Source organism: Micromonospora sp. MGP-C2 (assembly GCF_057766525.1).
Map to the genome: position 1 here is coordinate 5,734,391 of NZ_JBYMEN010000002.1, position 57,671 is coordinate 5,792,061.

At 71.8% G+C, this 57,671-nt stretch carries 47 protein-coding genes (2 of these 47 running past the window's edge); 31 read left to right on the forward strand and 16 right to left on the reverse strand.

What is annotated here, in order from left to right; translation table 11 throughout:
- Both AC3CF1_RS26450 and AC3CF1_RS26455 read right to left on the reverse strand, forming a co-directional pair.
- Positions 1 to 823, reverse strand: the 5' portion of a protein-coding gene (locus tag AC3CF1_RS26450) for a DDE-type integrase/transposase/recombinase (RefSeq protein WP_354981520.1). 347 nt of this gene lie to the left of the window's left edge; the window shows 823 of its 1,170 coding nt (coding positions 1-823); it begins with the start codon at positions 821 to 823; its stop codon lies off the left edge, out of view.
- 228 nt (positions 824 to 1,051) lie between these two features.
- Complete coding sequence (locus AC3CF1_RS26455; protein WP_488451513.1) at positions 1,052 to 1,618, reverse strand: hypothetical protein; 567 nt, start codon at positions 1,616 to 1,618, stop codon at positions 1,052 to 1,054.
- Positions 1,619 to 2,575: 957 nt separating this feature from the next.
- Between AC3CF1_RS26455 and AC3CF1_RS26460 the strand changes: the two genes are divergently transcribed.
- Positions 2,576 to 6,109 carry an ATP-binding cassette domain-containing protein gene (locus AC3CF1_RS26460; RefSeq protein ID WP_488451514.1) on the forward strand — a complete coding sequence of 1,178 codons (3,534 nt, stop codon included), beginning with the start codon at positions 2,576 to 2,578 and terminating at the stop codon, positions 6,107 to 6,109.
- A 58-nt stretch (positions 6,110 to 6,167) separates the two neighbouring features.
- On the opposite strand, the gene AC3CF1_RS26465 is transcribed toward AC3CF1_RS26460, so the two are convergent.
- The 4 genes from AC3CF1_RS26465 to AC3CF1_RS26480 all read right to left on the reverse strand — a co-directional run bounded on the left by AC3CF1_RS26465 (position 6,168) and on the right by AC3CF1_RS26480 (position 10,449).
- Positions 6,168 to 7,235, reverse strand: coding sequence for an NADH:flavin oxidoreductase/NADH oxidase (locus AC3CF1_RS26465; RefSeq protein WP_354981134.1), 1,068 nt, complete (start codon positions 7,233 to 7,235; stop codon positions 6,168 to 6,170).
- A gap of 71 nt (positions 7,236 to 7,306) precedes the next feature.
- A complete protein-coding gene (locus AC3CF1_RS26470; protein ID WP_172862166.1) occupies positions 7,307 to 8,611 on the reverse strand; it encodes a dicarboxylate/amino acid:cation symporter in 1,305 nt (434 codons plus the stop codon).
- A 223-nt stretch (positions 8,612 to 8,834) separates the two neighbouring features.
- A complete protein-coding gene (locus AC3CF1_RS26475; protein WP_488451515.1) occupies positions 8,835 to 9,491 on the reverse strand; it encodes a DUF998 domain-containing protein in 657 nt (218 codons plus the stop codon).
- Positions 9,484 to 10,449: a glutathione S-transferase family protein gene (locus AC3CF1_RS26480; RefSeq protein WP_488451516.1), complete on the reverse strand. Its 966-nt coding sequence runs from the start codon at positions 10,447 to 10,449 to the stop codon at positions 9,484 to 9,486. The genes AC3CF1_RS26475 and AC3CF1_RS26480 overlap by 8 nt, the downstream gene beginning before the upstream one ends.
- Before the next feature lie 106 nt (positions 10,450 to 10,555).
- Here AC3CF1_RS26480 and pcaF point away from each other — a divergent pair, with 106 nt between their 5' ends.
- The 8 genes from pcaF to AC3CF1_RS26520 all read left to right on the forward strand — a co-directional run bounded on the left by pcaF (position 10,556) and on the right by AC3CF1_RS26520 (position 23,218).
- The gene (gene pcaF / locus AC3CF1_RS26485; RefSeq protein WP_141908250.1) at positions 10,556 to 11,761 is read left to right on the forward strand and encodes a 3-oxoadipyl-CoA thiolase; all 1,206 of its coding nucleotides are present in this window, start codon (positions 10,556 to 10,558) and stop codon (positions 11,759 to 11,761) included.
- A gap of 110 nt (positions 11,762 to 11,871) precedes the next feature.
- The gene (locus tag AC3CF1_RS26490; RefSeq protein WP_354981131.1) at positions 11,872 to 12,684 is read left to right on the forward strand and encodes an SAM-dependent methyltransferase; all 813 of its coding nucleotides are present in this window, start codon (positions 11,872 to 11,874) and stop codon (positions 12,682 to 12,684) included.
- 4 nt (positions 12,685 to 12,688) lie between these two features.
- Positions 12,689 to 14,908, forward strand: coding sequence for a putative bifunctional diguanylate cyclase/phosphodiesterase (locus AC3CF1_RS26495; protein ID WP_488451517.1), 2,220 nt, complete (start codon positions 12,689 to 12,691; stop codon positions 14,906 to 14,908).
- Between the two features lie 55 nt (positions 14,909 to 14,963).
- Positions 14,964 to 15,464, forward strand: coding sequence for a DUF456 domain-containing protein (locus tag AC3CF1_RS26500; protein ID WP_088951520.1), 501 nt, complete (start codon positions 14,964 to 14,966; stop codon positions 15,462 to 15,464).
- Positions 15,465 to 15,518: 54 nt separating this feature from the next.
- Positions 15,519 to 16,265, forward strand: a complete 747-nt coding sequence (locus tag AC3CF1_RS26505; RefSeq protein WP_488451518.1) for an MBL fold metallo-hydrolase — start codon at positions 15,519 to 15,521, stop codon at positions 16,263 to 16,265.
- A 296-nt stretch (positions 16,266 to 16,561) separates the two neighbouring features.
- Positions 16,562 to 18,115, forward strand: a complete 1,554-nt coding sequence (locus AC3CF1_RS26510) for an amino acid permease (protein ID WP_354981128.1) — start codon at positions 16,562 to 16,564, stop codon at positions 18,113 to 18,115.
- A 271-nt stretch (positions 18,116 to 18,386) separates the two neighbouring features.
- A complete protein-coding gene (locus tag AC3CF1_RS26515; RefSeq protein ID WP_355160692.1) occupies positions 18,387 to 22,799 on the forward strand; it encodes a polymorphic toxin-type HINT domain-containing protein in 4,413 nt (1,470 codons plus the stop codon).
- Between the two features lie 5 nt (positions 22,800 to 22,804).
- Positions 22,805 to 23,218 carry a hypothetical protein gene (locus AC3CF1_RS26520; protein ID WP_354981126.1) on the forward strand — a complete coding sequence of 138 codons (414 nt, stop codon included), beginning with the start codon at positions 22,805 to 22,807 and terminating at the stop codon, positions 23,216 to 23,218.
- 68 nt (positions 23,219 to 23,286) lie between these two features.
- Here AC3CF1_RS26520 and AC3CF1_RS26525 read toward each other — a convergent pair whose 3' ends face one another.
- Positions 23,287 to 24,432 (reverse strand): PQQ-dependent sugar dehydrogenase, encoded by a 1,146-nt coding sequence (locus AC3CF1_RS26525; RefSeq protein ID WP_488451519.1) that lies wholly within the window; start codon positions 24,430 to 24,432, stop codon positions 23,287 to 23,289.
- Positions 24,433 to 24,523: 91 nt separating this feature from the next.
- Between AC3CF1_RS26525 and AC3CF1_RS26530 the strand changes: the two genes are divergently transcribed.
- The 6 genes from AC3CF1_RS26530 to AC3CF1_RS26555 all read left to right on the forward strand — a co-directional run bounded on the left by AC3CF1_RS26530 (position 24,524) and on the right by AC3CF1_RS26555 (position 33,363).
- The gene (locus tag AC3CF1_RS26530) at positions 24,524 to 25,888 is read left to right on the forward strand and encodes a glutamine synthetase family protein (RefSeq protein WP_099851258.1); all 1,365 of its coding nucleotides are present in this window, start codon (positions 24,524 to 24,526) and stop codon (positions 25,886 to 25,888) included.
- 22 nt (positions 25,889 to 25,910) lie between these two features.
- Positions 25,911 to 27,266: an aldehyde dehydrogenase family protein gene (locus tag AC3CF1_RS26535; protein WP_488451520.1), complete on the forward strand. Its 1,356-nt coding sequence runs from the start codon at positions 25,911 to 25,913 to the stop codon at positions 27,264 to 27,266.
- Between the two features lie 5 nt (positions 27,267 to 27,271).
- Positions 27,272 to 28,039 (forward strand): 3-oxoacyl-ACP reductase, encoded by a 768-nt coding sequence (locus AC3CF1_RS26540; protein WP_488451521.1) that lies wholly within the window; start codon positions 27,272 to 27,274, stop codon positions 28,037 to 28,039.
- A 173-nt stretch (positions 28,040 to 28,212) separates the two neighbouring features.
- A complete protein-coding gene (locus tag AC3CF1_RS26545; RefSeq protein ID WP_488451522.1) occupies positions 28,213 to 28,911 on the forward strand; it encodes a gamma-glutamyl-gamma-aminobutyrate hydrolase family protein in 699 nt (232 codons plus the stop codon).
- 47 nt (positions 28,912 to 28,958) lie between these two features.
- The gene (locus tag AC3CF1_RS26550) at positions 28,959 to 29,510 is read left to right on the forward strand and encodes a pyridoxamine 5'-phosphate oxidase family protein (RefSeq protein ID WP_088946691.1); all 552 of its coding nucleotides are present in this window, start codon (positions 28,959 to 28,961) and stop codon (positions 29,508 to 29,510) included.
- Between the two features lie 193 nt (positions 29,511 to 29,703).
- Positions 29,704 to 33,363 (forward strand): SpoIIE family protein phosphatase, encoded by a 3,660-nt coding sequence (locus AC3CF1_RS26555; protein WP_488451523.1) that lies wholly within the window; start codon positions 29,704 to 29,706, stop codon positions 33,361 to 33,363.
- Between the two features lie 21 nt (positions 33,364 to 33,384).
- Here the strand turns inward: AC3CF1_RS26555 and AC3CF1_RS26560 are convergent, their stop codons facing one another.
- Positions 33,385 to 33,699: an STAS domain-containing protein gene (locus AC3CF1_RS26560; protein WP_172861968.1), complete on the reverse strand. Its 315-nt coding sequence runs from the start codon at positions 33,697 to 33,699 to the stop codon at positions 33,385 to 33,387.
- 95 nt (positions 33,700 to 33,794) lie between these two features.
- Between AC3CF1_RS26560 and map the strand changes: the two genes are divergently transcribed.
- Together map and AC3CF1_RS26570 are read left to right on the forward strand one after the other, a co-directional pair.
- Entirely contained in the window at positions 33,795 to 34,652 is an 858-nt protein-coding gene (map, locus tag AC3CF1_RS26565) for a type I methionyl aminopeptidase (RefSeq protein ID WP_088946694.1), read from the forward strand.
- 55 nt (positions 34,653 to 34,707) lie between these two features.
- Complete coding sequence (locus AC3CF1_RS26570) at positions 34,708 to 35,421, forward strand: VIT1/CCC1 transporter family protein (RefSeq protein WP_088946695.1); 714 nt, start codon at positions 34,708 to 34,710, stop codon at positions 35,419 to 35,421.
- Between the two features lie 6 nt (positions 35,422 to 35,427).
- Here the strand turns inward: AC3CF1_RS26570 and AC3CF1_RS26575 are convergent, their stop codons facing one another.
- The 7 genes from AC3CF1_RS26575 to AC3CF1_RS26605 all read right to left on the reverse strand — a co-directional run bounded on the left by AC3CF1_RS26575 (position 35,428) and on the right by AC3CF1_RS26605 (position 41,879).
- Positions 35,428 to 36,162 carry a nucleotidyltransferase domain-containing protein gene (locus AC3CF1_RS26575; protein WP_354981119.1) on the reverse strand — a complete coding sequence of 245 codons (735 nt, stop codon included), beginning with the start codon at positions 36,160 to 36,162 and terminating at the stop codon, positions 35,428 to 35,430.
- A 92-nt stretch (positions 36,163 to 36,254) separates the two neighbouring features.
- Positions 36,255 to 36,755 (reverse strand): nitroreductase/quinone reductase family protein, encoded by a 501-nt coding sequence (locus AC3CF1_RS26580; RefSeq protein ID WP_488451524.1) that lies wholly within the window; start codon positions 36,753 to 36,755, stop codon positions 36,255 to 36,257.
- Between the two features lie 83 nt (positions 36,756 to 36,838).
- Complete coding sequence (locus AC3CF1_RS26585; RefSeq protein WP_488451525.1) at positions 36,839 to 39,610, reverse strand: FtsX-like permease family protein; 2,772 nt, start codon at positions 39,608 to 39,610, stop codon at positions 36,839 to 36,841.
- The gene (locus AC3CF1_RS26590) at positions 39,607 to 40,341 is read right to left on the reverse strand and encodes an ABC transporter ATP-binding protein (protein ID WP_488451526.1); all 735 of its coding nucleotides are present in this window, start codon (positions 40,339 to 40,341) and stop codon (positions 39,607 to 39,609) included. Before AC3CF1_RS26590 ends, AC3CF1_RS26585 begins: the two co-directional genes overlap by 4 nt.
- Entirely contained in the window at positions 40,338 to 40,940 is a 603-nt protein-coding gene (locus AC3CF1_RS26595; RefSeq protein WP_354981117.1) for a PadR family transcriptional regulator, read from the reverse strand. The genes AC3CF1_RS26590 and AC3CF1_RS26595 overlap by 4 nt, the downstream gene beginning before the upstream one ends.
- 52 nt (positions 40,941 to 40,992) lie before the next feature.
- A complete protein-coding gene (locus AC3CF1_RS26600) occupies positions 40,993 to 41,430 on the reverse strand; it encodes a ferritin-like domain-containing protein (RefSeq protein ID WP_488451527.1) in 438 nt (145 codons plus the stop codon).
- Entirely contained in the window at positions 41,427 to 41,879 is a 453-nt protein-coding gene (locus tag AC3CF1_RS26605; RefSeq protein ID WP_488452134.1) for a hypothetical protein, read from the reverse strand. Before AC3CF1_RS26605 ends, AC3CF1_RS26600 begins: the two co-directional genes overlap by 4 nt.
- 230 nt (positions 41,880 to 42,109) lie before the next feature.
- On the opposite strand from AC3CF1_RS26605, the gene rimP reads away from it, so the two are divergent.
- From rimP to AC3CF1_RS26650, 9 genes are all read left to right on the forward strand, one after another.
- Positions 42,110 to 42,799, forward strand: coding sequence for a ribosome maturation factor RimP (gene rimP / locus AC3CF1_RS26610; RefSeq protein WP_088951521.1), 690 nt, complete (start codon positions 42,110 to 42,112; stop codon positions 42,797 to 42,799).
- Positions 42,796 to 43,839, forward strand: coding sequence for a transcription termination factor NusA (nusA, locus tag AC3CF1_RS26615; RefSeq protein ID WP_088946703.1), 1,044 nt, complete (start codon positions 42,796 to 42,798; stop codon positions 43,837 to 43,839). Before rimP ends, nusA begins: the two co-directional genes overlap by 4 nt.
- Positions 43,840 to 43,855: 16 nt before the next feature.
- Complete coding sequence (locus tag AC3CF1_RS26620) at positions 43,856 to 44,188, forward strand: YlxR family protein (RefSeq protein ID WP_088946704.1); 333 nt, start codon at positions 43,856 to 43,858, stop codon at positions 44,186 to 44,188.
- A 93-nt stretch (positions 44,189 to 44,281) separates the two neighbouring features.
- Positions 44,282 to 47,311, forward strand: a complete 3,030-nt coding sequence (infB, locus tag AC3CF1_RS26625; protein WP_328849509.1) for a translation initiation factor IF-2 — start codon at positions 44,282 to 44,284, stop codon at positions 47,309 to 47,311.
- A 90-nt stretch (positions 47,312 to 47,401) separates the two neighbouring features.
- On the forward strand, positions 47,402 to 47,698 hold the full coding sequence (locus tag AC3CF1_RS26630; protein WP_088946706.1) for a DUF503 domain-containing protein: 297 nt from the start codon (positions 47,402 to 47,404) through the stop codon (positions 47,696 to 47,698).
- A gap of 126 nt (positions 47,699 to 47,824) precedes the next feature.
- Positions 47,825 to 48,325 (forward strand): 30S ribosome-binding factor RbfA, encoded by a 501-nt coding sequence (gene rbfA, locus AC3CF1_RS26635; RefSeq protein ID WP_088946707.1) that lies wholly within the window; start codon positions 47,825 to 47,827, stop codon positions 48,323 to 48,325.
- Positions 48,322 to 49,380 (forward strand): DHH family phosphoesterase, encoded by a 1,059-nt coding sequence (locus AC3CF1_RS26640; protein WP_099851286.1) that lies wholly within the window; start codon positions 48,322 to 48,324, stop codon positions 49,378 to 49,380. The genes rbfA and AC3CF1_RS26640 overlap by 4 nt, the downstream gene beginning before the upstream one ends.
- Positions 49,381 to 49,477: 97 nt before the next feature.
- Positions 49,478 to 49,885: a hypothetical protein gene (locus tag AC3CF1_RS26645; protein ID WP_088946709.1), complete on the forward strand. Its 408-nt coding sequence runs from the start codon at positions 49,478 to 49,480 to the stop codon at positions 49,883 to 49,885.
- Positions 49,885 to 50,094, forward strand: coding sequence for a DUF6186 family protein (locus AC3CF1_RS26650; protein ID WP_172862168.1), 210 nt, complete (start codon positions 49,885 to 49,887; stop codon positions 50,092 to 50,094). Before AC3CF1_RS26645 ends, AC3CF1_RS26650 begins: the two co-directional genes overlap by 1 nt.
- 566 nt (positions 50,095 to 50,660) lie before the next feature.
- Here AC3CF1_RS26650 and AC3CF1_RS26655 read toward each other — a convergent pair.
- Positions 50,661 to 51,563: a hypothetical protein gene (locus AC3CF1_RS26655; protein WP_488451528.1), complete on the reverse strand. Its 903-nt coding sequence runs from the start codon at positions 51,561 to 51,563 to the stop codon at positions 50,661 to 50,663.
- A gap of 193 nt (positions 51,564 to 51,756) precedes the next feature.
- Between AC3CF1_RS26655 and AC3CF1_RS26660 the strand changes: the two genes are divergently transcribed.
- The 5 genes from AC3CF1_RS26660 to AC3CF1_RS26680 form a co-directional block, all read left to right on the forward strand.
- Positions 51,757 to 53,097, forward strand: a complete 1,341-nt coding sequence (locus AC3CF1_RS26660) for an MATE family efflux transporter (RefSeq protein ID WP_488451529.1) — start codon at positions 51,757 to 51,759, stop codon at positions 53,095 to 53,097.
- Between the two features lie 57 nt (positions 53,098 to 53,154).
- A complete protein-coding gene (gene truB / locus AC3CF1_RS26665; RefSeq protein WP_099851292.1) occupies positions 53,155 to 54,039 on the forward strand; it encodes a tRNA pseudouridine(55) synthase TruB in 885 nt (294 codons plus the stop codon).
- Positions 54,040 to 54,114: 75 nt separating this feature from the next.
- Entirely contained in the window at positions 54,115 to 55,044 is a 930-nt protein-coding gene (locus AC3CF1_RS26670; protein WP_354981113.1) for a bifunctional riboflavin kinase/FAD synthetase, read from the forward strand.
- Between the two features lie 199 nt (positions 55,045 to 55,243).
- The gene (gene rpsO / locus AC3CF1_RS26675) at positions 55,244 to 55,513 is read left to right on the forward strand and encodes a 30S ribosomal protein S15 (RefSeq protein ID WP_030337594.1); all 270 of its coding nucleotides are present in this window, start codon (positions 55,244 to 55,246) and stop codon (positions 55,511 to 55,513) included.
- Positions 55,514 to 55,740: 227 nt separating this feature from the next.
- Positions 55,741 to 57,671, forward strand: partial view of a polyribonucleotide nucleotidyltransferase gene (locus tag AC3CF1_RS26680; protein WP_488451530.1) — the 5' portion only. It continues 460 nt past the right edge of the window; only the first 1,931 of its 2,391 coding nucleotides appear in the window; the start codon lies at positions 55,741 to 55,743; its stop codon lies beyond the right edge, outside the window.

Consider the following 57,671-nt stretch of genomic DNA (forward strand, 5'->3'; position numbering starts at 1 on the left):
TCTGCAGTTCGGGGCAGGTGGTGGGGGTGGGTTGGGTGCTCAGCCATTTCTTGAGGGTTTGGTGGTGGCGTTCGACCTTGCCGCAGGTCTGCGGGTGGTAGGGGCTGGAGTTGATCGGCCGGACATTGTGTTGCCGGAGGTACTGGACGAACGTGGAGATCGATCCGGGTCGGGTCAGGCGGCTGGTGAACGCGGTGCCGTTGTCGGACAACACGATCGCCGGGACCCCGTACTCGGTGAACGCCTGCCTGACCGCGGTGATCGCGCCTTCGGCGGTCTCCGCGGTCGTCGTGTGACAGCCGACGAGGGTTCGGGTGCAGTCGTCCAAGACGTCGAAGACCGCGGCGAGGCTGCCGTCGGCGAGCCGGACGTTTGTGGCGTCGATCTGGTAGCAGTCCCGGGGCCGGGCGTAGACGAAGCGTCGAAACGAGCTGCGCGGCCGTTTCGCCGGGTTCCGTTCGAGCAGGTCATGCCGGCCCAGGACCCGGTTGATCGTCGACCTTGAGGGCACCCGCCACGCCGGAGCAGTAGCGTTGTGCAGCTCGATCAGAGCGTCGTGGATGAAGTCGGCCCCGTTGTCCAGGCCGAGTTCGACGCGCAGCTTGCAGATCCACGCATCCAGCTCCGGTGGCGTCATCCGCGGACTGCTACGCGGCCGCCGGGACCGCTCCTGCCATTCGCCCACGTCCCGGATCCGCGCCTGATGCCGGTACACGGTACGGACCGACACACCATGCTCGCGCGCGAACTCAGCGGCGTTGACCCGCACCCCAGCAGCCAACTGGGCATCGAGCAGGTTCATGACACGCCGCCGAGAAGCCATGCCAGGCACCATCTACCAGCACGCCCAAGATCCCTACCAAGTGACACATGTATCGGGACTTCAACACTGACAGATGTCATGAGACTGAATAGTTAGCGGCTAACGGAAAATGTCCAAGATCTGCCGGGCCTGGTTGTCGGTGTCGTTGTGGTTGTGCGGGATATGCCGCTGGCCGGCACCCCGGGTGGGAGTACCGGCCAGCTGTGCTGTGCGGTGTGTGTTGGTGGGTCAGCTGTTCCAGTACTGGCCGACCAGGTCGGTGGCCTGCTGCTCCCACTGGGCGTAGGCGTCGGGGTAGGCGGAGACCTGGACGGTCTGCGCGGCGTCGGTCAGCGCCATGTCCTGCCACCCGTCAACCTGCTTGAGGCCCTTGAGGAACGCGGTCGTCGAGTAGGCGGGGTCGGTGATCTGCTCCGGCGTGCCCCAACCACTGGTCGGGCGCTGCTGGAACAGGCCCAGCGAATCATGGTCATTCTTATCGCCGAGGTGGCCCAGGTTCTCCAGCTTCGACTCCTGCAGGCTCGTGGCGATGGAGATGACCGCGGCGCGCTCGGGCAGGCCGGCCTTCTTCGTCGCGGCGATGATCGCCTTGACGTTCGCGGTCTGCTCGTCGTTGAGGGTGATGTGGGACTGGTCGCCCTGGGGCTTCGGGGCGGCCGACTGCACCGCCACCGCAACAGGCTTGGCATCCACGGCCGGGCTGGCAGCGTGGGCGGCGATCGGGCCGGCGAAGACACCACCGGCGAACGCGAGACCAGCAACAGACAACATGCTCTTACGGAAGATCGTGTTCATGGGGGTAGCTCCTTCGGGGGTAGGAACACCCGCACCGCCAAGGGGGGTCGGCGACGCAAGGGTGTGAGCACCTCGTCCGGCGCTGCATCAAACAAAGGGGGAAAGTCTGGGGGAGATCGGCACCGTCAAGCGGGGGGCTTGTGGGGGCCGGGTCGGCGGCCTGCGAGGGGGCTCGGGCGCCGGGGGTCGGCGGTGACAAGCGCGGGCTTGTGGCGCCGGGATCGGCGGCCTACGCGCGGGGCTTGTGGCGCCGGGTCCGTGTGTAACGACCGGGGGTCGGGGGTCATTCCCGGTGGGCCCACCCGCCGACACCGGCTCGTGTGAAGCGGTGGTCGGGTGGTCGCTCGTGGGGACTGCAACGACCGGGGGCCCGGGGTCATTCCGGGGGCCGGGCCATCCCGTGACACCCGATGGGGCGGGGTGCTGGGAGGCTTCAACGATGCGGGCCGGGTCGGCATTCCAACCCCGCTACCAGCTGTTCCAACCCCGGTGGGCGGGGCGGTGAGGCGGTGGTCCTGCGATCGTCAGAGTGTGTAACGACCCCGCCCCGGCCATCATTCCGACCCACCGGTGCGACCGGTCACAGGCCAAACGCCCCGAAGGCCCCGAACCTCGTACCGGGGCCATCGGCGCTCTCGCCTTACCCCCCCCAGACCGGACAAACCTCGCATCAGCCGGCCGGTGCCCCGAGCAGGCCGGGGCCGCACCGTCCCGCCGGCCCGGGGTGCCGCGCGCGGGAACCCATCGGGCACGCAGAACCCCATGCGGGCATGATCCACTCGACTTCACGGAAACCGCGGCATCCGCGACAGGCTGACACCCCGACTTCAATGAAGCCGAGTCGATCATGAGTTGGGCGATGACTGACGCCCTGCTCAGGGCCGGAAATTCGGTTGAATCTACGCGCAGGCGCCGGCAGGCTGAAGTCTCCGCCACCCCACATCCGGAGGACTTTCCATGCGCCTGCTCCGTGATCTGTGGGGCACCTCGGCACGTCGAATGACGGTCGTGGCCGTCCTGATCGTGCTCGGCGCCGCCGGTCAGGCGGGCGCCTCGGCGCTGGCCGGAGCGGTGCTGGTGCATCGTTCGGCCGGCTTCTTCGTCGTGCTGGCCGCGGCGCTGGTCGCCGTGGTGCTCAGCGACCTCGCGGTGAGCCTGCTGATGGCCGGCCTGACCGCCGACTGGTCCGCCGACGTCCGCCGACGGCTCTGCCGGGTCGCCTTCGGGCAGGACCTGCCCACCCTGGAGACCACCCCGGTGGGTGAGCTGCTCGACCGCATCGACGGGGACGTCTACCAGGTGGCGTCGGCGATCCGTAACCAGGGCACCCGGCTCGCCCAGGGGCTGTGCGTCGGCCTGTTGTCGATGGTCGTGGCGTTGGTCGTGTGGTGGCCGGCCGGTGTCGCGATGCTGCTGCTCACTGTGGTGCTCGCAGTCAGTCTGCGCCGGCCCACGGCGCGGATCGCCCCGGCCCGGATGGCTGAGGAGGAGGCGTGGTCCGACCTGGCCGCCGTGATGGAGGAGGCGGTGCACGGCCAGGACGACGTACGGACCAGCCTGGCCCGCCCGTACGTGCTGCGGCTGTACGCACGGCGGGCCGCCGCCGTGCTGTCCCGGGGCGGCCTGGTCTGGGTGTTGTCCGCGCGGGTGGCCGCCGCCGCGACCGCGACGATCCGGGCTGGCATCGGCGCGGTGGTGCTCGGCGGGGCCTGGGCGTTGACCACCGATCGGATCGACGCCGCCCGGCTCACCGCCATCTGGCTGCTCGCCCTGGCCTTCGGTGCCACCGCGGAACACGTCAGCCGGATGGTGCCGGAGATCCAGGAGGCTCTCGGCGCGTGGGCCCGGGTGCAGTTGCTGCACAAGGCACGACAGGAGCCCGTCGGCGGCGCCAGCCCGGCCGAGGGTGACCTGCGTATCCGCGACCTGACCTTCGGGTACCAGGTGAGTGGTCCGGAGGGTGGCCGGGGGGCCGCGCTGCGCGGGCTCAGCCTCACCTTCGCGCGTGGACGCTCGTACGCGCTGATCGGGCGGACCGGTTCGGGCAAGTCGACGCTCGCGAAGGTGCTCACCAGGGCTGTCGACGTGCCGTCGGGCACTGTCTTCCTCGGCGGCACCGACCTGTGTGACCTCGACGTCGAGCAGTTGCGCCGCTGGGTGGCGCTGGTGCCGCAGCGTACCGAAATCGTGGCCGGCACCCTCGCGGAGAACGTGGCGCTCTACGACCCCGAGCTGCTCGACGCCGCGGCCCAGGCACTGAACGAGCTGGGCCTGGCCGGCTGGATCGCCGAGTTGCCGGACGGGTTGGCGACCCGGCTGGGGGAGGGCGGGCACGTGCTCTCCGCCGGCCAGGAGCAGCTGGTGGCGTTCGCCCGGATCCTGGTCCGGGACCCGCATGTGGTGATCCTCGACGAGGCCACCGCACGTCTGGATCCTGTCACCGAGGCGCGGGTGCAGCGGGCCACCGAACGACTGCTGCGCGACCGGATCGGCATCGTCATCGCCCACCGACTCTCCTCGGTGCGCCGCTGTGACGAGGTGGTCGTGCTGGCCGACGGCGCGGTGGTCGAGGCCGGCCCGTTGGAGACGTCGACGCGCTTCGCCGAACTGCTGGCGACCAGTCACGCGGCCGCGTACGCCGCAGTGGCACCGGCCGGCCACGCCGGCGCCGGCACCGACCTGCTGGTCGGCCCCGACCCGGCCGACGCCTGGCCGAGCGAGCCGACCACCGAGCCGGTCGAGAAGGCCGGGCAGGTCGAGTCGGTCGAGAAGGCCGGGCCGACGCGGGCCGACCCGCCACCGCTGCCTCCCGTGCCGCCGGCCCGGACGCTGCGGGAGATCATCCGACTCTGCACCAACGATCCCCGGTACGGGCTGGCGGCGATCGGGTTGTTCCTCGGGCTCAGCCTGCTGGGGCTGGACGGCCCGGTGCTGCCCTGGCTGTGGGCCGACCTGGTCGACGGGACCGGCAACCCGTACCTGCCGGCGGTCGGGATCGTGGCCGGGCTGCTGGTCACCATGCCGCTGCCGTACTACACCCACGTCTGGTTCCCCCAGTGGTGGGTGCGGCAGATGCTGCGCATCGGCCTGCGCCTGGTGCACGGCCAGACCGGGGCGCGTCGGGTCAGCTCGCACACCCCGGCGGAGGTCGTGGCGCAGGGCGGTGACACCGAGCGGGTGGTCCAGCTCGCCGACAACGTGCTGGACCAGGGCGTCGCGCTGGTCCTGGTGGTCGCCATGACGGCGGTCACCGGGAGCGTCGTACCGGGGCTGTTCTTCCTCGGCACGATGGTGGTCTCCGGGCTGGCCGCGACGTTGTTCGGGCCGAAACTCGAACGCGCGGCCCGGGCGACGGTTGCGGCGCGGGCCGCCTTCGCCACGGCGCTGGTCTCCGCGCTCTCCGCGGCGCGGACGGTGAAGCTCGCCGGCGCGACCACGGCGGTGCTGCGTCACCTGGCGGGCCTGGACGTGCTGCGCAGCGACCGGCAGCGGCGGGAGATCTCGGTGCAGGTGTGGGCGCGTTCCACGCCGTCGGTGGCCAGCGGGCTGTTGCCGATCGGTGCGTGGGCGCTCTACCTGAGCGGCTCGCTCTCCGCCGGGGCGGTGCTGGTGGCCGTCTCCACGCTGGGCGCGGCGCGCTGGTTCGCCTGGACCACCGCGTCGCTGATCTCCCAGCTGCCCTCGGCGCGGGTCTGGACGCGGCGCACGGCGGCGATGACCGGAGTGAGCGCGTACTCCGCTGGGGTTTCGGCTGTCGACCTGGCCGCCGGGACGGCGCCCGCGCCGACGCCACCACCCCGGCATCCGCTGCGCCGCCTGGAGCTGCGCGGCTTCGGGGTGGTGCATTCCGACGGTACGGTGGCCGTCCGGGACGTCGACCTGACCGTGCAGCGTGGGCAGTTGGTGCTGGTCGTCGGGCCGGTGGGGTCGGGCAAGTCCTCGTTGCTGCGGGCGCTGGCCGGGATCGTGCACCACACCGGTGAGCTGGCCTGGAACGGTGACCCGGTCACCGAGCCGGAGCTGTTCCTCCGCCCCAACCAGGTCGGTTACGTCGGCCAGTTGCCTCGGGTGCTGTCCGGCACTGTCGCCGACAACATCGCGCTCGGACATGAGGTGGATGCGGCCGGGGCGGTCAGCACCGCACAGCTCGACCACGACCTGGCCGCCGCTGGCGGTGGGCTCGGTCTGCTCATCGGGCACAAGGGCACCCGGCTGTCCGGCGGCCAGTTGCAGCGGTTGGCGCTGGCCCGTGCGCTGGCCCCGCGTACCGAACTGCTGGTCGCCGACGACGTGTCGTCGGCGCTGGACGTCACGACCGAGCTGGCACTGTGGCAGGCGTTGCGCGACCACGGGGTGACAGTGGTCGGCTCCACCGCGAAGCGCGCCGCGTTGGTCCGGGCCGACCACGTGGTGGTGCTGCTCGGCGGGCAGGTGGCGGCCCAGGGGACCTGGCAGGACCTGGAGGGTCGCTGGTCACACCTGGCCGGCTGAGAGCGGGATGACGGTCGGGCGGCTGCGCACAGAGGCAGCCGCCCGACCGCCCGGAAGATCAGGCCGCGCGGGCGTACTGGGCGGGGCCGGAGTACGCGACGCCGAGCTTGGCGGCGGCCCGGCGCGGCCAGTACGGGTCGCGCAGCAGCTCCCGGCCCAGCAGCACAAGGTCGGCCTCGCCGCTGGCGACGATCTGCTCCGCGTGCTCGGGCTCGACGATCAGGCCCACAGCGCCGGTCGGCACACCGGCGTCGCGGCGGATCTGCGCGGCCAGCGGCACCTGGTAGCCGGGGCCGAGCGGGATGCGCTGGTCCACGCTGACACCACCCGAGGACGCGTCGACCAGGTCGACGCCGACGCCGGCCAGCTCGCCGGCGAGCACCACGCTGTCCTCGATCGTCCAGCCGCCCTCAGCCCAGTCGGTGGCGGAGATCCGGGTCAGCACCGGCACGTCCTCGCCGACCGCGGCGCGCACCGCGCGGGCCACCTCCAGGGTGAGTCGCATCCGGGCGGCCCGGTCACCGCCGTAGGAGTCGGTGCGGTGGTTGGTCAGCGGCGAGAGGAACTCGTTGAGCAGGTAGCCGTGCGCGGCGTGGATCTCCACGGCGGCGAAGCCGGCGTCCAGCGCGCGTTCGGCGGCTGCGGCGAACGCCTGGACCACACCGGCGATGCCGGCCTCGTCGAGGCTGGTCGGCGTCCGGTAGTCGGTGGTGAACGGCTCCGAGCCGGGCGCGACGGGCGTCCAGCCACCCTCGCTGTCCGGCACGCCACCGCGCTCCGGTGCCCACGGCCGGTAGGTGGAGGCCTTGAAACCGGCGTGCGCGAGCTGCACGGCCGGCACGGCGCCGTGGGCGGCGACGAACGCGGTCACCGGTCGCCAGGCGTCGACGTGCGCGCCGGACCACAGCCCGGTGTCCTGCGGGCTGATCCGGCCCTCGGGGAGCACGGCGGTCGCCTCGGTCAGGATCAGACCGGCACCGCCGACCGCGCGACTGCCCAGGTGGATCAGGTGCCAGTCGGTGGGCAGACCATCGGGGCCGGCGGAGTACTGGCACATGGGGGCCATGGCGATCCGGTTGGGCAGTGTGACCGCGCGCAGGGCCAGGGGGGTGAACAGGGAACTCATGGGGTCATCCTCTCGAAGACGGCGACGGGCCCCTCCGGGGGAGGGGCCCGTCGCCGTCGGTGTCAGCTGGATCAGGCGGGTACGGGGCTCAGCTCGTCCTGTCGGGTCGGCCGGGGGTCGGCGACCGGCTCCGGGTCGGTCAGGTCCCGCCGACCGGCGGACTCGTACGCGGCCCGGTCGAGGGTGCCCTCCCGGGCGGCGACCACTGTCGGCACGAGTGCCTGCCCGGCCACGTTGGTGGCGGTGCGGATCATGTCCAGGATCGGGTCGATGGCCAGCAGCAGGCCGGCGCCGGCCAGCGGCAGACCCAGCGTGCTGAGGGTCAGGGTGAGCATCACGATCGCGCCGGTCAGGCCGGCGGTGGCCGCCGAGCCGACCACCGAGACGAAGGCGATCAGCAGGTAGTCGGTCACGCCGAGCTGCACACCGAACACCTGGGCCACGAAGATCGCGGCGAGTGCCGGGTAGATGGCTGCGCAACCGTCCATCTTCGTGGTGGCGCCGAACGGCACCGCGAACGAGGCGTACTCGCGGGGGACGCCGAGGCGCTCGACGGAGCGCTGGGTCACCGGCATGGTGCCGACCGAGGAGCGGGACACGAAGGCCAGCTCGATCGCCGGCCAGGCGCCGGCGAAGAAGCGCAGCGGGTTGAGGCGGCCGGCGAGGATCAGCACCAGCGGGTAGACCACGAACAGCACGATGGCGCAGCCGACGTAGACGGCGGTGGTGAACTTCGCGAGGGGGGCCAGCAGGTCCCAGCCGTACGAGGCGACGGCGTTGCCGATCAGGCCGAGGGTGCCGATCGGGGCGAGGCGGATGACCCACCAGAGCGCCTTCTGGACGATCTCCAGCAGGGACCGGTTCAGCGCCACGAAGGGCTCGGCGGGCTCGCCCACCAGCAGGGCCGCGGCGCCCACGACGACAGCGAGGAAGACGATCTGGAGGACGTTGCCCTCGACGAACGCGCCGACCGGGTTGGTGGGCACGATGCCGGTGAGGAAGTCGGTCCACGAGCCGGTGTTCTTCGGCGGGGCCGCGCCACCCAGGTCGAGGGTCACGCCCTTGCCAGGGTTGGTGAGCAGGCCGAGGCCGATGCCGATGCTCACCGCGATCAGGGCGGTGATGCCGAACCACATCAGGGTCTTGAGGGCGAGCCGGGCGGCGTTCGCGACGCCGCGCAGGCTGACCACGCTGACCACGATGGCGGTGAAGACCAGCGGCGGCACCGCCAGTTTGAGCAGTTGGATGAAGAGGCTGCCGACGGTGTGCAGGGTGGTGGTCAGCCAGCTCAGGTCGTTGGCGCGGGCCAGGAAGCCCAGCGCGACGCCGAGCACGAGGCCGAGCAGGATCTGCACGGAGAAGGGAATCTTGCGCAGGCCGAAAGGCATGAGACGTTGTCCAATTGTCTGGTTCCGAGCGGGTGGGCGTGTGTGTCGCGGCTATGCCGGACAGACGCCGCTGGCCTGCAGTCGGAGATCGACGTACAGGCGCTCGGTGAGGCCCCAGACATTGGTCATCGCTCGCCGACGTTACGCCGATTCCCGCTCGGAGGAAGGGGTGATCGGCGTGAGGCTCCTTACACCCCGCTCGCCCGCCGTCCTATCGGCGGGCCAGGGCGAGGGCTGTCGCGGTCGAGAGGCCCCACAGCACCGCGACGGCGAGGACCAGCCGTTCCAGCACCCCCACCACCGCACCCCGGCCGAGGACGAGCATCGCCAGCCCCACCGCGGCGCAGAGCGGCAGCGCCACGGCGGCGGCCAGGCCGGCCAGCCGACGGAGCACCGGGCCCGCCGGCCCGGACACGGCGAGCGTGACCATGGCGAGGACCACCGACGCGGTCGCCGCGATGCTCGTGCCGCCGTGCACCAGATCCGCCGCCGTCGCCCGCTCGAACGGTGGCAGCGGGCAGCCGGCGGAGCAGGTCACGGCCCCGGACACGGCGGTGAAGACCGCGCCGGTGGCGAGCAGGGCCGGTGCCGCCCACACCCCGGGAGGCAGCGCCGCGCCGACCAGCAGCAGCGCTGCGGCCAGAGCGAGGATCCCGATCCGGTACGTCGTGGCGTGACCACTGCCGGCGATGCCCGCCTCGCTGACGTACCCGGTGAGCCCCGGACCGGGACCGGCGACCACGGCGACGGTCACCGCGACCGCCCCGGCCAGCGCGCAGCCGGCCGCGGCGGACCCGGCGACCCGGCGGGCGACGTCGGCGCGGGCCCTCGGCGCGGTCGTGGTGCCGGGCCGACCCGGCTCAACCACGCCCGTGTGGCGTGCTCCAACCGGAGTCGTCAGGCCCGAGCGGCACGATGCCGCTCGGGTTGATCTCCCGGTGGGTGCCGTAGTAGTGCCGCTTGATGTGGTCGAAGTCCACCGTCTCACCGAAACCCGGGGTCTGGAACAGGTCCCGGGCGTACGCCCAGAGCACCGGCATCTCGGTCAGCTTCTGCCGGTTGCATTTGAAGTGTCCGTGGTACGCGGCGTCGAACCGGACCAGTGTGGTGAACAGCCGCACGTCGGCCTCGGTGATCGCCTCACCCATCAGGTAGCGCTGCCCGGCCAGGCGTTCGGACAAGGCGTCCAGCCGGGCGAAGAGTGCCCGGAACGCCTCGTCGTACGCCTCCTGCGAGGTGGCGAACCCGCACCGGTACACGCCATTGTTGACGTCGGTGTGGATCTCGGCCATCAGCGCGTCCATCTCAGGGCGCAGTTCGACCGGGTACAGGTCCGGTGTGTCGGGCGCGTGCAGCGACCGCCACTCGGTGGACAGGTCGAGGGTGAGCTGCGGGTAGTCGTTGGTGACGACCCGGCCGGTCAGGGTGTCGACCAGCGCCGGCACTGTCACCCGGCCGGTGTAGTCCGCGTCGGTGGCCAGGTACGCCTCGGAGAGGAAGCTGACGCCGAGAACCGGGTCGAAGCCGTCCGGGTCCAGGGCGAACGCCCAGCCCCGCTCGTCGCGGATCGGGTCGACGGTGCCCAGCGAGATCGCGTCGTCCAGGCCGAGCAGGCCCCGCACGATCCTCGCCCGGTGTGCCCACGGGCAGGCGCGGCACCAGATCAGCCGGTACCGGCCGGCCTCCAGCGGCCAACGGTCCTGCTCGTCGGGCCCGCCACCGGGCGGGGACGTGGAGTCGGCGGTGACCCGACCGGTGAACCGGTTGGGCTGACGGACGAACGCGCCGCCGCCGCTGGTCTCTGCGCTGAACTGGGCCCGGGCCATGCCGCCAACCTATCCGCTGCCGACGCGGATATCCTGGCGGCCGGCAGCCCCCGCGACCCGGTGGGCGTGCCCCACCCCCGCCGTCTGCACCCCCGAAGGACTCGCGATGACCGTGGCATACCTGGTGGCCGGTGTCCGTACCCCGATCGGCCGGTACGCCGGCGCGCTGGCCGGCGTCCGCCCCGACGACTTGGCCGCGCACGTGATCCGCGAGTTGGTCGCCCGGCACCCGTCGGTGGACTGGGCGCGGGTGGACGACGTCGTGCTCGGCTGCGCCAACCAGGCCGGCGAGGACAACCGCAACGTGGCCCGGATGGCGGCGCTGTTGGCCGGCCTGCCGCAGGAGGTGCCGGGCAGCACCGTCAACCGGCTCTGCGGCTCGGGCCTGGACGCCCTGGCCACCGCGGCCCGGTCCATCGTCGCCGGGGACGCGGAGCTGGTGATCGCCGGCGGGGTGGAGAGCATGAGCCGTGCCCCCTTCGTCATGCCGAAGGCCACGTCGGCATACTCCCGCTCCGCCGAGGTGTACGACACCACGCTGGGCTGGCGGTTGGTGAACCCGCTGATGCGCGACGGGTGGGGCGTCGACTCGATGCCGGAGACGGCGGAGAACGTGGCCGCCGAGTACGGCGTGAGCCGGGCCGAGCAGGACGCCTTCGCGTACCGCTCGCAGCAGCGCGCGGCCAAGGCGCAGGCCGACGGCCGGTTCGCCGAGGAGATCGTGGCGGTGTCCGTGCCGGCCGGCCGCCGGGAGACCCGGCTGGTCGAGGTCGACGAGCACCCCCGGGAGACCACGCTTGCGAAGTTGGCCTCGCTGCCGACCCCGTTCCGCGACGGCGGCACGGTGACCGCCGGCAACTCCTCAGGCGTCAACGACGGGGCGGTGGCCCTGCTGGTCGCCAGCGAGGCGGCGGTGCACCGGTACGGCCTCACTCCGCTGGCCCGGATCGGCGGGGCGGCTGCGGCCGGCGTACCGCCCCGGATCATGGGGATCGGCCCGGTGCCGGCCACCCGCAAGCTGCTCGACCGGGTCGGCGTCGAGCTGAGTGCGGTGGACGTGGTGGAGCTGAACGAGGCGTTCGCCGCGCAGTCGGTGGCGGTGTTGCGCGAGCTGGGGCTGCCGGTGGACGCCGAGCACGTCAACCCGAACGGCGGGGCTATCGCGCTGGGGCACCCGCTCGGTGCCAGCGGCGCGCGGCTGGCGTTGACCGCCGCCCTGGAGTTGCGCCGTCGCGGCGGCCGCCGGGCTCTGGCCACCATGTGCATAGGTGTTGGTCAAGGGATCTCCCTGTTGCTGGAGTCAGCCGCCTAGAGTGGTCCACACCACACGACCCGCGGGTCGACCGGTGCCCACGCGTGCCCGCTGCGCGCCCCGACGCCGGTGCTGTCCCGCGCCGCGGCGATGAACTGGGGAGCACGCTGATGCCGGACGGACTGCCGACCGAGATCGATCTGACCAGGCCGAGCGCGGCCCGGGTGTACGACTATTTCCTGGGCGGGGCGCACAACTTCGAGATCGACCGGCAGCTGGCCGAACAGATCGCCAGCATGACGCCGAATCTCGCCGCCACCATGCGTTCGGGCCGCGAGTTCCTGCGCCGGGCCGTCCGGGCGCTGCTCGACGCCGGCATCGACCAGTTCCTCGACATCGGCTCCGGAATTCCCACCGTGGGCAACGTGCACGAGGTGGCCCAGGGGGTGAACCCCAAGGCCCGAGTGGTGTATGTCGACATCGACCCGGTGGCGGTCGCGCACAGCCGGGAGTTGCTCGCCGGCAACGAGCTGACCGGGGTCATCCACGCCGACCTGCGTGAGCCGGAGCGGATCCTCGCCGAGACCCGGCAGCTCGGGCTGATCGACTTCAGCCGGCCGATGGGCATCCTGTTGGCCGGGGTGGTGCACTTCATCCCCGACGGCGACCGGCCTGAGGAGATTCTGGCCACCCTGCGGGCCGCCGCCGCGCCGGGCAGCTTCCTGGTCATCTCGCACTCCACATTCGAGGACCAGCCGCAGGAGATGCTGGACGCCCAGCGTCTCTCCGCGCGGACGGACACCGAGATCACCCTGCGCTCCCGCGCCCAGGTCACCGGTTTCTTCGGGGACTGGACGGTCCTCGAACCGGGCGTGGTGCACATGCCGCTCTGGCGTCCCGACTCACCGTCCGACGTGGACGAGCACCCGGAGCGGTTCGGCGCCTTCGGGGGCGTCGCCCGGTACGACCAGCCCGCCGGCTGATCCCGTGGCCGCCGTCCCGGACCCCGCCGGGGTCGGTGCTGGCCGGGACCCCGCCGGGGTCGACGCCGGCCGGGACCCCGCCGGGGTCGACGCCGGCCGGGCCGACGCCCAGGGGTACGCCGCCGACTGGGCCCGTGCGGTGCGCCGCCTCGGATTCGTGCCGCTCAGCGCGGCCGAGACCGAGCGGCTGCTGCTGGTGCACACGATCCGGCTGGCGCAGGCGGTGCGGGCGGAGCCCTTCTCCGCCCGTCCGGCCGAGGAGGTCGGGTGGGCGCTGGTGGAGGCGCACCTCACCGAGCCGCAGGCCCTGGACTGGACGCTGCACGCCCTCGGTGCGGATTTCGCCGACCGGGTGCTGGGTGCCCTCGACCGGCCGGCGGACCTCGCCGACCGGATCGCGGCGGTGCAGGGCGGGCTGGCCGCCGGGTTCGCCCGCGCGCTTCGCGACCGCACCTTCAGTCAGCAGGAACGGATCGCCCGGTCCGCCTGGCAGGCGCGTGACGAGGTCGAGCAGGCGCTGCGCGACAGCGAGGCACGGTTCCGGGCCGTCTTCACCGGTGCCGCCATCGGGATCGGCATCGCCGGCGTGGACGGTCGGATCATCGACGTCAACCAGGCCTTCGCCGACATGCTCGGCTACTCGATCGAGGAGTTGCGCGGGACCAACGTGGCGGCACTGTTCCACGCCGACGACGCCGCCGGCATGTGGGAGCTGTACCAGGAGCTGATCGAGGGCAAGCATGACGCGGCCCGGGTGGAGAAGCGCTACCACCGCAAGGACGGCAGCGTGGTCTGGACGGATCTGGCCGTCTCACTGATCCGGTACGACGACGGCCGGCCCCGGTTTACCGTCGCGATGATCGAGGACATCACCCAGCGGTACGAACTCCAGCAGCGGCTGCGCTTCCAGGCGCTGCACGACCCGCTGACCGGGCTGCCCAACCGGACGTTGTTCTTCGAGACGCTGGCGCGGGTCCTCGACGGCGCGGACACCGGGCGGCGAGTCGGGGTGTGCTTCCTCGACCTGGACGGCTTCAAGGCGATCAACGACAGCCTCGGTCACGACCTCGGTGACCGCCTGCTGGTGATGATCGGCCGGAGGCTGGCGGCGTGCGTGGCCGACCACGGCCACCTGGTCGCCCGGATGGGCGGCGACGAGTTCGTGATCCTCGTCGACGGAGGGGACGACATCGACGACGCGGTGGCCGTCGCGGAGGCCGCGCTGGCCGCCGTCGCGTCCCCGGTGCACGTCGGCGACCACCAGTTGGCAGTCTCGGCCAGTGTGGGCATCGTGCAGTGCCCGGCCGCGGAGACCTCCCCGTCGGAGCTGATGAAGGCCGCGGACACCACGCTGTACTGGGCGAAGGCGGCGGGCCGGGGCCGGTGGGCGGTCTACGACCCGGAGCGCAGCGCCCGGGACATCGCCCGGTCGGCGCTGGTGGCCGGGCTGCCCGCCGCACTGGACCGGGGCGAGTTCGTCCTGCACTACCAGCCGATCGTGTCGCTGCTGGAGGGCAGCATGCTCGCGGTGGAGGCGCTGGTCCGGTGGGAGCACCCGGAGCTGGGCCTGATCGGGCCGGACCGGTTCATCGGCCTGGCCGAGGAGACCGGCCTGATCGTCCGGCTCGGTGAGTGGGTGCTGCGGCAGGCCTGTCACGACGCCGAGCGGTGGTGGCGGGAGTTCCCCGAGGCCAGGCTGGTGGTCAGCGTCAACCTGGCCGCGCGGCAGGCCGACGACCCGGCGATCGTGGAGACGGTGGCCGACGCCCTGCACACCAGCGGGCTGCCGGCCGAGCTGCTTCAACTGGAGCTGACCGAGAGCGCCGTGATGGGCAGCGCCGACGAGCCTCTGCGCAGCCTGTACCGGCTCGCCGCGCTCGGCGTCCGGCTGGCGGTCGACGATTTCGGCACCGGATACTCCAACCTGGCGTACCTGCGGCGGCTGCCGATCCACTGCCTGAAGCTCGCCGGCCCGTTCGTCGAGGGCATCCGCGCCGACGGGACCGACGTCGCCGCCGACCACCGGGACGAACGGATCGTCGACGCGCTGGTCCGGTTGGCGCACGCGCTGGAGCTGTGGGTGACCGCCGAGGCGGTGGAGACCGAGGTGCAGGCGGAACGGTTGCGGGCGTTGCGCTGCGACACCGGGCAGGGACGATTCTTCGGTGCCCCGGCCCCGGCCGACACGATCACCGCCCGGCTCCGTGGCGGGAGGACGGCGTGAGCGGGGGCCCACTACGGTTCGGTCGGCACCGATGGCGGCGATGGAAGGTGGCGGCGTGAGCCTGACGGACTCGCAGACCGTGGTGACGGTGGTGGCCGGGCTGGCCATCCTGGCCGGGCTGGCCGGCGTGGTGGTGCCCGGCCTGCCGGCGTTGCCGCTGTGCTGGGGTGGTGTGCTGGTCTGGGCGGTCTTCGGCGGTGCGGGCATGGTCGGCTGGGCGGTGTTCGGCGCTGCCACTGTGGTCGTGGCGGGCGGCACCGTGATCAAGTACGCGTGGCCCGGCCGGAACCTGAAGCGCACCGGTGTGCCGACGTCCACACTGCTCGCCGGCGGCGTGCTCGGCATCGTCGGGTTCTTCGTGGTGCCGGTCGTGGGGCTGGTGCTCGGCTTCGTCGCCGGGGTGTGGGCGGCGGAGCGGCTGCGGCTCGGCAGCAACCAGCTCGCCTGGCCGTCCACGGTGCAGGCGCTCAAGGCGGCCGGTCTGTCGATGCTGGTCGAGTTCGCCGCCTGTCTGGTCGTCACCGCACTGTGGCTGGCCGGCCTGCTGCTGGCGTGATCCCCCGGTCGGACGGGGCGATAAGGCGGAGCGGCAGCGGCTAGGGTCGATCCCGTGCGCGTCGTGGTGCTTGGCGGTCTTGGTGCCTGGCCCTCCGCCGAGCAGGCGTGTGCGGGCTTTCTGGTCGAGCACCAGGGCTTTCGGCTGTTGGTCGATCCTGGCTACGCGACAGTGCAACCGCTGCTGACCCGGCTGCCCGCCTCAGCGGTCGACGCGGTTTACGTCAGCCACGGCCATCCCGACCACTGCGCCGACCTGCAGCCACTGCTGCGGGCCAGGGTGTTGCCCGACCGGTCCGCGCCACCCCTGCCGGTGTACGCGCCAAGCGGCAGCCTCGACCCGCTGCTCGCGATCGACGAGTCAGGGCTCATCGACACGGCGTACCGACTGCACGGGTTCACCCCCGGCGACAACTTCGGCGTCGGTCCGTTCACCGTGCGGACATGGTCACTGCCGCACTGGGTGCCTAACGCCGGGGCCCGTTTCACCGCTGGCGGGACGGTGCTGGCCTATACCGGGGACACCGGGCCGAGCCCGATGTTGGTTGAGTTGGCCCGCGACGCCGACCTGCTGATCGCCGACGCGACGTATGTCGACGAGATCCCGGACCGGCATGTCGGATTCCTGTCGAGCGCCGCCGAGGTGGGTCGCTACGCCACCGCGGCACGGAGCAGAGCGGTCCTGCTGACACACCTGTGGCCTGGCACGGACCCCGACGCGGCCATCGCCGCGGCACGGCGGGCATACAGCTGTCCGGTCGACGTGGCCCGGTCGGGCCTGCTGGTCGACCTGCCCGCCTGACGCCGGTTCGTCGTGACGGGGTGGGGGCGCGGGGCACTGGTCGGGTACGGCGACGCGCCGTACGTGAGAGAGAGGTGTGCCCCGCGCCGCCGCGGTCCGGGCGGTCCGAGCGCCCGGGGGGTACGCCCGTCGCGAACGGGCTGGCCACGGGCTCAAGGATGCGGCCGGGGTGGCCGCAGGGGCAACACAATTAGCCGCCGGCGGTGACATTCCCGCCGGATATGTATTGACCGTCTTGATCGCCCGGGATCACACTTTGCCCACTCGCACGCGGAACCACCTCAGGGAGGTGTGCAGTGGCAACGACCCCCGTGCCGACCGCCGAGCAACCGATGGACGACGACGCCCGACGGCTCGCCGAACTCGGCTACAAACAGGAGTTGCGCCGCAAGTGGAGTGGCTTCTCCAACTTCGCCATCTCGTTTTCGATCATCTCGATCCTGGCCGGCTGCTTCACCACCTTCGGTCAGGCGTGGAACAACGGCGGCCCGGTCGCCATCTCCTGGGGCTGGCCGCTGATCTCGCTGTTCATCCTGATCATCGGTTTCTGCATGGCCGAGCTGGTGTCGGCGTACCCGACCGCGGGCGGAATCTACTGGTGGGCGGCCACCATGGGTCGCCCGGTGCACGGCTGGTTCACCGGCTGGCTGAACCTCATCGGTCTGGTGGCGGTCACCGCCTCGGTGGACTACGGCTGCGCGACGTTCCTCAACCTCACCCTGTCCGCGCTCTTCGACGGCTGGGCGGGGACGCTGCGCCAGGCATTCGTCCTCTTCGTGATCATCCTGGTGCTGCACGGGCTGATCAACATCTTCGGGCACCGGATCATCGACGTACTCCAGAACGTCTCGGTCTGGTGGCACGTGGCCGGCGCGGCCGTCGTGGTGGCCATCCTGGTCTTCGTGCCGGACAACCACCAGAGCTTCCAGTTCGTGTTCACCGAGCGCTTCAACAACTCCGGTTTCGGTGACGGCGACATCGGCGGGCTGACGTTCTGGTTCTACGTGCTGCCCCTGGGTTTCCTGCTGACCCAGTACACGATCACCGGCTTCGACGCCTGCGCGCACGTCTCCGAGGAGACCCGCGGCGCTTCGCAGGCCGCCGCGCGGGGGCTCTGGCAGTCGATCTTCTATTCCGCTGTCGGCGGCTGGATCCTGCTGCTGGCGTTCCTCTTCGCGGCCACCGACGTCGAGGCGGTCAACGCCGCGGGCGGCTTCTCCGGTGCCATCTTCGAGTCCGCGTTGACGCCGGTCTTCTTCAAGATAGTCATCATCATCTCCACCATCGGCCAGTTCTTCTGCGGGATGAGCTGCGTGACCTCGATGAGCCGCATGGCGTACGCGTTCAGCCGGGACCGGGCGGTGCCCGGGTGGCGACTCTGGTCGACTGTCGACCGCAACGGCACCCCGGTCAACGCGATCATCGGCGCGACCCTGGCCGGCCTGGTGCTGACCCTGCCGGCGCTCTACGAGAGCTCGGCCGGCATCCCGATCGCCTTCTACGCGGTGGTCTCGGTGGCGGTGCTCGGGCTCTATCTGTCCTTCCTCATCCCGATCGCCCTGCGGCTGCGGATGGGCGACCGGTTCGTGCCCGGGCCGTGGACGCTCGGCCGCAAGTACAAGCTGCTCGGCTGGATCGCGGTGATCGAGATTGCCGTCATCGCGGTCTACTTCGTGCTGCCGATCGTGCCCGCCGGGGTGCCCGGCAACGACGGGTTCACCTGGTCGGCCGTCAACTACGCGCCGCTCGCCGTCGGCGGGGTGCTGCTGGTGGTCGCCGTCTGGTGGTACGCCTCGGCTCGCACCTGGTTCACCGGGCCCGTCCGTACCGTCGAGGAACACAGTGACTGATCGCTAGCGACCGAACCTTGGGGCTTCCGCTCGGCTCGGGGCGGAGGCGCTCGGGGCTGTCCTCCGCCGAGCGAATGCTGTGCTGTGAGTCACATTTGGCGGGATCACGCGACCCGCCGAGTCCTTATAGATTGCCACCGCCGGCACATCGGCGAGCTTCTCTTTCGCAAGCTGCGGGCCGGCTCGGCTCAGGCCCCTCGATCGTCGAGGAGCCTTTCGTCCACGTCCACGCCTAAGTCCACGGGGGACTGAAGTGAACCTGAAATCGCCCATGCCGATCCTCGTACCTCGGCAGCTCCACTCGAGCAAACGGTGGCAGGCCGTGCTGGCCTGCTTCACCGCGTTGGCCGTGCTGGCGTCCCTGCTGCACCCGACCCCGGCCCGCGCAGAGGATCCGCTGCCTCCGCCGGTCGACCGGGCACCTGTGGTGCAGGCATGGCTGTACGGCGGAGCCCAGGTACGTGCCGCCGCGGAGCTGGCACTGCTCGGCTCGCCGGAACAGGTGCGGACCTTCATCGAGGGCAAGTGGCAGGAAGCTCAGCGGCTCGACGACCGAGACGCCGTCGTCGCGGTGATCGCTGACAGCGGCCCGTCGGTTCGCGGGGCGGCGCAGTCGGCGCTGAACGCGGCCGATGCTGGCGACGCCTACGCGATACGCCGATTCCTCGACTACGGCTGGCAGCAGCCGTCGGACACGGACGCGCGGGTCCAGGTCAACCAGTTGATGGCCGCCGGCGGGGCTCAGGTCAAGGCGGCCGCGCAGCAGGCGTTGGACACCTCGGACCCGTCGGTGTGGCGTGAGTTCGTCGATGCCGGTTGGCAGTCGCGGTGGCTGGTAGATCAGCGGGTGCGGGTCAACCAGGCAATGGCGTCAGGTGGGACTGCGGTCAAGGCTGCGGGGCAGAAGGCGCTCGATGCGGGCACGCCGGAGGCTTTGGAGTCATTCCTGGCCTACGGGTGGTCGGTAGCGGCGGCCCGTGACCAGGAGACCGAATCGTTGACGGCGCTGCAGGCCCAGGCTCAGGCGCAGGGCGAGGTAGCGGCGCAGGAGACACAGCGGGCGGTCGACGAGGGAGCGCGGGCGAAGGAGGCCGCTGCGGCGGCCCGCCGATCGGCGCAACAAGCCGCCGCGGCCACCAATGCGGCGCGTAACGACACGCGAGAGGCGGCAGCGCAGGCCAAGCGAGCGGCGGTGGCGGCGCAGAAGGCCGCCGCCGCGGCGAAGGTGGCGGTGCAGGCGGCAGCCTCGGCGCAGCGGGCGGCCCGGGCTGCTGCTGCAGCCGCCCAACGCGCGGCGTCGGCCGCGTCGAAGGCGGAGCAGGCGGCGACGAAGGCCTACAACGCGGCGGCGAACGCGGCGACGGACGCGTCGAAGGCGGACGCGGCTCGGATCATCGCGCAAGAGGCGAAGGACAATGCGCGGCTGACGCGGGATCTCGCAACCAGCGCGCACCTGGCGGGGCAGGCGATCCAGGCGGGCCTGGGAGCGGTGGAAGCCGCCCGCCTTGCGGCGCTGGAGGCGAAGCACGCGTCGGACGCCAACGACGAGGCGACCGGGTACGCCAACGCGGCCGGCGCCGACGCCTCGGCGGCGGTGGCGGCCGCGAAGCAGGCGCGGGCGGACGCGGATCGGGCGCTGCGGGCGGCCGACGCCGCGCAGAACTATCTGATGGTGGCTGCGCAGGCCGCGTTCCGTGCGAGGGACGCGGCGAACCGAGCGGCGCAGCATGCGGAGCAGGCCGCGGACGCTGCCATCGACGCGGCGAATCATGCCGGTGATGCCGCGACAGCCGCACAACGAGCGACCGAGGCCGCGAACGCCGCGACTGCGGCCGCGCAGGCCGCGGCGGAGACCGCCGGCCAGGCGATCGAGGTGTACAACGCGGCGCGGACGGCGGACGCGGAGCGCATCGCGGTCATGCTGGACCAGGGCGTCGAGGCTGCCCGGCAGGCCAGCGGGCTGTACGACCAGGCGCAGGCAGCGGCCAAGTGGGACGCGGTGCAGGCCGCGCAGCGCGACGCGGAGACCAACCGGCTGGTCGCCGAGGCGATCAACCCGGCCACCGATCCCGCTGTCGCGGTCACCGCCGGGCGCAAGGCAGCGCTGAACCTGATGAGCTCCCGCGGTGCCTGGACCAGGCAGGCCGCGCAGGCCGCGCTGGCCGGTGGTGACCTGCAGGTGATGGAGTTCGTCCGTACCGGTATCGCCTCTGCGGCCGGGCAGGACGACCGGGTCACGCTGCGGGACCTGGCCATCACCGACAACACCGCGCTGCGCGACGCGGCACTCGCGGCGCTCGCGGGCAGTGACGCGCAGGTGTCGCAGTTCCTACAGACGCAGAACTACTCCGGCCGTCTCACGCAGGACCGGCTCAAGGTGAACCAGATCCTGTCCGCGGCGAAGACCGCCGGTGACACCTATCTGGCGCAGCAGGCGCAGGTGGCACTGGACTCCGGGGACGGACAGGTGCTGCGGGAGTTCATCGCCGCCGGTCAGTACCGGGCCGCCGCGGTCGGGCAGCGGGTGCAGGTCAACACGATCCTGGCCAGCCCGGACAGCGGCCCCGAGGTGAAGGCCGCGGCGCAGATCGCCCTGGACGGTCCGCCCCCAGGGCTGCGGCAGTTCCTCGACGAAGGCCGCTATGCCGCAGCTGAGCGGGACCAGGACGCTGCCGCTCACCTGGCGGTGGCCGCGGGCCTGGTGCAGCGGATCAACCAGACTGCCAAGACCGCCACCGAGAACGCGCTGAAGGCGCAGTCCGTCGCAGCCCAGGCTCGTAAGGACGCGGCGGCCGCCGCGAACTACGCCAGCCAGGCCGCCCTGTCGGCACAGCAGGCCGCCGGCTATGCGGCACAGGCCGCTCAGTACGCCAACCAGGCCAGTCAGTCGGCCGAGAAGGCGGCCATCGCGGTTCAGACCGCCAAGGCCGCTGCGACCCGTGCCGCCGCCTCGGCTCGCAGTGCGATCCGTTCCGCGGCCTGGGCCGTTGCCTCCCACGAGCAGGCCATCCAGTCCGCCAACGAGGCACGTGCTTCGGCCAATCGCGCCCTGGATTCGGCGCTCGCCGCCGGTAAGAGTGCCGAGGAGGCTCAGGCCGCAGCGAAGGAGGCGTACGAGAAGTTCCTGTCGGTCAGGGGCGCGGAGATCGGCAAGTGTCACGCCGAGTACGCCTCCGGCCCGGCGTCGGACATCGAGAGGTTCCTGGCCGGCACCCAGGGCGACTGGTACCGAAACTGCGTCTCCAACGTCATTGCCGACCCCGTCGAGCTTGCCAAACGGGCGTACAGCAATTCCGCCTACTGCAGCGTCTATCCCGAGGGCAGCCAGCTCAGCAAGAACTGCCTCGCCTCGGTGCTCACCCCGGAGTTCACGGGTGACCAGACGCTGGTCATGATCACCGAGACTCTCAAGGGCATCACGGCCGCGCTGATTCCCATCGCGATCGCCGTCGGTATCGGCTGCGTCGCGACAGTGGTCTGCGGCATCGTCGCCGGCACCCTGGTGGACATCGGCGATGTCGGCCTCAACGTCTACAAGTACTTCAACGGCGACCAGTCGTTGGCCGACACCCTGCTACACCTGGGTGGAATCGCGCTGGAGGCCCTGGCCTTCGCCGGCATCGCCAAGCTCGTCGGGGCCGGCTTCAAGGCCGCCAAGCAGCTCTACGAACTCAGCCGCGCCGCGAAGGTGGCTGAGGCGGAGATCTCCCTGCTCACTCTCGCCCTCGCGAAACTCAAGCGTCTGCCCTCGTGTCTGGCGGGCGGGAACAGCTTCGCGCCCGAAACTCCCGTCCTGCTCGCCGACGGCACCAGCAAGCCCATCGCCGACGTGCGGGTGGGTGATCGGGTGCTCGCCACCGACTCGCTCACCGGCAGCAGCCGCGGCGAACCGGTCGTCGACCTGATCAGGAGCGTCGACACCGAGCTCACCGAGCTGTCCGTCCGGCAGCCCACCGGGCAGCGTGCCGTCCTGCGTACCACGCCCAAGCATCCCTTCTTCGTTCCGGCAACCCACAGCTGGACCGGTGCGGGGGAGCTTGCGCCCGGCACCGTCCTGCACACCCCCGACGGGAGCGACGCCCGCGTCACCACGGTGCGTACCCACCCGGGCCACCGGACGATGTTCAACCTCACCGTGCACCGCACGCACACGTACTACGTGCTCGCCGGTGAGACGCCGATCCTTGTGCACAATGGTGGCTGCAAGGATGTGGTGCTGGGCCTGAACGGTCCGTCGGAAGGGCTGGGTAGCGACGCGCTCCGGGACCTGCTCAACAAGGACGGCCTCAACGTCACCACGTACAACGGCAATCCCTGGGGCGACCTGGATCCGGACACCAACAACAAACTGCCTCTGTGGATCGGCATGGTGCAGGCGGCGATCAAGGATCCGAGTGTCAAGATCTACGTCACTCTGGACGGGCTCGACGGCGCAGACGCGTTCCTCAAGCTCCGCGCCGCGGTTCGACACGGGAAGAACATGAAACCGGAGGACGCGATGGTCGCCAACGGCACGGACTGGGAGATGGCGCAGTTGATAAACGCGATCATCCGCGGGCCGGCCGACGGCGGACGGGACAGGAAGTCGGTCCAGTTCTACTTGAACGGCAAGAACATCTCCGCCGATCTGTGGAGCAAGCTCCCGACGACGGATGCCGGCTGGCGAGAATTCAAGGGTATGTGAGATCCATGATCAGCAATGACATCGTCGCCGAGCTTGAAGCGCCGGACCGGCTGTTTCAGATCACTCACGTGAGTCGGACCCACACCCAGGTGTGGCTTCAGGCCGATGCCAACTCGACGCACGAGCACCGGCTTGAGGTGTTGTTCCAGGACGTGAAATATCTCTGCACACCCTTCGTGCTGCGCGGCTTGTCACTGCGCAGGGCGGATCCGGAGCAGACGCGCCGTCTGACGGAGTTGCACGAGTTGGTGCTCGACCCCGGCTCGAGCGTCTATCTGCTGTCCCGCAGCCACGACTGGTTCGTGGTCTCGTCGCACCCGCTCTGGGCCGAGGCGAAACTGAGCTATTCGGACGAGCCGGTGTTCTGGTCGTACACCGGCAACGAGGATGTCGTGGTGGCGATGGGGACTGTGAAGTGACGTGAGAGTGGGGCCGGTGTCCGGCCGAGCATGGCAGCGAAGGCAGCCCTGATCCACCTACCGGTGGATCAGGGCTGCACCGGGCCCGCGAGACGGGCTCCGACACGACCGGCGGGCGGCGGCTGCCGCTCGCCGGTCGTGAACCGGAGGATGCGGTCGTCCTGTGGCCTCGGCGTGCCATTGCCGTCGCGGTTGCTGGTGGCCACCCAGAGGGAGCCGTCCGGGGCCACCTCGACGGTACGGAGCCGGCCGTAGGCGCCCACCAACTCGGCGGACGGTGTGCCGACCGTCCCGGCGGGGCTGATCGGGACGGCCCACAGCCGGGCTCCCCGCAGCGCGGCGACGAACAGGGTGCCGCCCGCGAAGGCGGCACCACTCGGCGACGCCTGCGCCGGTGGCCAGACGACCACCGGGGCACGGAACCGGGGATCGTTGCTCGGGCCCTCCACGACCGGCCAGCCGTAGTTACCGCCCGGGACGATGCGGTTCACCTCGTCCCAGGTGGCCTGGCCGAACTCGGTGGCGAACAGTCGTCCCTGCGCGTCCCAGGCCAGACCCTGCACGTTGCGGTGGCCGTAGCTGAACACCGGCGAGCCGGGGAACGGGTTGCCCGCGGGGACGCCACCGTTCGGCCGGATCCGCAGGATCTTGCCATTGCGGCTGGCCAGGTTCTGCGCGTTGGACGGGACACCGGCGTCACCGACGCCGACGTAGAGCATTCCGTCGGGGCCGAAGGCGATCCGTCCACCGTTGTGGATGGACGCCCGCACGGGGCCGCTGAAGATCACCTGCTGGCGTTGCGGCGCGTTCAGCCGGAACCGCGCGATCCGGATGTCGGACGCGGTGGTGAAGCAGACGTAGACCCACCGGTCCAGGCGGTACCGGGGAGAGACGGCCAGGCCGAGCAGGCCTCCCTCGCCGCCGCCGACCACTCCGGCGATCCGGGCGACCTGCACCGTCGGTTGGCCGGGTTGGACCCGCAGCACGGTGCCCTGGTTGCGCTGAGCCACCAGGGCGCTGCCGTCGGGCAGGAAGTCGAGCCCCCAGGGTGCTTCCAGCCCGGTCGCGACGACCTCCGGTTGGGCGAAGTCGAACCCGCCGGCACCGGCAGCGGTGACCGACCCGTCCGGCGTACGAACCCCCGCCTCGGCGCTCACCGCCGTGCCGAGCGCGATGGCGAGAGTGACGACGGTCAGGACTGCTCGAAGACGCATGACAACTCCTCGCGTGGTTTGCCGCCGACCACGCCGGGGGCATTGACGGTGATCCGGTTTGCCAGTAGACCTTGGTGATGGAGGCCCGCTCATGAGCAGAACGCCACTGACGCTGGAAGAGTTGCGGGTCGCTGTCGAGGCCGGCGAGATCGACACCGTGGTGTTGGCCCTGGTCGACATGCAGGGGCGCCTGCAGGGCAAGCGGTTCCACGCGCCCTTCTTCCTCGACCAGGTGGTGGCCAACGGCAGTGAGGGTTGCAACTACCTGCTCGCCGTGGACGTCGACATGAACACCGTCGACGGGTACGCGATGTCCAGCTGGGAGCGCGGCTACGGCGACTTCGCGATGGTGCCGGACTTCGGCACGTTGCGCCGCACACCCTGGCAGCCCGGCTCCGCGATGCTGCTGGCCGACCTGACCTGGCTCGACGGAACGGGCGACGTGGTCGCCTCGCCCCGGCAGATCCTGCGCCGGCAGTTGGACCGGCTGGCCGAGCACGGGCTGACCGCGTACGCCGGCACCGAGTTGGAGTTCGTGCTGTTCCGCGACTCGTACGAAGACGCCTGGCGGCGGGGTTACCGCGATCTCACCCCGGCCAACCAGTACAACGTCGACTACTCCCTGCTCGGCACCGCCCGGGTGGAGCCGCTGCTGCGCCGGATCCGCACCGAGATGGCCGCTGCCGGGCTCACCCCGGAGAGCGCCAAGGGCGAGTGCAACCTCGGCCAGCACGAGATCGCCTTCCGCTACGACGAGGCGGTCGCCTGCGCCGACCACCACGTGATCTACAAGAACGGCGCCAAGGAGATCGCCGCCCAGGAGGGCATGTCGATCACCTTCATGGCCAAGCCGAACGAGCGGGAGGGCAACTCCTGCCACATCCACTTCTCCCTGCGGGACAGCACCGGTGGCTCGGCGATGCTCGGCGACGGCCCGGCGCACCTGTCGCAGACCGGGCAGCGGGTGCTCGCCGGGCTGCTGGCCACCATGCGGGAGTTCAGCCTGCTCTTCGCCCCGAACATCAACTCCTACAAGCGCTACCAGCCCGGGTCGTTCGCCCCCACGGCACTGCGGTGGGGGGTGGACAACCGCACCTGCGCTCTGCGGGTGGTCGGGCACGGGCAGGGCATGCGGGTGGAGAACCGGGTGCCCGGCGCCGACGTCAACCCGTACCTGGCGATCGCCGGCCTGGTCGCCGGCGCGCTGCACGGCATCGACAGTGAGCTGGAGTTGGGCGACGAGTGCACCGGCAACGCGTACGACGACCCGGAGGCCGAGCGGGTCCCCGGCACCCTGCGCGACGCCCTGACCCTCTGGGAGGGCTCCACTGTCGCCCGGGAGGCGTTCGGCGACGAGGTGGTGGCCCACTACGCCAACCAGGCGAGGGTGGAGCTGGCCGCCTTCGACGCGGCGGTGACGGACTGGGAGCTGACCCGTGGCTTCGAACGTCTGTGATCGACGGAGCAGGGGGGCGAGCGTGACGGTTCTGGTGGACCCGGCTTCCGGGGTGGGGTTTCAGGAGGTCGCGGGGGCTTCCGTCGACGAGGTTGACCTGGCGATCTCGCGGGCCGCCACCGCGTTCGAGGCGTGGCGGAGGGTGGCTCCCGGGGACCGGGCACGCTTGCTGCGGCGGTTCGCCTCCGTGGTCGACGCGCACCTGGACGAGCTGGCCGCGCTGGAGGTCCGCAACTCCGGCCACACCATCGGCAACGCCCGGTGGGAAGCCGGCAACGTGCGGGACGTCCTGGACTACTACGCCGGGGCGCCCGAGCGGTTGACCGGGCGGCAGATCCCGGTGCCGGGCGGGCTGGACGTCACCTTCCACGAGCCGCTCGGCGTGGTCGGCGTGATCGTCCCCTGGAACTTCCCGATGCCGATCGCGGCCTGGGGGTTCGTCCCGGCCCTCGCCGCCGGCAACACAGTGGTGCTCAAACCCGCGGAGCTGACCCCGTTGACCGCGCTGCGGCTGGCCGAGCTGGCCCGCGAGGCAGGCCTGCCCGACGACGTGTTCATCGTCGTACCGGGCGAGGGCGCGGTGGTGGGGGAGCGGTTCGTCAGCCACCCGGCGGTCCGCAAGATCTGCTTCACCGGCTCCACCGAGGTCGGCACCCGGATCATGGCCGGCTGTGCGGCCCAGGTGAAGCGACTCACCCTGGAGCTGGGCGGCAAGAGCGCGAACATCGTGTTCGCCGACGCCGACCTGGAGCGCGCCGCCGCGACCGCGCCGGGCGCGGTCTTCGACAACGCGGGCCAGGACTGCTGCGCACGGTCGCGGATCCTGGTCCAGCGCCCGGTGTACGACAGGTTCCTGGCACTGCTCGAATCAGCGGTACGCGCGGTGCGGGTGGAGGACCCGTCCCGGGACACCGCCGAGATGGGTCCGCTGATCTCCGCGGCCCAGCGCGACCGGGTCGCCGGCTACCTGACCGGGGCGACTGTCGCCTTCACCGGCTCCTGCCCCGACGGCCCCGGGTTCTGGCACGCCCCCACAGTGCTGCTGGCCGACTCGCCAGCCGACCGGCACTGGCGGGAGGAGATCTTCGGCCCGGTGGTCTCGGTGTTGCCGTTCGACGACGAGGCCGACGCGGTCCGGCTCGCCAACGACACCGAGTACGGGCTCTCCGGCTCGATCTGGACCCGGGACGTGGGTCGCGCCCTGCGCCTGGCCCGCGCCGTCGAGTCGGGAAACCTGAGCGTCAACTCGCACTCCTCGGTGCGCTACTGGACTCCGTTCGGCGGGATGAAGCGTTCCGGGCTCGGCCGTGAGCTGGGCCCGGACGCGCTGCACTCCTTCACCGACGTCAAGAACGTGTTCATCGCGACAGAGGAGTGACGCCAGTGCAGGGTCGATTGCAGGACCGGGTGGCCGTTGTCACCGGAGCGGGCAGCGGCATCGGGTTGGCCACCGTCCGGCGGTTCATCGCCGAGGGGGCCCGGGTGGTCTGCGTGGACATCGACGTGGCGGCCGGCGAGAAGGCCGCCGAGGAGTGCGGCGGCGAGTTCGTCCGCGCAGACGTCGCCGACGAGTCGGCGGTACGCGACCTGTTCGACGGGGTGGTCGACCGGCACGGCCGGGTGGACATCGCGTTCAACAACGCCGGCATCTCGCCGCCCGACGACGACTCCATCCTGGACACCGGCCTCGACGCGTGGGAGCGGGTGCTGCGGGTCAACACCACCAGCGTCTTCCTCTGCTGCAAGTACGCGATTCCGCACATGCGCCGCCAGGGCAAGGGGTCGATCATCAACACGGCCTCGTTCGTGGCGCTGATGGGCGCGGCGACGTCGCAGATCGCGTACACCGCGAGCAAGGGCGGCGTGCTGGCGATGACCCGGGAGTTGGGTGTGCAGTTCGCCCGCGAGGGCATCCGGGTCAACGCGCTCTGCCCCGGCCCGGTGGCCACCCCGTTGTTGCTGGATTTGTTTGCCGCAGACCCGGAGCGGGCCGCCCGTCGGCTGGTGCACGTGCCGATGGGCCGCTTCGGGCAACCCGAGGAGATCGCCGCCGCGGTGGCGTTCCTGGCCAGCGACGACGCCTCGTTCATGACTGCCGCGCAGTTCGTGGTCGACGGCGGCATCACGGGCGCCTACGTCACCCCACTGTGAGCGCGAGGAGTGAGCCGGTCTTGCGAGCCCCGCAGTCGCGAACGAGGCCGGCACTGTGAGCGCGAGGAGTGAGCCGGTCTTGCGAGCCCCGCAGTCGCGAACGAGGCCGGCACTGTGAGCGCGAGGAGTGAGCCGGTCTTGCGAGCCTCGCAGTCGCGAACCTTGGCAGCCCTGTGAGCGCGAGGCCGCTGATCGGGATCAGCGCGTACGTCGAACCGGCCGACTGGGCGGTCTGGAGGGGCGTGCCGGCCGCGCTGGTGCCGGCGGCGTACGTGCGGGCGGTGACGGCGGCGGGCGGCCGGGCGGTGGTGCTGCCCCCGGACGACGTGGACGGCGAGGTGGTGGCCGTCCTGGACGGGCTGCTGCTGGCTGGTGGCGCCGACGTGGGTCCGGGGCGGTACGGCCAGCGGCCCGACCCGCGTACCGAGGACCGGCCGGACCGGGACGCCGGTGAGTTGACCCTGCTGACCGCCGCTCTCGCCGCCGAGCTGCCGGTGTTGGGGGTGTGCCGGGGGATGCAACTGCTCGCCGTGGCCTACGGCGGGACACTGCACCAGCATCTGCCCGATGTGGTCGGTCACGAGGCACACCGTCCGGCGCCCGGTGTGTATGGCAGCCATCCGGTGCGGTTCGCGCCGGGCAGTCTGGCCGCGACGGTGTTGGCCGGGGTGGACCGGGTCAACTCGTACCACCATCAGGCGGTCGCCGACCCGGGCCGGTTGTCGGTGACGGGTTGGGCGGAGGACGGTGTGGTCGAGGCGGTGGAGGATCCGGCCCGACCGTTCGTGCTGGGCGTGCAGTGGCACCCGGAGAACGAGCCGGACCCTCGTCCGATCACCGCCCTGGTCGGGGCCGCTGGCCAGCGGGTGTGACGGACATCGCCCCCGCGCGCTGGTGCCGCCGGTGGGAGGATCAGCGCATGGGCAAGGTCTATCCGGAGATCGACGCTCGACTGCGTGACTTCATCGCGGCCCAGGCGGTCTTCTTCGTGGCCACCGCTCCGTCCGGCGCGGAGGGCCACGTCAACGTCTCGCCGAAGGGCATGCGGGGGACGTTCGTGATCCTCGGGGCGCACCGGGTGGCCTACCTCGATTACCACGGCAGCGGGGCGGAGACCATCGCCCACCTGCGGGACAACGGCCGGATCACGCTGATGTTCTGTGCCTTCGACGGGCCGCCGAAGATCGTCCGGTTGCACGGTCGGGGCAGCAGCGTCGCCGTGACCGAGGACGCCTTCGCCGACCGGCTCGCCGAGTTTCCCGCACCGCCGGACGTGCACGCCGTCCGGGCGGTGATCACGGTCGAGGTGGAGCGGGTCAGCGACTCCTGCGGCTACGCGGTGCCATTGATGGACTTCCGCGCCGAACGTGATCTGTTGCTCACCTCACACTCGCGTCGTACGGCCGATGACCTGGTTGTCTACCGGGCCACCAGGAACGCGGCGAGCATCGACGGGCTGCCTGTCTTCTGACGCGTCGGGGCGCCTCTGCGACCGCCGTCCGACGCCGCCTCGGGCCCGCACTGTCCGGTGCCCGACCGCCCAGGCGTAGGTAAACAGCGTCCGCCGGTCGTGATGCGTTACGTTGCTGGTCCGCTTGGGTACAAGTCGAGGCACGGCGGGTGAAGATCAACGGTCGAGGGGTACGGCCGGAGCGGGAGGCTGCATGAGCTCGGCTCAGGGGGGCGGGGACGTCGGGCATCCCTTCGTGTCCGGCCGCGAGATCCCCCCGATGCTGGCAGCGGCGTTCGCGTCCGGTGGCGAGATGGGCGAGCGGCTGAGCAGCTTCGACTGGTCCACCAGCTCGCTCGGCGAGCCCGGTCGCTGGCCGTTGGCGCTCTCCAACGCGGTCGGCATGATGCTCGCCTCCAGTGCACAGATCGTCATGTTCTGGGGCGACGAGCAGTCCGCCTTCTACAACGACGCCTACCGGCCGACCATCGGTGCCAAGCACCCGCAGGTGATCGGCCAGCCGGCCCGCCAGCACTGGGCGGAGACCTGGGCGGTGCTCGGCCCGCTGCTCGACGGCGTCCGGAGCACCGGGCGTTCCTACCGCGGAGAGGATCACCCCTTCCTGCTGGACCGGTACGGCTTCGTCGAGCAGACCTACTTCAACGTCTCGTACGACCCGATCCTGGGCGACGACGGCTCGGTCAGTGGCGTCTACTGCATCGTCAACGAGACCACCGGGCGGGTGCTCGGCGAGCGTCGGCTGCGGGCGCTCGCGGAACTGGGTGCCGAGCTGAACGACAGCGGCAGCGCCGCCGAACTCGGCCGGACCGCCGCCACGGTGCTCGGCCGGCACCAGGCGGACCTGCCGTTCGCCCTGATCTACCTGGCCGACGACAGCGGCCAGCTCGCCCTGTCTGGCGCCACCGGCACCGCCCCGCCCGCCGTCGACGTCACGTCTCAGCTGCTCACCCGGGTGATCGCCGATGGCGCGCCCGCCACGGTCGAGGTGACCGAGCTGCTCGATGCACCGCCGGCCGACGCCGCCGGTCAGGCCCTCGTGCTGCCGCTCACGGCGACCAACCAGACGGTCGGCGCGCTGGTCGTCGGCGTGGCCCGCCAGCTGCCGCTCAACGACGACTACCGCGACTTCCTCGACCTGGTCGCCGCCCAGATCTCCCGGGCGGCGGGCATTCAACGGGCGTACGAGCAGGAACGGGCTCGCGCCGCCGAGCTGGCGGCGTTGGATCGGGCGAAGACCAACTTCTTCGCGAACGTCAGCCACGAGTTCCGTACCCCGCTGACCCTCGTGCTCGGCCCGCTGGAGGACATGCTGGCCGACCCGGCGCTGCCCGCCGCCGACACCGAGCGTCTCACCATGATGCACCGGAACGCGCTGCGCCTGCTCAAGCTGGTCAACACCGTGCTGGACTTCTCCCGACTGGAGTCCGGCCGGCTCGCCGCCCGCTATCAGCCCACCGACCTCGCCGGCTACACCGCCCGGCTGGCCAGCACGTTCCGCTCGGCCACCGAGCGGGCCGGGCTGCGGCTGGTGGTGGACTGCCCGCCGCTGCCGGCACCGGTCTTCGTCGACCGGGACATGTGGGAGAAGATCGTCCTCAACCTGGTGTCCAACGCCGTCAAGTTCACCTTCGACGGCGAGATCCGGGTGCGGATCCGGGCCGTGGACGGCGTGGCCCGGCTGGACGTGACAGACAGCGGCATCGGCATCGTGCCGGAAGAGTTGCCGCACGTCTTCGAGCGGTTCCACCGGGTGCCGGGGGTGCGTGCACGCACCCATGAGGGCACCGGGATCGGTCTGGCACTGGTCCGGGAGCTGGTCGAGATGCACGGCGGTGAGGTCGGGCTGACCAGCGAGGTCGACCGGGGCAGCACCTTCACGGTGACCGTGCCGTTCGGGTCGGCCCACCTGCCCGCCGACCATGTGGCGGCGTTCCGCCCGCTGCCCGCGGGTGAGCCCGAGCAGGCCCGGCTCTATGTGGCGGAGACCGCGCTGTGGACCGGCGTCGAGCCGGCAGCCGAGTTCGACAGCCGACCGACGGCGGCCGCTCCGGCCGGTCGGATCCTGGTCGTCGACGACAATGTGGACCTGCGCGAGCACGTCACCCGGCTGCTCTCGCCCACCTGGGAGGTGGTCACCGCGAGCGACGGGCTGGCCGGCCTGCAGCTGGCCCGCGAGGGCGGGTTCGACCTGGTGCTCACCGACGTGATGATGCCCCGGCTGGACGGGTTCGGGCTGGTGAGCGCGCTGCGTGCGGACCCGCGTACCCGTCATGTGCCGATCGTGCTGCTCTCCGCCCGGGCCGGCTCCGCGGAGGCCGTCGCCGGTCTGTCCGTCGGTGCCGACGACTACCTCACCAAGCCGTTCACCGGCCAGGAGTTGATCGCCCGGGTCCGGGCCAACGTCGAGCTGGGTCAGCTCCGTGGCCAGATCATCCGTCGGCTCCGGGCGTTGGCCGACGCGGCGGTGGATGTCAACACCGCCCGCTCGACCGGCGACGTGCTCCAGGTGGCCGCCGGGCACGCGCTCAGCCTCGCCGAGGCCGCCCGGGTGGTGGTCACCGCGACCGGCGCCCGTGGCGAGGCGGACACCGGCGGTGCCACCGTCACCGACCCGTCCTTCGTGGCCGAGCTGACCGGCACCACAAGCAAGCCGCTCGGCGAGCTGCGGGTCTGGGGGCCGGCCGCTGACGACACACAGGCCGACGAGGCCGCGTTGACCCAGCTGGCCCGGCTGGTCGGGGTGCGGCTGGAAAACGCCCAGCTCTACGAGGCGGAGCACCGCATCGCCAGCACGTTGCAGCACAGCCTGCTGCCCCGGTCGCTGCCTCGGCTGCCGGGAGCGGTCGTGGCCAGCCGTTACCTGCCCGGCAGCGCCGACGTCGAGGTCGGCGGCGACTGGTACGACGCGATCGCCCTCGAAGAGGACGAACTGGTGCTGGTCATCGGCGACGTGGTCGGCAAGGGTGTCCAGGCCGCTGCGGCCATGGGACAACTGCGCAACGCGCTGCGGGCGTACCTGTTGGAGGGCTACGACCCGGGGGAGTCGCTGACCCGCCTCAACCGGCTGGTCGTGTCCACCGAACGCCGATCCTTCGCCACGGTGGTCTGTCTGCTGTTCAACCCGCGCACCGGCCGTCTGCGGTACGCGAGCGCCGGCCACCCATCGCCGCTGCGGATCACGGGAGGCGACGTGACGTTCCTGCACGACCGGGCGCTCGGTCCACCGGTCGGCGCCATCCCGGGCACGACGTACGAGGCGGTCGAGGGGGAGTTGGCGCCCGGCAGCCGGCTGCTGCTCTACACCGACGGGCTGATCGAGGACCGCCAGATCGACATCGACGCCGCGCTGGCCCAGCTGCGCGTCGACGCGGCGGCCCCCAGCGAGCACATGGCGGACCTGATCGACGCGGTGGTGAAGCGGGTCGCCGGTCGGCCGCGCCGCGACGACGTGGCGGTCCTCGCACTGGAGGCGGTGGAGCTGAACCGTTTCGCGTTGCGACTGCCGGCGGACCCGACCCGGCTGAGTGTGCTGCGTAAGCGCCTGGAGGACTTCCTGGTCGCCCACGCTGTCAACGAGACGGACGTGTTCGACCTGACCGTCGCGGTCTCCGAGGCCGCCGCCAACGCCATCGAGCACCCGATCCACCCCGCCGAGGCCATGATCAGCGTGGAGGTGGCCATCGAGGATCGGACGGTGACGGCCACCGTGCGCGACAGCGGGCAGTGGCGCGAGTCGACCGACTCCGGGTTCCGGGGGCGCGGCCTGTCCCTGATCAGGGCGCTGGGCGACCTCACTGTGCGGCGTACCGATGAGGGCACCGAGGTGACGCTGCGCCGGCAGCTGCGGGACTGACAGTGCGCCCGGCGGCGTCTCTCAGGCCGGGTCGAGCCAGGTCTGCTCACCCAGGCCGGAGATCTCCAGCACCCGGCGGACCTGCCGGGACGGCAGGACGGTGAGAGCGCCCGGAAACTGCTGGGCGAGGCGGACCAGAGCATGGATGGCGGCCGAGTCGAAGAAGGTGACAGCGCTCAGGTCCAGGGTGACCTGCCCGGCGGGTTCGCGCAGCGCGGTCTGGAGCATGGTGTCGGCGGTGGCCATGTCGACCTCACCGGCCACCACCACGTGGAGGTGGTCACCATCGATCTCCGCGCTGGCGGAGAAGACTGGCGGTGCTCCACCTTGATCCACGCTGACACCATGGCACAGCCGACCAGGCTGGGCAACAACCACTCCCGGGCGGCCGTGGCGCGGGTCACCAGCCGCCCCGGCGATAGGCTTGTCGCATGACCGTTCGCCCGCCGCTGACACCAGGCACGCTCTCCCCGCTGCGACCGGTGCCATCCCAGATCACCCGACCGGAGTACGTGGGCAAGAAGCGCCCCCAGGAGTGGCGCGGCTCGCACGTGCAGACGCCGGAGACCATCGAGAAGATGCGGATCGCCAGCCGGCTCGCCGCCCAGGCGACCCAGCTCGCGGGCGAGCACTGCAAGCCGGGCGTGACCACCGACGAGATCGACAAGGTGGTGCACGAGTTCCTCTGCGACCACGGCGCGTACCCGTCGACGCTGGGCTACAAGGGCTTCCCGAAGTCCTGCTGCACCAGCCTCAACGAGGTCATCTGCCACGGCATCCCCGACTCCACCGTCCTGCAGGACGGCGACATCATCAACGTCGACGTGACCGCGTACATCGGTGGGGTGCACGGCGACACCGACGCCACCTTCTGCGTCGGTGAGGTCAGCGAGGAAGCCCGACTGCTGGTCGAGCGCACCCACGAAGCGATGATGCGCGGCATCCGCGCCGTCGCCCCGGGCCGCCAGATCAACGTGGTGGGCCGGGTCATCGAGTCGTACGCCAAGCGGTTCGGCTACGGCGTCGTCCGCGACTTCACCGGCCACGGCATCGGCGAGTCCTTCCACAGCGGGCTCTACGTTCCGCACTACGACAGCCCGCGCCCCACGGACATCATGGAACCGGGAATGACGTTCACCATCGAGCCGATGATCACGCTCGGCACCTACCAGTACGACATGTGGGACGACGGGTGGACCGTGGTCACCAAGGACCGCAGGTGGACGGCCCAGTTCGAGCACACCATCGTGGTGACCGACAGCGGTCACGAGATCCTCACCCTGCCGTGAGCGCGAGGAACGCAGCGAAGCGAAGTCCCGCAGTCGCGAACGAAGGGCAGGCGCCGTGACCGACGCCCCGGCAGCCCTGCGCGAGGCGCACCACGCGGACGTCTCCGGCGGTTGGTTGCGCCCTGCCGTCTTCGGCGCGATGGACGGCCTGGTCACCAACATCGCCCTGATCGCCGGCGTCGGCGGCGGCGGGGTCTCGTCGCACAGCATCGTGCTCACCGGCTCCGCCGGCCTGGTCGCCGGTGCGATCTCGATGGGGCTCGGCGAGTACACCAGCGTGCGCTCCGCCAACGAACAGGTCGCCGCCGAGGTGGCCAAGGAGCGGCGGGAGCTGGAACGGCACCCCGAGGCCGAGGCCCGGGAGCTGGCCGACGCGTGGGTGGCCCGCGGCCTTCCCCGTGATCTCGCCACCCAGGTCGCCGAAGCCGTGCGGCGCGACCCCGAGGAGGCGCTGCGGGTGCACGTCCGCGAGGAGTTGGGCGTCGACCCCGACGACCAGCCCAGCCCGTGGGCCGCGGCGATCTCGTCGTTCCTGTTCTTCTCGTTGGGCGCACTGGTCCCGCTACTGACCTACCTGTTCGGCGCCACCGAACTGTGGCTCGCACTGGCCGTCGGCGGGCTCGGGCTGTTCGTCGCGGGCGCGGTGGTGGCCCGCTTCACCAACCGGCCCTGGTGGACCAGCGGCCTGCGCCAACTGCTGCTGGGCGCCGCCGCAGCCGGCGCCACCTACCTCATCGGCTCGCTGATCGGCGTGCAGGGCGGGCTGTGACACCGGTCAACAGGTGAGCAGCTCGTCGATAGTGCCGTCCACCCCACGACCACGGGCGGCCAGCTCCTCGGCCTGCCGGGTCAGCACCACACCCACCTCGGTCATGTCCGCGCCGGCCAACCCGGTGCGTCGTACCGCGTCCCCGGGATCACGGAAGTAGGTGCGACTCAGCAGACCGGTCACCGTGGCCGCCGCCAACCGGGCCTCACCGAGCATCAGCAGGGCCTGGTCGGTCTCGTACCACTCGGCCAGTCGGGCGGCCCGGGCGTGCGCCGCGCTTCCCCTGTACCAGGCCTGCCGCGCCGCGGTGCTGAACTCCGCCGGCCGGGCCCTCGCCAACCGGCCGAGGTGCTCGTCGCGCAGCGTCCGCAACCAGCCCGTCGGGTCGTGCAACGCCTGCGTGGTGACGTACCGGTCGGCGGTCAACGGCCACAGTGGGGAGAGCACCCGGGCCTGCGCCAGGTAGTCCTCGGCGGCGGCCACGGTCAGGTCGACCAGCACCCCGTCCACCCGCCGGGTCGCGGGCGGTGGACCCGCGCCGGACCGGTAGGTGACCACCAGCATCCCCGCCTCGCGGTCCCCACCGCCGTCGTCGTCGCCGTGCGCCAGGGGCCCGTGCACCGCGACCGCGAGCACGTCCGCCGGAAACCGCCGTCGGACCGCCTCGGCGACCCGCTCCGCGACCGTCCACCGTCGATCATCGAGGTCCCGGCCGCCAGTCGGCTCACTCCTCGCGCTCACGGGGTCGCCTTTGTTCGCGACTGCGGGGCTCGCAAGCCCGGCTCACTCCTCGCGCTCACGGGACCACCTCGCCTCGGCTACCGAGCGTCAGCCTAGCCAGCCGGCGGCGGGCCGGCCGGTGCGCCGCGCCCGGTCGGCACCAGCCGGAAGATGCGGATCTCCCGGCCGCCGGCCCGCTGCACGTAGGTGCGGTACGCGGGCCACTCGGTGACCAGCAGTTCCCACAGCCGGTCGCGTTCGGCCCCGGACGCCAGGTCGGCCCGCACCGGGACCCGCAGGCCCTTCACGTCCACCTCGGCGGTCGGACTGGCGAGCAGGTTCATCGCCCAGCCGGGCTGCTGCGTCTGCCCCCAGTTGGAACCGATCACCACGTACGCGTCGCCGTCGGCCACGTAGAGCAGCGGGTTGCTGCGTGGCTTTCCGGAGCGGCGGCCGGTCGTGGTGATGACCAGGGAGGGGATCAGGCCGAGTGCCACCACCCGGCCCCGGGTGAGCCGACCGACCACCCGGTCGGCGGGCACCAGCAGGCGTGCGGCGGCACCGAACCAGCGATGATGACCGACTCGACGGGTGAGAGTTCCCAGCACTGACACGCGGATCAGTCTGCCCGCTGCCGGGCTCCGACGGCACCCCCGTACGCGCCCGGATCGCCGACCGGCCGGCCACTGCGCGGCGGTCAGTCCATCTGCCGCTCGATCGGCAGCCGGGCGCGGGTGAACAGCCCGGCCCCGAGCATCGCCACCACCGGCACCAGCACCAGGACCCCGAGCGCGGGCCACGGCACCAGGATCGGGTACGGGTCGGCGAACGGCCAGTCGTCCGCGTACTGCCGGTTGACCGAGAACAGCACGATCGCGGCGGTGCCGAGCCCGGCCACGATGCCGAGCACCGAACCGAGCCCGGCGATGACCCCGGCCTGGCAGATCGCCAGCAGCCGGCGTAACGCGGGTGCCGCGCCGACGGCCGCGAGGGTGGTCATCTCGGCGCGTCCCTCGGCAGCGGCGAGCGCGGTGGCGATCCCCGCCGCCCCCACCGTGATCACACCGGCCGCCGCCGCGAGGAGCAGCAGCAGCGGTGACACGTCGCGGGGTGCAGCGCCATACTCCACGCTCAGCGAGACCGTCCCGAAGGACCGCAGGGCGGCGGCGAAGCGCTTCCGATGGTCCTCGTCGGGCGCACTGATGGTGCCGATCACCCAGCCGGCCGGTGACCAGCTCAGGCCGAGTTCTCGGGCCGCGGTCCCGGACAGCAGCAGGCGGGGCGGGCCGACCGCCTGGGGCAGCGCGTACCCCGGGAGGTCGCGGACACCGGCCGGCGGGTCCGGTCCGGCTTCCACCTCGTTGACGCGTACGGTCACCAGGCCGTCGTGCAGGTAGCGCGGGTCGGTCACCACCACGCCACCGGCGCGCAGCACCACCGCGGCGGCGGCGGTCGTCGCCGGGTCCGCGCCGGTGAGCAGTGGCAGAGCGGTCCCGTCGTCCACCCCGGTCTGCACGTACCCGCCGAAGTAGTCCATTTCACGGATGCGACAGCGGGGGTCGGCGCGGGCCTGCCGGCGGTCGGACTCGGGAAGGCCGTCCCCGGGCTGCCAGGGGCAGGCCTGTTCCACCGGGAGCACGGGCGTGACCTCGCAGTAGCCGGTGCTCGCCGGCCCGCAGCCCAGCGTGTGCAGCGGGGCGACAGCGCCGGTGCCCAACTGTTCCCGGGCCGCGGCGGCGACCTGGGTCAGCGTGGGCTGCCGGGTCGACTCGATCGGGTCGACCCGCACGTGGCCGACCGGCAGCGCCGGCTGGTAGGCGCGCGCGTCGCGCTCGCCGTCGCTGGCGACGTACGCGCCGAGGGCGACGCTGCTGGCGACGGCGGCCATCACTGCACAGATGGCCGGCGCCGCGGCGGCCCGGTTGCGGCTGGCGTCGCGCAACGCGATCCGTGGGGCCAGTGGCAACACCCGACCGAGGCGGGCGAGCGCCCCGATCAGCGTGGGCGTGCAGCACACCAGGCCCAGCTCGCCGAGGATCAGGCCGGTGAGGATCACCGCCGGTGAGGTCCGGGCGGCCCCGAACGCCGCCAGTCCGGCCCCGCCGGCCACCAGTCCCAGGCCGAGAGTCAGCCAGCGGGCCTGGGACACCGGTGGGGCACGCCGCCCGGTCAGGCCGGCGCTGACGTCCTGCCGGGCGGCCGACCAGGCTGGTGCCAGCGCGGCGAGCACCCCGGCCAGGACCGCGACCCCACCGAGCAGCACCAGCGCCGCGGGCCAGCAGCGGTACCCGCCGAAGCGCGCGCCGAACACGTACTGCTCCACCAGGGGACGACCGGCGAACGCCGCGAGGACACCGACGAGCAGGCCGGCGGCGGCGCCGAGCACACCCAGCACCACTCCGTCGGCCAGCACGACCCGGCGGAGCTGGGCGGCGTCCCCGCCGGCCACCGCGACCAGCGCCAGATCCCGCCGACGGCGACGGACGCCGACGGCGAACGCCGGCCCGACCAGGAGTACGACCTCCAGCAGCCCGAGGCCGGCGATCAGCACGCCGGTGCTGAGGTCGTTGGTGTCGCCCAGGTTGATCGAGCCGAGCCACGACCGGTCCGGTTGGGTCGGGGGACGTGGGGTGACCACCACCCCCCGGTCGTTGAGCCGGGAAACCAGGGCGGCGTCGACGGCTCCGGGTATGTCCGCCAGCCACACGCTGTCCGTCTCGGGACCGGTCGGCGGCGCGGCCCCCGGGTGCAACGCCACCAACGGGCCGAGATCGTCGGGGAACTCGACCACCCCGACAACTGTGTACGCCCTGCTTCCGTCGGCCACGGCGACGGCACGGCCGAGGTGGAGGTCCAGGCGACGCAGCGCCGCCGGGCTGACCGCGACCTCGCCGGGCTGCTGCGGCGCCCGGCCGGCCCGGAACCGCACCAGCGCGCGGGCCAACGGGTCGTCGAGGTCCAGCGCCCGCCCGGTCACCTCCTCGTCGCGGTGTGGACCCCGCAGCGTCAGGGCGATGTACGTGCGTATCTCGGTGACCCGGCTTCCGGGCCCGAGCAGCGCGGTCAACTGGGCCGCGGTGGCCTTCGCGGGAGGCAGGTACGTGTCGTCCCGCGTGAACCAGCCCTCACCCCGCTCGTCCTGTCCCACCGGGTTGTCGGCGATCCAGCGCAACTCCGCGTCGGCCACGCCGAGCCGGCGGTCGACGCGTTCCTGCGGAGTCAGCTCGGCCATGTCGTAGCTCGCCGCCAGGAAGGCCAGCGCCGCCACCGGCAGGGCGATCATCGCGAGCACCAGGGCGGTCCGTCGTCGGGCCCGACGGGACTCCCGCCGGGCGATGCGCAGCGCCGCCCGCCAGGAGCCGGTCAGCTCGGCGATCCGCCGCCGGCCGACGAGAGCGGGTGGTTCGACCGGCTCCGCCGTGGGGGCGTCCACCCGGCCAGGGGCCTGCCTGGTCCGGCGGATGGTCACCGGTCGCTGCCGGACAGCAGTTGCTCCACGCTGCCCAACGGTGCCGTGGTGTCGACCAGCACCCCGTCGCGGAGGAACACCACCCGGTCGGCCCAGCCGGCATGTCGCGCCTCGTGGGTGACCAGCACCCCGGCGGCGCCCGCGTCGATCCGGCGGCGCAGCAGGTGCAGGACCGCCTCACCGGTCTGCGAGTCCAGTGCCCCGGTGGGCTCGTCGGCGAGCACCAGTCGGCGTTCTCCCACCAGTGCGCGGGCGATGGCCACCCGCTGCTGCTGGCCGCCGGAGAGCTGGTCGGGGAAGCGGTCACCCAGTGCGGGCAGACCCACCTCGGTGAGCGCCGCCATGGCCAGCGCCCGGGCCCGGCGGACGCTGGTGCCGTCGAGTTCCAGCGGGAGCGCCACGTTCTCCAGTGCGCTCAGGCTGCCGAGCAGGTTGAGCTGCTGGAAGATGTAGCCGATCCGGCGGCGACGCAGTTGGGCGAGCCCGCGGCGGTCCAGTGCCCCCAGCGGTTGTCCCTCGACCCGGACCTCGCCGCCGGTCGGGCGGTCCAGCCCTCCGGCGAGTGCCAGCAACGTCGACTTGCCGGAGCCGGACGGCCCCATCACGGCGACCAGCTCACCGGGCCGGACGGCCAGGCTGACGCCGCGCAGCGCGTGCACCGCCGCCGGTCCGGCGCCGTGGGTGCGGTGGACGGCGCGGAGTTCCAGCACCGCGTCGTCCGACCCGCTCACCGTCGCGCCTCCTCGCCGGCCCATCTGGCAGCGGCACGTGCATCGGCGTCACCCGGTCGGGGAGGTGCGGGTGCCTGATCACTGGGCTGGTGCCGGACCAGGCTCGTCTCGCAGTGGTCCAGCCAGCGCACCTCGGCCTCGGCCTGGAACACCATCGAGTCCAGCACGAGGCGCCAGGGGAGGTCCTCCGGTCGGTTGCTGCCGTACTTCAACCGGGTCAACTCCTGCAGGGCCCGCATGGTCGCGCTGCGCTGGCCCTGCACCACGGAGCGGACGTCGACGCCGGGGGTGGTCAGCGCCAACGCCAGCTTGATCGCCAGCTCGTCGCGGGGCCGGTCGGTTCGGCTGACCGGGGTCGCGAACCACAGCGCCAGGTCCGCCCGGCCGGCGTCGGTGATCTCGTACGGGCGCTGCCCGGCCTCGCTCTCCGGCAGCGGGCGCACCAGACCGTCGCGCTCCAGCCGGGACAGCGTGGTGTAGACCTGCCCGATGTTCAGCGGCCAGGTCGAGCCGGTCGACTCCTCGAACGCGGCGCGCAGCTGGTAGCCGTACATCTGGCCGCGTTCGAGCAGGGCGAGCAACCCGTGACGGATGGACATGGCAACGGAGTATGCATACCTGGTATGCGCACCGCAACCGGAGTGGACCCGCTCAGGCCGGACGTCCGGGAAACGGGACAGTCAGCGGGCTCGACCCGCCCGTCTTACGCCACCGGGTGGCGCGCACGGCGTACTCGACCAGGGCCGCCAACGCCTGGTCCCGGTCGGCGCCGGTGGTGGATGCCAGAGCCGCCCGCCAGTGCGCTGCAGTGCGTTCCTCGACCTCGGCGGCGAGCCGCAGGGCGCTCGCCCGGTCGGTGACCGGGAACGGCAGCGCGTACCCGGCGCGGTCCGGAGGCACGACGCCGCCGGCGGTGGTGAGCTGCACCACGAGGGTGTCGCGTCGGCGTCGATGCGCGGCCTCCGCCTGGTGCGCCGCCTCGCGGGCGGCGCCGGTGAGCCGGACGCCGATCCGCCCGTAGGCGTAGATGGCCGCGTACTCGGCGGACAGGGCGGAGGCAAGGGCCTCGCCGGAGGACGGCTGCCTCACTTCAGTGCCTCCTGGTGGGTGGCTCGGGCGGCGACGATCGACCCGAGCAGCGCGGCCCGTTCCGCTGGCGCTGCGGCACAGGCCTGGGTGGCGGACTGCTGGGCGGTCTTCTCCAGGGCGCGCAGTGCGGCGAGCGCGCCGGCCGGCTCGGCCGCCGGGGCGGTGGTGGGGGAGGTGGCCGCCGCCGACGGCAGGGCGACGCCGATCACCCGGGCCAGTTCGGTGGCGTGTGCGGTGTGCGCCTCGGCGATCGGGCCGAGCCGGTCGGCCAGGTCGGGATGAGCGGTGGCCGCACTCCGGTACGCCTCGGCCAGCGCCAGTGACTCGTCCACCATCGGGCGCAGCGGGTCCGGTGGTGGCGCCGGCTGGTCGTCACGGTCGAAAAGATCACAGCCGGTCAGCGGCGCAGCGACGCCGCCGAGCACCAGCAGCGCTCCGCCGCGCAGCAACTTTCGCCGGGAATGTCCGGATGCCTGGTCGCGCTGTGTCGTTCTGCCGATCCCCACCGGGCAAGTCAACACCATCGGCGTCAGTCCAGGGGCGACCGGCGTCGGTGCGCCGCCCGGTCCGCTGCCGGGCAGGCGCGTTACGCTCTGCGCAGCCACCGGCGTGTCCGCTCCGGTGGCGTGCCGGCATGGCGGGACGGCCGATCACCGTCGACCAGGGAAAGGGTGCGGAGATGACGCAGCGTGGCCGTGCCACCAGGCCGACAGGTCGACCCCGTGATGCCGCGGGTCCTCGCGGTGGTGATCTCGCCGGGCGACGTGCCCGACTACGAGCTGTGATCGAGCCGGTCGTCAACGACGCCGGCTACGACCTGGAGGACCTGACGGTCTCCCGGGCCGGTCGCCGGCACGTGGTGCGGGTGATGGTGGACGCCGACGGCGGGATCGACCTGGACGCCGTCGCGGACGTCTCCCGGGCGGTCTCGGCCGCGCTGGACGCCGCGGAGGAAGCCGGCGGCGACATCGTCGCCGGGGAATACCAGCTGGAGGTCAGCTCGCCGGGCGTCGACCGGCCACTGACCCTGCCCAGGCACTGGCGGCGCAACGTGAGCCGGCTGGTCAAGGTCACCGTCCGGGGCGCGGCCGCGCTGCCCGAACAGCGCGGCGAGCAGCCCACCGGCGACCGCCAGCTGACCGGTCGGGTGATCGCGGCCGACGACGAGGGCGTGCAGCTGGAGACCGAGGACGGCCGCACCTCCTGGGCGTACGCCCAGCTGGGCCCGGGCCGCGTGCAGGTCGAGTTCACCCGGCTCGCCGAACTCGGTGAGCCGGACGAGGAGTTCGACGACGCGGACGATTCAGACGAGATCGACGATTCAGACGACATCGACGACGAAGATGATGTGGAGGACGAGGAGAGGTGAACATCGACCTCGCGGCGCTGCGCGCACTCGAGCGCGAGCGGGAGATCCCGTTCGACACGATTCTCGCGGCGATCGAGACCGCGTTGCTGACCGCCTACCGGCACACCGACGGCGCCGAGCCGCACGCCCGGGTGGAGATCGACCGTAAGTCGGGCGCCGCCCTGGTGTACGCGCAGGAGATGGACGCCGACGGCAGCCTGGTGCGGGAGTGGGACGACACCCCGCACGACTTCGGCCGCATCGCGGCCATGACCGCCAAGCAGGTGATCCTCCAGCGTCTGCGGGAGGCCACCGACGAGGTGCACTTCGGTGAGTACGTGGGCCGCGAGGGTGACCTGGTCACCGGCGTGGTGCAGGCGCACGAGACGCGCACCGAGAAGGGCATCGTCAGCGTCGACCTGGGCAAGCTGGAGGGTGTGCTGCCGCAGTCCGAGCAGGTGCCCGGTGAGCGGTACGCCCACGGTGAGCGGGTCCGCTGCGTCGTGGTGCACGTGGCCAAGGGCATGCGCGGGCCGCAGATCACCCTGTCCCGGTCGCACCCGGCGCTGGTCAAGAAGCTGTTCGCGCTGGAGGTGCCGGAGATCGCCGACGGCACTGTGGAGATCGGCGCGATCGCCCGTGAGGCAGGTCACCGTACGAAGATCGCCGTACGCTCCACCACCCCCGGTGTGAATCCCAAGGGCGCCTGCATCGGCCCGATGGGCCAGCGGGTGCGCGCCGTGATGAGCGAACTGCACGGCGAAAAGATCGACATCATCGACTGGTCGGACGACCCGGCCACCTTCGTCGGCAACGCGTTGTCACCTGCCAAGGCGTTGCGGGTCGAGGTGGTCGACCTGGCCAACCGGGCCGCCCGGGTGACCGTCCCCGACTTCCAGCTCTCGCTCGCCATCGGTCGGGAGGGGCAGAATGCCCGACTCGCTGCCCGCTTGACCGGTTGGCGGATCGACATTCGCTCGGATGCGGAGCAGACCGCCCCGGCCGCGCGAGGGTCGGCTGATCACGTGCGGGAGCCGGGCGGAGCGATCTCGGGCAGCTAGGGGTAGACTTCCTCCAGTGGTACGACGCGCGCTGCCGGAGCGCACCTGTGTGGGTTGCCGGCAACGTGCGCCGGCCAGCGAATTGCTGCGGATAGTCGCGGTCAGGGACGAGGCTGGTTACAGTCTCCGGCCTGATCCGCTTCGCAGGCTGCCGGGTCGGGGAGCGAACATGCACCCGGATCCGGCCTGCTTCGCGCTGGCGGTGCGGCGCCGCGCCTTCGGGCGTGCGTTGCGCATCACCGAGGTCCTTGACCACGGTGTGCTGGCGGAGCACGTCGATGCGCCAACCACTACGTCCGGTCAGCCCGACCGGGCGAGGGTCGCTAGCAGGGTAGGACGACCGACATGAGCACACGATGAAGTCCCTGAAATGACCAGGCTTCAAGTGCACGAGTGAGGTCGCTGCGGGTGCTGCCCGCACGACCTCGGAGTGAGGAGTGCAGTGGCAGGCAAGGCCCGCGTACACGAGCTTGCAAAAGAGCTCGGGGTCGAGAGTAAGACCGTTCTCGCCAAGCTGAAGGAAATGGGCGAGTTCGTGAAGTCCGCGTCGAGCACCGTCGAGGCGCCCGTCGCCCGGCGACTGCGTAACGCATTCGTCGCGTCCGCCGGTGCTCCGGCACCGGCCGCCGCCCCGTCGGCGCCCGCGTCGACGCCGGCTTCGACCCCGACCCCGACGACGGCCCCGACCCCGGGCGCGCCCCGGGTTTCGGCCAAGCCGATGCCGCCCCGGCGGCCGACCGCGCCGGCTCCCGGCCCGAAGCCGAAGGGTCCGGTGCCTGGTGCACCGCAGCCCGCGGCTCCGGTCGCCAAGCCGGCGAGTGCCCACGACATCGAGGTGGCGGCCGCGGAGGCGCGTGCCGCCGCGCTGAAGGCTGAGCAGGAGGCCGCGGTCAAGGCCGCGCAGGCCGCCCGCCAGCAGCAGCGGGACAACCCCGTACGCCGGGAGCCCCCGGCAGACGGCGGCAACCGCCCCGGCCCTCGGCCGGGTCCGGCCGCGATGCCCCCTCGTCCCGGTTCACCGGCAGCTCGTCCGAGCACGCCGGCTCCGGGTCCGGGTGCCCGACCTGGTGGTCGCCCGCCGGCGCGTGGCGCCGGTAACAACCCGTTCGGCATCCAGGGTGGCCAGCAGCAGCGGCCCCCGGCCGCTGGTGCGGGTGGCCCCCGTCCCAACAGCCCGGCGGGCATGCCGCCGCGGCCGAGCCCGAACTCGATGCCGCCGCGGCCCAGCCCGGCGTCCATGCCGAGTCAGCGTCCGGCTGCCGGTCGCCCTGGTCCCGGTGGCGCTGGTCGCCCCGGTGGCGGCGGCGCTGGTCGTCCCGGTGGCGGTGGCGGCGGCGGTGGCTTCCGTGGCGGTCCCGGCGGTGGCGCCGGTGGCGGTGGCGGTTACCGAGGCGGCCCTGGTGGCGGCGCGGGTGCCGGCGGTGGCGGTGGCTACCGTGGCGGTCCCGGCGGCGGTGGCGGTGCTCCCGGTGGCGGTTTCCGTCCGGGTGCTCCGTCCGGTGGTGGCGGTCGCCCGGGTGCGGGTGGTCGTGGCCGTGGCGGCGGCGCTGCGGGTGCCTTCGGGCGTCCGGGTGGCCGGCCGACGCGCGGTCGCAAGTCCAAGAAGCAGCGCAGACAGGAGTTCGACAACCTGTCGGCTCCGACCATGAGCTCGGGTGCTCCCCGGGGTCAGGGTCAGATCGTCAGGCTCTCCCGTGGCGCCTCGCTGTCCGACTTCGCGGACAAGATCAACGCCAACCCGGGTTCGCTGGTCCAGGAGATGTTCAACCTGGGCGAGATGGTCACCGCGACCCAGTCCTGTTCTGACGACACCCTGCACCTGCTGGGTGAGCACCTGGGCTTCGACATCCAGATCGTCAGCCCGGAGGACGAGGACCGCGAGCTGCTCGCGCAGTTCAACATCGACCTCGACGCGGAGGTGGCCGAGGAGCGTCTGGTCAGCCGTGCGCCGGTGGTGACCGTCATGGGTCACGTCGACCACGGTAAGACCAAGCTGCTCGACGCGATCCGCAAGGCGAACGTCGTAGCCGGTGAGGCGGGTGGCATCACCCAGCACATCGGTGCGTACCAGGTCCACGTCCCGCACGAGGGCGAGGACCGGGCGGTCACCTTCATCGACACCCCGGGTCACGAGGCGTTCACCGCCATGCGTGCTCGTGGTGCCCAGGTCACGGACATCGTGATCCTGGTCGTCGCGGCCGACGACGGTGTGATGCCGCAGACGATCGAGGCGTTGAACCACGCCAAGGCGGCCGACGTGCCGATCGTGGTCGCGGTCAACAAGGTCGACAAGCCGGACGCCAACCCGGACAAGGTCCGCCAGCAGCTGACCGAGTACGGCCTGGTCGCCGAGGAATACGGCGGCGAGACCATGTTCGTCAACGTGGCAGCCAAGCCGGGCATCGGCATCGAGGAGCTGCTCGAGGCTGTCCTGCTGACCGCCGACGCGTCGCTGGAGCTGACCGCTCCGATCGACGGGCCGGCCCAGGGTGTGGCCATCGAGGCGCACCTGGACAAGGGCCGCGGTGCGGTGGCGACGGTGCTGGTGCAGAAGGGCACCCTGCGGGCAGGCGACTCGATCGTCGCCGGTGGGGCGCACGGCCGGGTTCGGGCCATGCTCGACGAGAACGGCAACCAGCTCACCGAGGCTGGGCCCGCGCGTCCGGTCATGGTGCTGGGTCTGACCGCGCCTCCCGGCGCGGGCGACACGTTCCTCGCCGCGGCGGACGACCGCACGGTGCGGCAGATCGCTGAGCAGCGGCAGGCACGGCGGCGGGCGGCGTCCTTCGCCAACTCCCGTGGTCGGGCCACCCTTGAGACGCTCATGGAGCAGCTCAAGGAGGGCGAGAAGACCTCGCTCAACCTCATCCTCAAGGGCGATGTCTCCGGTTCGGTGGAGGCTCTCGAGGACGCGCTGTTCAACCTGGACATCCCCGAGGAAGTCCAGCTCAAGGTCCTCGACCGTGGCGTGGGCGCGATCACCGAGAGCAACGTCATGCTCGCGAGTGCCTCGTCCGAGCCGGTCACGATCATCGGCTTCAACGTGCGGGCCTCCAACAAGGTCCGTGAGATGGCCGACCGCGAGGGCGTGGAGATCCGGTACTACACCGTCATCTACCAGGCCATCGAGGAGATCGAGGCGGCGCTCAAGGGCCTGCTCAAGCCGGAGTACGAGGAGGTCGAGCTGGGCAGCGCGGAGATCCGCGACGTCTTCCGCTCGTCCAAGATCGGCAACATCTCCGGTTGCATCGTCCGGTCGGGTGTCCTTCGGCGCAACGCCAAGGCGCGCCTGCTGCGAGACGGGGCGGTCGTGGCGGACAACCTCACGATCAGCTCGTTGAAGCGGTTCAAGGACGACGCCACCGAGGTTCGCGAGGGCTTCGAGTGTGGTCTGACCCTGGGTGGTTACAACAACGTCCAGGTCGGCGACGTCATCGAGACCTTCGAGATGCGGGAAAAGGTTCGCGCCTGATCCGGCAGTGACACGCTGATCAAGGGGTTTACGCCGTACGGCGTAAACCCCTTGATCATGCGGGGCGGGTTGGCGGTATCGTCCGGAGCGATGTTTACCGGAACCGCGGTCTTCGACCTGCTGCTGCCGGGTGACTCCCGGTCGCTCAAAGCCAAGAGATCATATGTACGGCCGATCGTGGCGGCGCTGCGCCGCTTCGAGGTGTCGGCCGCCGAGGTGGGTGCGCTCGACCTGCACGGTCGAGCGCAGATTGCGGTGGCCGTGGTGGCCGCCGAGACGGCGCACGTCCGCGAGGTGCTCGACTCCTGTGAGCGCCTGGTGGCCGGCCGTCCCGAGGTCGAGCTGTTGTCGGTTCGACGCCGGTTGTACGGCGTGGACGACGACTGACCACGGTGCCGGCTGTGCCGGGCGGCCGGTGCGGCCGCGAAGGTAGTGTTCGAGATGTTGGCCGGTCGGCCGGCGGCCCCCGGGTCGCCGGGTCGGCCGGGAGCAGGACGCCGTGGAGGTGGCGAGATGTCTGATCCGGCCAAGGTACGCCGGCACGCGGAACGGGTGCGTGAGCTGGTCGCGTCGGTGGTGCGGAGCCAGATCAAGGACCCGCGGCTCGGGATGATCACCATCACCGATGCCCGGATTACCGCTGACCTGCGCGACGCGACGGTCTTCTACACGGTGCTCGGTGACTCGGTGGCCCAGGCGGACACCGCGGCGGCTCTGGAGAGCGCCAAGGGGCTGCTGCGCAGCACTGTCGGCAAGGCGCTCGGGCTGCGTCACTCGCCGACCCTCACGTTCGTCCTCGACGACGTTCAGGACCAGGTCAAGCACATCGACGACCTGCTCGCCGCCGCCCGCAACGCCGACGCCGAGGTGCAGCGGCTCGCCGCCCAGGCGAAGTACGCGGGCGAGGCCCAGCCGTACCGGGTCGACGACGAGACGGACGAGGACGACGAGACGGACGAGGCCGAGGAGGCCACCGACGTCAAGGAGACCCCGCGGGGTGGGGAAACGCGGTGACGAGCACCGCCAGCGTCCCGCTCGCCGGGGCGGCCGGGGTCGCTCCCGCCGAGTTGGACTGGGCTGCGGCCGAGGCGCTGCTGCGGGCTGTCCCGCCGAACGGCCGGGTGCTGCTGATCTGTCATGTCAATCCGGACGGCGACGCGCTGGGCAGCATGCTCGGCTTCGGTCTGGGTCTGCGGCAACTCGGCGTACGCGAGGTGCAGGCGACCTTCCCGGGGCCGCCGGAGGTGCCGGAGCCGTTCCACGGGCTGCCCGGCCTCGAGTTGCTGGTCCCGGCGGACGCCGCGGACGTCGCACCTGATCTGGTGATCTGCTTCGACGCGGCGAGCGAGTCGCGCCTCGGCGAGTTGGCCGGGCGGCTGTCGTCGGCGGGTGCGGCGCTGGTGCTGGACCACCACGCCTCCAATCCGGGGTTCGGCACCGTCAACCTGGTCGACCCGGGCGCCGCGGCGACGTCGGTGGTGGCCGAGCAGTTGCTGGCTAGGCTCGGGGTCGTGGTGGATCGGGCCATCGCCGAGTGCCTCTACGTGGCCCTGACCACGGATACTGGTTCGTTCCGGTTCGCGGCGACGACCCCGGCGGTGCACGAGATGGCCGCCCGGTTGCTGGCGACCGGCATCTCGCCCGGTGACATCTCCCGGCGGGTCTTCGACACCCGGCCCTTCGGCGCGGTCCGGCTCTTCGGTGAGGTGCTCGGCCGTGCGCAGCTGGAGCCGAGCGCTGCCGGTGGCAGGGGGCTGGTCTGGACCTTCGCCACTCTCGATGACCTGGCCAGGCACGACCAGCGTCCGTACGTGCTGGAGGCGTTGATCGACTCGGTGCGCTGCACGGCCGAGGCGGATGTGGGCTGTGTGTTGAAGCAGACCACGTCGGGCGAGTGGGCGGTGTCGATGCGCAGCAAGGGCGCGGTGGACGTCAGCCGGGTCGCTGTCGCGCTGGGCGGTGGTGGTCACACGTTCGCGGCCGGCTTCACCGGTCGGGGCACCGTCGAGCAGGTGGTGGAGTCGATCCGCGGCCAGCTGGACGCGGCGCTGGTCCGCTCCGCACGCTGACACGGCGTTCGTCGCCGTCGGTCGGTCCCGAAGATCAGGGTCAGCTCCGGGGAGTGTTGGTCTTCCCGCGCTCCGTGAGACCGGGAAGAATTGCGGGATGGAGCAGCCGCACGACCTCACCGTGGAGGCCCCCCGCGCATGGGACCGGCCCGCCGTCTCCGTTCCCGTCCTGGTCTGCCTTTCGCTCGTCGGTGGCCGGTTCGCGTCCTTCTCCACCGAGGCGAATCTTTTCACGCTCGGCACCGGCGGGGTGCTGATCTGGCTCGGTCTGAGCAATCGGGTGCCCCGCCGACCGGCCCCGCGTCGTCTGGGTGCGGGGGCGGCCTGGTGGGCGGTGCCGGTGGTGGTCTTCGGCGTCTTCGAGGGGGCGACCTTCGTGATGGCGGTCGGGGATGACTTCCCCACCTTCTCCCGGCTGGCCGACCCCCTCCTGGAAGATCACCTGACCCGCTCGGCGGTCTGGTTCGCCTGGCTGGCGGCCTTCTGGGGGCTGGTGCGGCGATGATGCGGGCGCTCGCGATCGGCGGCTTCCTTACCGCGCTGGTCCTCTTCGCGGTGGTCGAGTGGATGGCCCGTCGGGAGGGCTCCCGGATTCCCACTCTGGGCGAGATGTGTGCGTACGTGATGCGCTACGAGGTCGGCCCGGTGCCGGTGGGCCGGATCGGTCTGTTCGGGTTCTGGTGGTGGCTGGGCTGGCACTTCCTGGCCCGCTGAGCCGGGTTGTCGACTGTCCAGATGGCGGGAACCGAGAGCAGCATGTGGACCTGAACGATAACTTGGGAGAGGGCCGGCGCCGCATGGCGGCGCAGCTCATGGGTGGTGGTGCCACACCTCGTGCCGCCTCCCTCCAGGGTCGCACCGACCCGGGCTCACGCTGCCCAGTCGGCTGCTCCGGTAATCCCGGACCGCCGTGGGGCGCTCAGCACGACCGCCCGTGAGGGCCGCCGCGTGTCGGTGGCTCGCTCCCTGGAAGGACCACCACCATGCCGAACAAGCCCAAGCCCGAGACCACCGACGACGCCCGCGAGCAGGCCCGCCGCGCGCTGCAGACCTCGATGGACACGCGTCAGTAGACCGTTCCTGCCGTTGGGACGCCGCCGAGGCGTCTCGCGGCAGCGCGGCCACCCGTCCGGTTTGACGCCCTACCTGGTTGCCGCTCGCAATCCTCGCCGAGCCGCGCCTGTGCGCTCGACCATTCGACCCGGAAGCTCTGGAACCACCGTCGGGCGGCCGGGGCGGCCGGGTGTAACCGTCCTGCCCCGGCCGCCCGTGGGGGCCGCTCAGGACAGGAACTTGTCCAGGGCGCTCTCGATGGTGCCGGCGTCCGGCGACGCGTACGCCTTCATGGTGACGTTGTTGTACGAGATGACGCTCGGGCACCTGTTCGCCGGGGCTGCCACGGTGCCGCCGTCGCCGACCTTCTCGCCGGTCTTGGCGGCGTAGAAGGTCAGGGTGTAGCGCGACGAGACATAGTCGACAGTGACCTGCTTGCCGGTCTTGTCCTTGTACAGGCACTTCGTCGGCTCACCCTCGCTGCCCTCCACGAACTTCAGGCAGCCGACCACCGACACCGCCTCGTACTCGGTGGTCTTGGCGGAGTAGGGCTTGGTCGATGAGACGTACTTCGACGACCAGGACGTCGGCCGGTCCGGGCTGTTCGAGAACGTGTACGCCTTGGCGCCAGCCGGGCCGTTGTAGGGTGCCGAGTTCAGGATCCGGCTGCCCTGGCAGACGTTCGACAGGTCGCTGGAGAAGCGGGCCGTCATCGAGTTGTTGTCGCTCGGGGCATCCGACTGCCCGGGTGCGGGTGAGGCCGTCGTCCCCGGCGTGGTGCCGGAGGTGGGTTCGGCGGACGTGGCCGTCGTGGGCTCGTCGTCGTCGCCGTAGGCGACCAGGAGTCCGATACCGCCGCCGCAGAGGGCGAGGATCAGGACGACCGCACCGACGGCGAGTCCGATGATCAGACCCTTGTTCGACTTCTTGGCCGGCGGAACGGGGGCGCCGTACTGCGGCATCGGGGGCTGCTGCCCGTACTGCGGCGCCGGGGGCTGCTGCCCGTACTGCGGCATCGGGGGCTGCTGCCCGTAGGGCGGTTGCCCGCCCTGCTGCGGCGCGGGGGGCCCGCTCCACGGCGTGACGTTCGGGTCAGGCTGCTGCCCGTACGGAGGGTATTGGTCACTCATCGTAAGCCCTTATCGCTGTCAGTGCGTTGTCAAGATCGTGGAACGTGGTCAGGGTAGTAAGCCCTGCAAGTGGGACGCCCGGCACTCACTCGTGGCCACGCTCGCCTCGCCGGCTAGCGTCGAACGGGGAAAGGCCCGCGTAAGTCGCTAGGTGCCTTGCACTCCTTACTGGGCCGTGCCAGGATCGGCGGCGATGAGCCAGCCAGCCCACACCGACACCGCGACGGCCACCAGCGGGTCCGCCTCGCCGCGCCGCATCGCCAGCCTCGCCCTGCCGGCCCTCGTGGTGCTCGCCGCCGAGCCGCTCTACGTGCTGGTCGACACGGCCGTGGTCGGTCACCTCGGCCGGGTGCCGCTCGCCGCGCTCGCCGTCGGCGGCACCGTGATGACCCTCACCGCATGGGTCGGCACCGTGGTCGCGTACGGCACCACCGGGCGCGCGGCTCGCCGCTTCGGGGCGGGTGACCGGGCCGCCGCGGTGGCCGAGGGCGTCCAGTCGTCCTGGCTGGCGTTCGGTGTCGGTCTGCTGATCGCGATCGGCATGCAGTTCGGCGGCGGCGCGCTCGCGCGTACCCTCGCCGGCGGTGGTGGCGAGGTGGCCGACGCCGCCGCGCAGTGGCTGCGGATCGCGGCCCTCGGCGCCCCTGGCCTGCTGCTCGCCGCCGCCGGCAACGGCTGGCTGCGCGGCGTGCAGGACACTCGCCGCCCGTTGTACTTCGTGCTCGGCCCCAACCTGCTCTCCGCGCTGCTCTGCCCGCTGCTGGTCTATCCCGGTGGGCTGGGTCTGATCGGCTCGGCGGTGGCCAACGTCGTCGCGCAGACGCTCTGCGGGGCGCTGTTCGCCGCGGCGCTGGTCGCCGAGCGGGTGTCGCTGCGGCCCCGGCCCCGCGTGATCCGCCAGCAACTGGTGCTCAGCCGCGACCTGCTGATCCGAGGGGTGGCGTTCCAGGCCAGCTTCCTCTCCGCGACCGCCGTCGCCGCCCGCTTCGGCGCCGCCGCCGTCGGCGCCCACCAGATCGCCCTGCAACTCTGGTTCTTCACCGCGCTGGTGCTCGACGCGCTGGCCATCGCCGCCCAGTCGCTGGTGGGCGCCGCGCTCGGCGCCGGCGACGACGCCGGCGCCCGGGCGCTCGCCCGCCGGATCGGGCTGCTCGGCGGCGTCTGCGGCGTCGCCTTCGCGCTGCTCATCGCCGCCGGCGCCGGCGTCGTGCCGTCGTGGTTCAGCTCCGACGCGGGCGTACGCGAGCAGGCCATGGCCGCCTGGCCGTGGTTCGTCATCATGCTGCCGCTGGCCGGGGTGGTGTTCGCCCTGGACGGCGTGCTGATCGGCGCGGGGGACGTGCGGTACCTGCGCAACCTCACCATCGTGGCGGCGCTCGGCGGTTTCCTGCCGGCCATCTGGCTGGCGTACGCCCTCGACCTCGGGCTGGGCGGTATCTGGGCCGGGCTCACCCTTTTCGTGGTGATCCGGCTGGTCGCCCTGCTGCTGCGCCTGCGCAACGGCGGTTGGGCGGTCACCGGCGCGGTCCGCTGACCGGGTCGGCCCGCCCACACACCGCCGCGTGCCGGGCATCTGGCAGGCTTGGCCGACGTGAGCACCGATGGTCTGATCGTGGTCGACAAGCCCGGCGGCATGACGTCGCACGACGTGGTGGCGCGGATCCGCCGGCTGGCGAAGACCCGGCGGGTCGGGCACGGCGGCACCCTCGACCCGATGGCCACCGGCGTGCTGGTGATCGGTGTGGGCCGAGCCACCCGCCTGCTGACCTATGTGATCGGCGCGGGCAAGAGCTACAACGGCACCATCCGGCTGGGCCAGGCCACCGTCACCGACGACGCCGAGGGCGATGTGATCGCCACCGCGCCCGCCGGTCACCTCACCGACGACGCGATCCGGTCGGCGCTGACCGCGCTCAGCGGCGAGGTCGACCAGGTGCCGAGCGCGGTCAGCGCCATCAAGATCGACGGGCAGCGGGCCTACAAGCGGGTCCGCGACGGGGAGAGCGTCGAGCTGCCCGCGCGCCGGGTCACCATCTCCCGGCTGGAGGTGCTGGCGATCCGCCGTACCGAGCCGGACGTGGTGGACGTCGACGTCGACGTGACCTGCTCCTCCGGCACGTACATCCGGGCCATCGCCCGGGACGCGGGCCTGGCCCTCGACGTCGGCGGCCACCTGACAGCGCTGCGCCGTACCGCTGTGGGCGGCTTCACCCTCGCCGAGGCGGCGACCCTCGACGAGCTGGAGCAGCGTGCCCCGGACGTGGTGAACCTGCCGCTGGACGCGGCGGCCGACCGCTTCTTCCCGCGCCGCGAGGCGACACCCGAGGAGGCCCGGGTGCTCGCCCACGGCGGGCCGCTGGACCCGGCCGGCCTCACCGGACCGTACGCCGTCTTCGGACCGGCCGGCGGCCTGATCGCTATCGTCAGCGAGCGGGACGGGCGGGCCCGCGCGGAGATCGTGCTCGCCCCGGCCTGACGGCGGGGAGCACGTCCGCCGGCCCGGGGCCGGCGGTGTCGACCCGCCGGCCGGCGGGACACAGGGAGGAACGGCATGCAGCGGTGGCGGGGGTACGACGCGGCGCCCGGTGGGTGGGGACGCTCGGTCGTCACCATCGGCGTCTTCGACGGCGTGCACAGAGGGCACCAGGCGACCATCGGGCACGCCGTTGCCCGGGCCCGGGAGCTGGGCGTGCAGTCGGTGGTGGTCACCTTCGACCCGCACCCGGCCGAGGTGGTCCGCCCCGGCTCGCATCCGGCGGTGCTCACCGAGCCGGCGCGCAAGGCGGAGCTGATCGAGGCACTCGGCGTCGACGTGCTCTGCGTGGTGCCGTTCACCCAGGAGTTCTCCCGGCTGCCGGCCGAGCAGTTCGTGCACGACGTCCTGGTCGAGAACCTGCACGCGGCACTGGTGGTGGTCGGCAGCAACTTCCGCTTCGGGCACCGGGCGGCCGGCGACGTGGCCCTGTTGGAGCGGCTGGGGCAGACCTTCGGCTTCGCCGTCGAGGGCGGCCCGCTGGTCGCCGAGGACGGCACCGTCTTCTCCTCCACGTACATCCGCTCCTGCGTCGACGCGGGCGACGTGGGTGCGGCGGCCGCCGCGCTGGGCCGCCCACACCGCCTGGAGGGCGTGGTGGTCCGTGGCGACCAGCGGGGCCGGGAGCTGGGCTTTCCCACCGCCAACCTGCTCTGCCACCGGTACGCGGCGGTGCCCGCCGACGGGGTGTACGCGGCCCGCCTGATCCGCCGTGGGCAGCACGGACCGCTGATGGCGGCGGTGTCCGTGGGCACCAACCCGACCTTCTCCGGCCGGGAGCGGCGGGTGGAGGCGTACGCGCTGGATTTCTCCGGCGACCTGTACGGCGAACGGCTGGCCCTGGACTTCGTGGCGCGCCTACGCGGCCAGATCCGCTACGACTCGATCGAGCCGTTGATCGCCCAGATGAACCAGGACGTCGAGCGCACCCGGCGTGCTCTGGCCTGATCATCTCCGACCGGCGGGGCCCTGCCGAGGCCCTTGGCCGGGTGTTACCGGTGAGTGCTGGTAGTCTTGCCGAGACGTCGGGTGACCGGCGTGGGGCCTCGCGTGCCTGCTCGACGCCGCGGGTGCGAGGTACCGGTCCGTTCCCGGTCCATCGGGACGACGGACACCCACTTGATCAACCCACCGAAACAGGGAGAACATGGCGCTCGATCAGGAAGCCAAGGCCAGCATCCGCGCGGAGTACGCGACCGCCGAGGGCGACACCGGTTCGCCGGAGGTTCAGGTCGCGGTCCTCACCAAGCGGATCGCCGAGCTGACCGAGCACCTGAAGGTGCACAAGCACGACCACCACAGCCGCCGTGGGCTGCTGCTGCTGGTCGGCCGTCGCCGTCGGCTGCTCAACTACGTCCAGAAGAAGGACATTGCGCGCTACCGGTCGCTCATCGAGCGGCTCGGCCTGCGCCGGTGACGTGACGGGGGAGTGGCCGACCGGCCGCTCCCCCGTACCGCGTCCCATCTGAAGAAACACGGGCCGCGCGACCACCCGAGAGGGAGCCGGTCAGCGTACCGGTCTCCGGTAGTGGCCCCCGGGAACCCCGGCATCATGCCGGCCACCCGGGCGCTTCGATCGAAGACCGGCCGGCTGAGCAGCTCCCCGATGTCGTGGGCCCACGACGCGAAGGAGCACGACAGCACATGACCGAGACCAAACTCGGCACCGAATCCCGCACCGCCGTGATCGACAACGGGTCCTTCGGCACCCGTGAGATCACCTTCTCCACCGGTCGGCTGGCTCGCCAGGCCGCCGGTTCCGTCATCGCCCAGCTGGGCGAGACGGTCGTTCTCTCCGCCACCACCGCCGGTAAGCACCCGAAGGAGCAGTTCGACTTCTTCCCGCTGACCGTCGACGTCGAGGAGCGGATGTACGCCGCGGGCCGCATCCCCGGCTCGTTCTTCCGCCGTGAGGGCCGGCCGAGCGAGGACGCGATCCTCACCTGCCGCCTGATCGACCGGCCGCTGCGCCCGTCCTTCGTGAAGGGCCTGCGCAACGAGGTCCAGGTCGTCGAGACCATCCTCGCGCTGGACCCGCAGCACCCGTACGACGTCGTGGCGATCAACGCCGCCTCGATGTCGACCAAGCTCTCCGGCCTGCCGTTCTCCGGCCCGATCGGTGCGACCCGCGTCGCCCACATCGACGGCCAGTGGGTCGCCTTCCCGACCCTGGAGGAGCTGACCCGCGCCACCTTCGACATGGTCGTGGCCGGCCGCACGCTCGAGGACGGCGACGTCGCGATCATGATGGTCGAGGCCGAGGCCACCCCGAACGCCGTCGCCCTGATCTCGGCCGGTGCCACCGCCCCGACCGAGGAGGTCGTCGCCAGCGGCCTGGAGGCCGCCAAGCCGGCGATCCGTGAGCTGTGCCGCGCGCAGAGCGAGCTGGCCGAGGTCGCCGCCAAGCCGGTCACCGAGTTCCCGGTCTTCCTGGACTACCAGGACGACGTGTTCGCCGCCGTGGCCGACCTGGCCCGTGGCGAGGTGGCCGAGGCGATCACCATTGCCGGCAAGGCCGACCGCGAGGAAGCCCTGGACCGGGTCAAGGCCCGGGTCGCCGAGGAGTTGGGTGCTCGGTTCGAGGGTCGGGAGAAGGAGCTCAGCGCCGCCTTCCGCTCGCTGACCAAGTCCGAGGTGCGCAACCGCGTGCTGCGCGAGCAGGTCCGCATGGACGGCCGCGGCCCGCGTGACATCCGGGCGCTGACCGCCGAGGTCGGCGTGCTGCCCCGGGTGCACGGTTCGGCGCTGTTCGAGCGGGGCGAGACCCAGATCCTGGGCGTCACCACGCTGAACATGCTCCGGATGGAGCAGATGGTGGACACGCTGTCCCCCGAGAACCGCAAGCGCTACATGCACAACTACAACTTCCCGCCGTACTCGACCGGTGAGACCGGCCGGGTCGGCTCGCCGAAGCGTCGCGAGATCGGCCACGGTGCGCTCGCCGAGCGTGCGCTGATCCCGGTGCTGCCGTCGCGCGAGGAGTTCCCGTACGCCATCCGGCAGGTGTCGGAGGCGCTCGGCTCCAACGGCTCCACCTCGATGGGTTCGGTCTGCGCGTCGACGCTGGGCCTGCTCTCCGCGGGTGTCCCGCTGAAGGCGCCGGTCGCCGGCATCGCGATGGGGCTCATCTCCGACGAGGTGGACGGCAAGACCCAGTACGTGACGCTGACCGACATCCTCGGTGCCGAGGACGCGTTCGGTGACATGGACTTCAAGGTCGCCGGCACGCCGGAGTTCGTCACCGCGCTCCAGCTCGACACCAAGCTCAACGGCATCCCGTCGGACGTGCTGGCTTCCGCGCTGCAGCAGGCGAACGAGGCCCGGCAGGTCATCCTCGGTGTCATGAAGGCCGCGATCGAGGCTCCGGCCGAGATGTCGGACTACGCGCCGCGGGTCACCACCGTCAAGATCCCGGTCGACAAGATCGGCATGGTGATCGGCCCGAAGGGTCAGACCATCAACGCGATCCAGGACGAGACCGGCGCCGAGATCTCCATCGAGGACGACGGCACGATCTACGTCGGCGCCACCAACGGCCCGTCGGCCCAGGCGGCCGTCGACCGGATCAACGGGAT

Bases quoted from the DNA above. Each gene is read 5' to 3' on its own strand.
- AC3CF1_RS26660 (WP_488451529.1), top strand. From the start codon at position 51,757: ATGAGCCAGCCAGCCCACACCGACACCGCGACGGCCACCAGCGGGTCC.
- AC3CF1_RS26670 (WP_354981113.1), top strand. From the start codon at position 54,115: ATGCAGCGGTGGCGGGGGTACGACGCGGCGCCCGGTGGGTGGGGACGC.
- AC3CF1_RS26515 (WP_355160692.1), top strand. From the start codon at position 18,387: ATGCCGATCCTCGTACCTCGGCAGCTCCACTCGAGCAAACGGTGGCAG.
- pcaF (WP_141908250.1), top strand. From the start codon at position 10,556: ATGACCGTGGCATACCTGGTGGCCGGTGTCCGTACCCCGATCGGCCGG.
- map (WP_088946694.1), top strand. From the start codon at position 33,795: ATGACCGTTCGCCCGCCGCTGACACCAGGCACGCTCTCCCCGCTGCGA.
- AC3CF1_RS26655 (WP_488451528.1), bottom strand. From the start codon at position 51,563: ATGAGTGACCAATACCCTCCGTACGGGCAGCAGCCTGACCCGAACGTC.
- AC3CF1_RS26460 (WP_488451514.1), top strand. From the start codon at position 2,576: ATGCGCCTGCTCCGTGATCTGTGGGGCACCTCGGCACGTCGAATGACG.
- AC3CF1_RS26455 (WP_488451513.1), bottom strand. From the start codon at position 1,618: ATGAACACGATCTTCCGTAAGAGCATGTTGTCTGTTGCTGGTCTCGCG.
- AC3CF1_RS26520 (WP_354981126.1), top strand. From the start codon at position 22,805: ATGATCAGCAATGACATCGTCGCCGAGCTTGAAGCGCCGGACCGGCTG.
- AC3CF1_RS26650 (WP_172862168.1), top strand. From the start codon at position 49,885: ATGCGGGCGCTCGCGATCGGCGGCTTCCTTACCGCGCTGGTCCTCTTC.
- AC3CF1_RS26465 (WP_354981134.1), bottom strand. From the start codon at position 7,235: ATGAGTTCCCTGTTCACCCCCCTGGCCCTGCGCGCGGTCACACTGCCC.
- AC3CF1_RS26645 (WP_088946709.1), top strand. From the start codon at position 49,478: ATGGAGCAGCCGCACGACCTCACCGTGGAGGCCCCCCGCGCATGGGAC.
- rbfA (WP_088946707.1), top strand. From the start codon at position 47,825: ATGTCTGATCCGGCCAAGGTACGCCGGCACGCGGAACGGGTGCGTGAG.
- AC3CF1_RS26595 (WP_354981117.1), bottom strand. From the start codon at position 40,940: ATGTCCATCCGTCACGGGTTGCTCGCCCTGCTCGAACGCGGCCAGATG.
- AC3CF1_RS26550 (WP_088946691.1), top strand. From the start codon at position 28,959: ATGGGCAAGGTCTATCCGGAGATCGACGCTCGACTGCGTGACTTCATC.
- AC3CF1_RS26530 (WP_099851258.1), top strand. From the start codon at position 24,524: ATGAGCAGAACGCCACTGACGCTGGAAGAGTTGCGGGTCGCTGTCGAG.
- rpsO (WP_030337594.1), top strand. From the start codon at position 55,244: ATGGCGCTCGATCAGGAAGCCAAGGCCAGCATCCGCGCGGAGTACGCG.
- AC3CF1_RS26480 (WP_488451516.1), bottom strand. From the start codon at position 10,449: ATGGCCCGGGCCCAGTTCAGCGCAGAGACCAGCGGCGGCGGCGCGTTC.
- AC3CF1_RS26630 (WP_088946706.1), top strand. From the start codon at position 47,402: ATGTTTACCGGAACCGCGGTCTTCGACCTGCTGCTGCCGGGTGACTCC.
- AC3CF1_RS26555 (WP_488451523.1), top strand. From the start codon at position 29,704: ATGAGCTCGGCTCAGGGGGGCGGGGACGTCGGGCATCCCTTCGTGTCC.
- rimP (WP_088951521.1), top strand. From the start codon at position 42,110: ATGACGCAGCGTGGCCGTGCCACCAGGCCGACAGGTCGACCCCGTGAT.
- AC3CF1_RS26525 (WP_488451519.1), bottom strand. From the start codon at position 24,432: ATGCGTCTTCGAGCAGTCCTGACCGTCGTCACTCTCGCCATCGCGCTC.
- AC3CF1_RS26490 (WP_354981131.1), top strand. From the start codon at position 11,872: ATGCCGGACGGACTGCCGACCGAGATCGATCTGACCAGGCCGAGCGCG.